Origin of the sequence: uncultured Mailhella sp. (assembly GCF_944324995.1) — a bacterium.
Lineage (GTDB): Bacteria > Desulfobacterota > Desulfovibrionia > Desulfovibrionales > Desulfovibrionaceae > Mailhella.
In genome coordinates, this window is sequence record NZ_CALUYL010000014.1 from 1 (window position 1) to 57,110 (window position 57,110).

Annotated in this window: 48 protein-coding genes and 1 tRNA gene (1 of these 49 running past the window's edge); 17 read left to right on the forward strand and 32 right to left on the reverse strand. The window is 59.4% G+C overall.

Annotated elements, in window-relative coordinates; genetic code table 11:
* From Q0K02_RS07100 to Q0K02_RS07115, 4 genes are all read right to left on the reverse strand, one after another.
* Positions 1-710 (reverse strand): DUF6538 domain-containing protein (locus Q0K02_RS07100; RefSeq protein ID WP_363315671.1); only part of this gene is annotated, 710 nt, incomplete at its 3' end.
* A gap of 96 nt (positions 711-806) precedes the next feature.
* Positions 807-897 (reverse strand) — tRNA-Ser (locus Q0K02_RS07105).
* A 73-nt stretch (positions 898-970) separates the two neighbouring features.
* Entirely contained in the window at positions 971-2,128 is a 1,158-nt protein-coding gene (gene icd / locus Q0K02_RS07110) for an NADP-dependent isocitrate dehydrogenase (RefSeq protein WP_294486666.1), read from the reverse strand.
* Between the two features lie 10 nt (positions 2,129-2,138).
* A complete protein-coding gene (locus Q0K02_RS07115) occupies positions 2,139-3,263 on the reverse strand; it encodes an A/G-specific adenine glycosylase (RefSeq protein WP_294486667.1) in 1,125 nt (374 codons plus the stop codon).
* 276 nt (positions 3,264-3,539) lie between these two features.
* On the opposite strand from Q0K02_RS07115, the gene Q0K02_RS07120 reads away from it, so the two are divergent.
* Positions 3,540-4,730: an ATP-grasp domain-containing protein gene (locus tag Q0K02_RS07120; RefSeq protein WP_294486669.1), complete on the forward strand. Its 1,191-nt coding sequence runs from the start codon at positions 3,540-3,542 to the stop codon at positions 4,728-4,730.
* A complete protein-coding gene (locus Q0K02_RS07125) occupies positions 4,730-5,467 on the forward strand; it encodes an alpha/beta hydrolase-fold protein (RefSeq protein ID WP_294486673.1) in 738 nt (245 codons plus the stop codon). Before Q0K02_RS07120 ends, Q0K02_RS07125 begins: the two co-directional genes overlap by 1 nt.
* A gap of 303 nt (positions 5,468-5,770) precedes the next feature.
* Here the strand turns inward: Q0K02_RS07125 and Q0K02_RS07130 are convergent, their stop codons facing one another.
* From Q0K02_RS07130 to nifJ, 3 genes are all read right to left on the reverse strand, one after another.
* A complete protein-coding gene (locus tag Q0K02_RS07130) occupies positions 5,771-6,661 on the reverse strand; it encodes a suppressor of fused domain protein (RefSeq protein WP_294486675.1) in 891 nt (296 codons plus the stop codon).
* Between the two features lie 270 nt (positions 6,662-6,931).
* On the reverse strand, positions 6,932-7,477 hold the full coding sequence (locus Q0K02_RS07135; RefSeq protein WP_294486678.1) for a ferritin family protein: 546 nt from the start codon (positions 7,475-7,477) through the stop codon (positions 6,932-6,934).
* Between the two features lie 137 nt (positions 7,478-7,614).
* Positions 7,615-11,142 carry a pyruvate:ferredoxin (flavodoxin) oxidoreductase gene (gene nifJ / locus Q0K02_RS07140; RefSeq protein WP_294486680.1) on the reverse strand — a complete coding sequence of 1,176 codons (3,528 nt, stop codon included), beginning with the start codon at positions 11,140-11,142 and terminating at the stop codon, positions 7,615-7,617.
* A 336-nt stretch (positions 11,143-11,478) separates the two neighbouring features.
* Here nifJ and Q0K02_RS07145 point away from each other — a divergent pair, with 336 nt between their 5' ends.
* Positions 11,479-11,916 carry a MarR family transcriptional regulator gene (locus Q0K02_RS07145; RefSeq protein ID WP_294486682.1) on the forward strand — a complete coding sequence of 146 codons (438 nt, stop codon included), beginning with the start codon at positions 11,479-11,481 and terminating at the stop codon, positions 11,914-11,916.
* A 451-nt stretch (positions 11,917-12,367) separates the two neighbouring features.
* Here Q0K02_RS07145 and speB read toward each other — a convergent pair whose 3' ends face one another.
* The 9 genes from speB to rnc all read right to left on the reverse strand — a co-directional run bounded on the left by speB (position 12,368) and on the right by rnc (position 27,262).
* On the reverse strand, positions 12,368-13,246 hold the full coding sequence (gene speB, locus Q0K02_RS07150; protein WP_294486684.1) for an agmatinase: 879 nt from the start codon (positions 13,244-13,246) through the stop codon (positions 12,368-12,370).
* Positions 13,247-13,334: 88 nt separating this feature from the next.
* Positions 13,335-16,469 carry an efflux RND transporter permease subunit gene (locus Q0K02_RS07155; RefSeq protein WP_294486686.1) on the reverse strand — a complete coding sequence of 1,045 codons (3,135 nt, stop codon included), beginning with the start codon at positions 16,467-16,469 and terminating at the stop codon, positions 13,335-13,337.
* Positions 16,466-17,584 carry an efflux RND transporter periplasmic adaptor subunit gene (locus Q0K02_RS07160; RefSeq protein ID WP_294486690.1) on the reverse strand — a complete coding sequence of 373 codons (1,119 nt, stop codon included), beginning with the start codon at positions 17,582-17,584 and terminating at the stop codon, positions 16,466-16,468. Before Q0K02_RS07160 ends, Q0K02_RS07155 begins: the two co-directional genes overlap by 4 nt.
* A 166-nt stretch (positions 17,585-17,750) precedes the next feature.
* On the reverse strand, positions 17,751-18,524 hold the full coding sequence (locus Q0K02_RS07165; protein WP_294486693.1) for an RNA methyltransferase: 774 nt from the start codon (positions 18,522-18,524) through the stop codon (positions 17,751-17,753).
* 33 nt (positions 18,525-18,557) lie between these two features.
* Positions 18,558-19,073, reverse strand: coding sequence for a DUF456 domain-containing protein (locus Q0K02_RS07170; RefSeq protein WP_294486695.1), 516 nt, complete (start codon positions 19,071-19,073; stop codon positions 18,558-18,560).
* A complete protein-coding gene (locus tag Q0K02_RS07175) occupies positions 19,070-19,885 on the reverse strand; it encodes a DUF1786 family protein (protein ID WP_294486697.1) in 816 nt (271 codons plus the stop codon). The genes Q0K02_RS07170 and Q0K02_RS07175 overlap by 4 nt, the downstream gene beginning before the upstream one ends.
* A gap of 187 nt (positions 19,886-20,072) precedes the next feature.
* Entirely contained in the window at positions 20,073-22,085 is a 2,013-nt protein-coding gene (locus Q0K02_RS07180; RefSeq protein ID WP_294486701.1) for a U32 family peptidase, read from the reverse strand.
* Between the two features lie 9 nt (positions 22,086-22,094).
* Positions 22,095-26,426: a 2-hydroxyacyl-CoA dehydratase gene (locus Q0K02_RS07185; protein ID WP_294486703.1), complete on the reverse strand. Its 4,332-nt coding sequence runs from the start codon at positions 26,424-26,426 to the stop codon at positions 22,095-22,097.
* 116 nt (positions 26,427-26,542) lie between these two features.
* Complete coding sequence (rnc, locus tag Q0K02_RS07190) at positions 26,543-27,262, reverse strand: ribonuclease III (RefSeq protein WP_294486706.1); 720 nt, start codon at positions 27,260-27,262, stop codon at positions 26,543-26,545.
* A 124-nt stretch (positions 27,263-27,386) separates the two neighbouring features.
* Here rnc and Q0K02_RS07195 point away from each other — a divergent pair, with 124 nt between their 5' ends.
* Entirely contained in the window at positions 27,387-27,716 is a 330-nt protein-coding gene (locus Q0K02_RS07195) for a hypothetical protein (RefSeq protein ID WP_294486710.1), read from the forward strand.
* 235 nt (positions 27,717-27,951) lie between these two features.
* Here Q0K02_RS07195 and Q0K02_RS07200 read toward each other — a convergent pair whose 3' ends face one another.
* A complete protein-coding gene (locus Q0K02_RS07200) occupies positions 27,952-28,542 on the reverse strand; it encodes a DVU0298 family protein (protein WP_294486712.1) in 591 nt (196 codons plus the stop codon).
* Positions 28,543-28,725: 183 nt separating this feature from the next.
* On the opposite strand from Q0K02_RS07200, the gene Q0K02_RS07205 reads away from it, so the two are divergent.
* The 3 genes from Q0K02_RS07205 (at position 28,726) to Q0K02_RS07215 (ending at position 31,579) form a co-directional block, all read left to right on the forward strand.
* Complete coding sequence (locus Q0K02_RS07205) at positions 28,726-28,992, forward strand: PxxKW family cysteine-rich protein (RefSeq protein ID WP_294486714.1); 267 nt, start codon at positions 28,726-28,728, stop codon at positions 28,990-28,992.
* A 194-nt stretch (positions 28,993-29,186) separates the two neighbouring features.
* Entirely contained in the window at positions 29,187-30,431 is a 1,245-nt protein-coding gene (locus tag Q0K02_RS07210; RefSeq protein ID WP_294486716.1) for a M20 family metallo-hydrolase, read from the forward strand.
* 11 nt (positions 30,432-30,442) lie between these two features.
* A complete protein-coding gene (locus tag Q0K02_RS07215; RefSeq protein ID WP_294486718.1) occupies positions 30,443-31,579 on the forward strand; it encodes a glycosyltransferase family 4 protein in 1,137 nt (378 codons plus the stop codon).
* A 374-nt stretch (positions 31,580-31,953) separates the two neighbouring features.
* Here Q0K02_RS07215 and Q0K02_RS07220 read toward each other — a convergent pair whose 3' ends face one another.
* The 5 genes from Q0K02_RS07220 to Q0K02_RS07240 all read right to left on the reverse strand — a co-directional run bounded on the left by Q0K02_RS07220 (position 31,954) and on the right by Q0K02_RS07240 (position 40,732).
* Positions 31,954-32,508 (reverse strand): nitroreductase family protein, encoded by a 555-nt coding sequence (locus tag Q0K02_RS07220; protein WP_294486721.1) that lies wholly within the window; start codon positions 32,506-32,508, stop codon positions 31,954-31,956.
* A gap of 399 nt (positions 32,509-32,907) precedes the next feature.
* Positions 32,908-33,741 (reverse strand): acyl-ACP thioesterase domain-containing protein, encoded by an 834-nt coding sequence (locus tag Q0K02_RS07225; RefSeq protein ID WP_294486724.1) that lies wholly within the window; start codon positions 33,739-33,741, stop codon positions 32,908-32,910.
* 67 nt (positions 33,742-33,808) lie between these two features.
* A complete protein-coding gene (locus tag Q0K02_RS07230; RefSeq protein ID WP_294486726.1) occupies positions 33,809-37,987 on the reverse strand; it encodes a translocation/assembly module TamB domain-containing protein in 4,179 nt (1,392 codons plus the stop codon).
* Entirely contained in the window at positions 37,987-39,885 is a 1,899-nt protein-coding gene (locus tag Q0K02_RS07235; RefSeq protein WP_294486727.1) for an autotransporter assembly complex family protein, read from the reverse strand. Before Q0K02_RS07235 ends, Q0K02_RS07230 begins: the two co-directional genes overlap by 1 nt.
* Positions 39,886-39,964: 79 nt before the next feature.
* Positions 39,965-40,732: an amino acid ABC transporter ATP-binding protein gene (locus Q0K02_RS07240; RefSeq protein WP_294486731.1), complete on the reverse strand. Its 768-nt coding sequence runs from the start codon at positions 40,730-40,732 to the stop codon at positions 39,965-39,967.
* A 110-nt stretch (positions 40,733-40,842) separates the two neighbouring features.
* Here Q0K02_RS07240 and folK point away from each other — a divergent pair, with 110 nt between their 5' ends.
* Positions 40,843-41,343, forward strand: coding sequence for a 2-amino-4-hydroxy-6-hydroxymethyldihydropteridine diphosphokinase (gene folK, locus Q0K02_RS07245; RefSeq protein WP_294486734.1), 501 nt, complete (start codon positions 40,843-40,845; stop codon positions 41,341-41,343).
* Between the two features lie 65 nt (positions 41,344-41,408).
* Complete coding sequence (locus tag Q0K02_RS07250; RefSeq protein ID WP_294486736.1) at positions 41,409-41,681, forward strand: transcriptional regulator; 273 nt, start codon at positions 41,409-41,411, stop codon at positions 41,679-41,681.
* 291 nt (positions 41,682-41,972) lie between these two features.
* Here the strand turns inward: Q0K02_RS07250 and Q0K02_RS07255 are convergent, their stop codons facing one another.
* The 5 genes from Q0K02_RS07255 to Q0K02_RS07275 form a co-directional block, all read right to left on the reverse strand.
* Positions 41,973-42,629 (reverse strand): 16S rRNA (guanine(527)-N(7))-methyltransferase RsmG, encoded by a 657-nt coding sequence (locus Q0K02_RS07255; protein WP_363315672.1) that lies wholly within the window; start codon positions 42,627-42,629, stop codon positions 41,973-41,975.
* The gene (locus Q0K02_RS07260) at positions 42,616-43,389 is read right to left on the reverse strand and encodes a lysophospholipid acyltransferase family protein (protein WP_294486741.1); all 774 of its coding nucleotides are present in this window, start codon (positions 43,387-43,389) and stop codon (positions 42,616-42,618) included. The genes Q0K02_RS07255 and Q0K02_RS07260 overlap by 14 nt, the downstream gene beginning before the upstream one ends.
* A gap of 14 nt (positions 43,390-43,403) precedes the next feature.
* The gene (locus tag Q0K02_RS07265; protein WP_294486744.1) at positions 43,404-44,624 is read right to left on the reverse strand and encodes a replication-associated recombination protein A; all 1,221 of its coding nucleotides are present in this window, start codon (positions 44,622-44,624) and stop codon (positions 43,404-43,406) included.
* Positions 44,621-45,355: a 16S rRNA (uracil(1498)-N(3))-methyltransferase gene (locus Q0K02_RS07270; RefSeq protein WP_294486747.1), complete on the reverse strand. Its 735-nt coding sequence runs from the start codon at positions 45,353-45,355 to the stop codon at positions 44,621-44,623. The genes Q0K02_RS07265 and Q0K02_RS07270 overlap by 4 nt, the downstream gene beginning before the upstream one ends.
* A 377-nt stretch (positions 45,356-45,732) precedes the next feature.
* A complete protein-coding gene (locus Q0K02_RS07275) occupies positions 45,733-46,443 on the reverse strand; it encodes a DUF554 domain-containing protein (protein WP_294486750.1) in 711 nt (236 codons plus the stop codon).
* A gap of 977 nt (positions 46,444-47,420) precedes the next feature.
* Here Q0K02_RS07275 and Q0K02_RS07280 point away from each other — a divergent pair.
* Together Q0K02_RS07280 and Q0K02_RS07285 are read left to right on the forward strand one after the other, a co-directional pair.
* Complete coding sequence (locus tag Q0K02_RS07280; protein ID WP_294486753.1) at positions 47,421-47,831, forward strand: type II toxin-antitoxin system HicB family antitoxin; 411 nt, start codon at positions 47,421-47,423, stop codon at positions 47,829-47,831.
* A gap of 260 nt (positions 47,832-48,091) precedes the next feature.
* Positions 48,092-48,475: a hypothetical protein gene (locus tag Q0K02_RS07285; protein ID WP_294486756.1), complete on the forward strand. Its 384-nt coding sequence runs from the start codon at positions 48,092-48,094 to the stop codon at positions 48,473-48,475.
* Between the two features lie 138 nt (positions 48,476-48,613).
* Here Q0K02_RS07285 and Q0K02_RS07290 read toward each other — a convergent pair whose 3' ends face one another.
* The gene (locus Q0K02_RS07290) at positions 48,614-49,774 is read right to left on the reverse strand and encodes an MFS transporter (protein WP_294486758.1); all 1,161 of its coding nucleotides are present in this window, start codon (positions 49,772-49,774) and stop codon (positions 48,614-48,616) included.
* A 596-nt stretch (positions 49,775-50,370) separates the two neighbouring features.
* Between Q0K02_RS07290 and Q0K02_RS07295 the strand changes: the two genes are divergently transcribed.
* Positions 50,371-51,342 carry a GAF domain-containing protein gene (locus tag Q0K02_RS07295; protein WP_294486760.1) on the forward strand — a complete coding sequence of 324 codons (972 nt, stop codon included), beginning with the start codon at positions 50,371-50,373 and terminating at the stop codon, positions 51,340-51,342.
* Between the two features lie 7 nt (positions 51,343-51,349).
* Positions 51,350-52,135, forward strand: coding sequence for an inositol monophosphatase family protein (locus Q0K02_RS07300; protein ID WP_294486763.1), 786 nt, complete (start codon positions 51,350-51,352; stop codon positions 52,133-52,135).
* A gap of 2 nt (positions 52,136-52,137) precedes the next feature.
* Here the strand turns inward: Q0K02_RS07300 and Q0K02_RS07305 are convergent, their stop codons facing one another.
* Positions 52,138-52,731: an NUDIX domain-containing protein gene (locus Q0K02_RS07305; protein ID WP_294486765.1), complete on the reverse strand. Its 594-nt coding sequence runs from the start codon at positions 52,729-52,731 to the stop codon at positions 52,138-52,140.
* Between Q0K02_RS07305 and Q0K02_RS07310 the strand changes: the two genes are divergently transcribed.
* On the forward strand, positions 52,731-53,252 hold the full coding sequence (locus Q0K02_RS07310; RefSeq protein WP_294486769.1) for a GNAT family N-acetyltransferase: 522 nt from the start codon (positions 52,731-52,733) through the stop codon (positions 53,250-53,252). The genes Q0K02_RS07305 and Q0K02_RS07310 overlap by 1 nt on opposite strands.
* Entirely contained in the window at positions 53,249-53,737 is a 489-nt protein-coding gene (locus tag Q0K02_RS07315; RefSeq protein ID WP_294486771.1) for a pyridoxamine 5'-phosphate oxidase family protein, read from the forward strand. Before Q0K02_RS07310 ends, Q0K02_RS07315 begins: the two co-directional genes overlap by 4 nt.
* A 22-nt stretch (positions 53,738-53,759) precedes the next feature.
* Here the strand turns inward: Q0K02_RS07315 and Q0K02_RS07320 are convergent, their stop codons facing one another.
* Together Q0K02_RS07320 and Q0K02_RS07325 are read right to left on the reverse strand one after the other, a co-directional pair.
* The gene (locus tag Q0K02_RS07320; RefSeq protein WP_294486772.1) at positions 53,760-54,116 is read right to left on the reverse strand and encodes an Hsp20 family protein; all 357 of its coding nucleotides are present in this window, start codon (positions 54,114-54,116) and stop codon (positions 53,760-53,762) included.
* Positions 54,117-54,120: 4 nt separating this feature from the next.
* Complete coding sequence (locus tag Q0K02_RS07325; RefSeq protein ID WP_294486775.1) at positions 54,121-54,486, reverse strand: Hsp20/alpha crystallin family protein; 366 nt, start codon at positions 54,484-54,486, stop codon at positions 54,121-54,123.
* Positions 54,487-54,731: 245 nt separating this feature from the next.
* Between Q0K02_RS07325 and Q0K02_RS07330 the strand changes: the two genes are divergently transcribed.
* The gene (locus Q0K02_RS07330) at positions 54,732-55,610 is read left to right on the forward strand and encodes a PHP domain-containing protein (protein WP_294486778.1); all 879 of its coding nucleotides are present in this window, start codon (positions 54,732-54,734) and stop codon (positions 55,608-55,610) included.
* Between the two features lie 455 nt (positions 55,611-56,065).
* On the opposite strand, the gene Q0K02_RS07335 is transcribed toward Q0K02_RS07330, so the two are convergent.
* On the reverse strand, positions 56,066-56,842 hold the full coding sequence (locus Q0K02_RS07335) for an HAD-IIA family hydrolase (protein WP_294486781.1): 777 nt from the start codon (positions 56,840-56,842) through the stop codon (positions 56,066-56,068).
* 247 nt (positions 56,843-57,089) lie between these two features.
* On the opposite strand from Q0K02_RS07335, the gene glpA reads away from it, so the two are divergent.
* Positions 57,090-57,110, forward strand: the start of a protein-coding gene (glpA, locus tag Q0K02_RS07340; RefSeq protein WP_294486782.1) for an anaerobic glycerol-3-phosphate dehydrogenase subunit GlpA. Its footprint extends 1,590 nt past the window's final position; only the first 21 of its 1,611 coding nucleotides appear in the window; the start codon lies at positions 57,090-57,092; its stop codon lies off the right edge, out of view.

The window sequence follows — 57,110 nt, forward strand, 5'->3', positions numbered from 1 at the left end:
TTGATGCTTCCTTTCGACCAGGTAAGGGATTTGGCAGAGATATAGGCTTCCGCCGCTTCTGAGACGGTGGGAAGTCTTTTGACGTGCCTGTGACTGCTAGAGGTACTTTTTCGTGATTCCGAACTCGCAGGCTCGGAGGTTGCTCTGAACGACTTCGGAGCAGCCTCTGAGCGCGTGGTGGAATTCAGCATGGAGCTGACTTCCACCCGCAATACGGGAGTACTGGAGATTGCTTCCAGAGTTTTCTTTGCAGGTGCGTTTTTCTTTTCTCCTGTCTCCAATCCCGCCCCGGCTTCCTTCATGAATTTCGGCAGAGACAGAGTAAGAGCAGCAGGGGAAAGGTCTTCTTCACAGGCCGCAGTAAACCAGAACGTATCCAGCTTTCTCACGAATCCACTTAAAAATTCAGCATGTTGCATAGAAGTACCGTGCACAAGCTGTATCCTTCCCGACTGAATCTCCTCCACCAGGGCAAAAAATGTCTGGGCAGCAACAGAGAGCCGGACTGCCTTGGAGCGGGCAGTTCGGCTTTTCATACCATCCAAAGAGCGGCGGATTTCAGTTTTTCCTAAAAGAGAACGCAAGTGATTCTGCACAGTTATTCTAAAATACCTGATACCGCGATGATGAGAAAGGTAGGTCTTGTACTTCGAAAGGTACCGGGAGTGAGAAGCTGTTCCGGGGATATTCAGCGGCTCTAAGTCGTTCATAGCTCGTACCTGAAACGTATCCAGAAGGTGTATCCAGTACGAACGAGCCGCGATTAAAAGAAAAACCCGCTGTAAAAACAGCGGGTTGTAAATATCTGGCGGAGAGGAAGAGATTTGAACTCTTGGTACCTTTCGGGTACACACGATTTCCAATCGTGCTCCTTAAGCCGGGCTCGGAAACCTCTCCGCGACAGGAGTGTTTCTAGTATAGATGCCCCCGGACGTCAAGCAAAAAATTGGAAAATTCCAAATTTTTTTTCTCAACGGATGTTTTCCAGGAGAATTTCACCGAATTTTGAGCAGGAAACAGCCTGAGCTCCGGGCATTTCCGCGGCCAGATCGGGAGTGACAGTCTTATCGGCGATGGCCTTGAGAATGGCCTGCCTCACTTTGTCCGCGGCGGCGGCAAAGCCGAGATGTTCCAGCATGAGAGCGCCGGAGAGCAGAAGGCTTCCGGGATTGGCGATGTCCTTTCCCGCGGCGGTGGGAGCCGTGCCGTGCGTGGCTTCAAACAGCGCCAGCGTGTCGGACATGTTGACGCCGGGAGCCATGCCGAGGCCGCCGACCTGAGCCGCCAGCGCGTCGGAGATGTAGTCGCCGTTCAGGTTGGGCAGTGCAAGAACGCTGTACTGTTCGGGGCGAAGCAGGGCTTCCTGGAACATGGCGTCGGCAATGCGATCTTTAATAATGATCTTGCCCTTGCTGTTTTCCGGCGTGGCTTCCTTTTCGGGAATGGTGACGTCGCCGAATTCTTCTCTGGCGACTTCATATCCCCATGCGCGGAATCCGCCTTCGGTGAATTTCATGATATTGCCCTTATGTACCAGAGTGACGCTGGGAAGATGGTGATCCAGCGCGTACCGGATGGCGCGGCGGACAAGGCGCTTGGAGCAGAACGCCGACATGGGCTTGATGCCGATGGCGGACGCTTCGCGGATTTTTGCCCCGAACTCGGAACGCAGAAATGCGGCCAGCTTTTCCGCTTCGGCGGAACCGGCCTGATATTCGATGCCGGCATAAACGTCTTCGGTATTTTCACGGAAAATGACCATGTTGACGTTCTCAGGATGCTTGACGGGCGTGCTTATGCCTTCAAACCAGCTGACGGGGCGAATGCAGGCGTACAGATCAAAAGCCTGACGCATGGCCACGTTGAGACTGCGCATGCCGCCGCCCACGGGCGTGCCGAGCGGCCCTTTGATGGCGACGGACGCCGTTTTCAGCGTGTCGAGGGTTTCCTGAGGAAGGGGAGAGCCGGTCAGACGCGTGGCTTTTTCACCGGCCAGAAGTTCCACCCATTCCAGTTCTTCTTCGCCGTCCGTGGCGGCCTGCATGGCGGCGTCCAGAACGGGCCGGGTCACCTTCCATATTTCAGGGCCTATGCCGTCGCCTTCAATCCAATAAACAGTGTGTTTCATAGTAGCCTTCCTACAGGGAGAGTTGTTCCGCCTTAGCGCGGGTTTTCCTGAGAAAATAGCGTTCCGCCATTTTCCGATGATGTGCGGGCATGGCGAGATCTTCCGTTTTGTTCCAGGGAACAAAACGGTGGGGAACATCGTCGAGTCTCGCGGAAATTTCGTTCATGGTCAGCGGGGGATCGGCGGCAATGCGAAAAAAGTGGGCGGTGAGTCTGTGATTGGTGTAGCCGTGCTGAACCTGCCCGAGAGGAGCAATGATTTCCACCGGAATGCCCATTTCTGCCAGCGTCCGTATGACCGCTTCCTGCGGTGAGCCGGAAGAGACCTCTGTTCCTGGGAATTCCCACATGTTGCCCCAGAGGCCCTCGGGACGGCGACGAAGCAGCAGAACCTGACCTTCCACAATGAGAATGCCGTGCGCTGAAGTGACGGGAATGGTGCGGGCTTTTGCCTCGGCAACAGGCCGTTCCTTTTCCACGCCCAGTTTGTGCGCCGAGCACCAGGAGACGAGGGGACACTGCAGGCATCGCGGAGACTTGCCGCAGACCAGAGCACCGAGCTCCATGAGCGCCTGATTGTAGGCGCGGGCCTGACCGTGAGGCAGAAAACGCTGAGCTTCCTGACGAATGAGCGCGGCAGCCGGATTTTTTTTGACGGGAGAGTCGATGTTCATGAGGCGGGAAAAGACTCGCTCGACGTTGGCGTCGATGGATACCATGTCCTGCTCGTAGGCAATGCCGAGAATGGCGGCCACGGTATAGTCGCCAAGTCCGGGAAGAGAGGAGAGCGCCTTCTGGGAGTCGGGAACGGTGCCGCCGTGGCGTTCAAGCATGATTTTTGCGGCCTGATGGAGAAAGCGCGCGCGGCGATAGTAACCGAGACCTTCCCAGTAGCGGAGTATTTCTTCTTCCGGGGCATCGGCCACGGAGCGGACGTCGGGAAAGCGGTTCATCCAGCGTTGAAAATAGGCAACGCCGCGTTCCATCTGGGTCTGCTGAAGCATGACTTCGGATATCCAGACTTCATAGGGAGTGTAATGCACTCTCCAAGGCAGCGGACGCTTGTGGAGGGCGAACCAGGCAAGCAGGGCGTCGGTGATTTTTGTAACGTCATTCTGGGGGAATACGGAAAACATCGAGGCAGTATATACGGCAACGATGGTGCTTACAAGACAAAGGCAGGCTGTTTTTAAAGAAAAATTGAGGGGAGAGCACGTTGATCGGAAAGGGAGATGAAGGGCGTGGCGCATGCGACGATTTTTTCAGGAAAAGAATCAGGTTATGGACTCCAAAAGTCTTGATGCCGGAGTCGGTGATTGCTTTTTGCGATGTAGTGATTCATACTGAACGCAATACAGATGATTTCCGCGCTGGATGCGGGCGGAAATAGTTGTCCTACTGAGAGGATTCTTATGAATTTTGTGTTTATTTCTCCACAGTTTCCCCAGTCGTACTGGAACTTCTGCGATCGGCTGAAGGCTCGCGGCGTCAATGTTCTCGGCATAGGGGACACGCCTTATGACGAGCTGTCCGGCGAGCTTCGCGGCTGTCTTACGGAATATTACCGGGTGGACTCTCTGGAAGATTACGACCAGGTTTACAGAGCCATGGCGTTTCTTACGTTCAAGCACGGCCGCATAGACTGGGTGGAAAGCAATAATGAGTACTGGCTCAGTCAGGACGCGCGTCTGCGTGACGATTTCAATATCAAAACCGGCATGAGCGTGGCGGAGGTCGCCAACGTGCGTCGCAAGTCGGCCATGAAGAAGTTTTATCAGGATGCCGGAGTGCCTGCGGCGCGCTGGCATCTTATCGGCGATCTGGAGAGCGGCAAGGCTTTTGCGCATGAAGTGGGCTATCCGGTGTTCGTCAAGCCCGACGGAGGTATGGGAGCTTCCGGCAGCTACAAGATTTCCAGCGATGAAGAGATGGAACGCTTTTATGCGGGCAAGGAAAATGTTCCTTATATCATGGAGGAATATCTCTGCGGAGACATCTGGTCCTACGACGGCGTTTCCGATTCCAAGGCCAATGTGATTTTTGAAACCTGCACATCGTGGCCGCCGTCCATTGCGGATATCGTGAACAACAAGGATCATCTGGCCTACTACACTGCGAGCAATCTGCCCGACGATCTCAAAGAAGTCGGCCGCAATACGATCAAGGCGTTCAATGTGCGCAGTCGATTCTTCCATCTGGAGTTCTTCAGACTCAGGGAGGACAAGCCCGGTCTTGCCCGCAAGGGCGAGCTGGTGGCTCTGGAGGTGAACATGCGCCCCGCCGGAGGATGGACGCCTGACATGTTCAACTACGCCAACAGTGTGGACGTCTATTCCATATGGGCCGACATGGTCACGCACGACAAGACTTTTGTTGATCTCGACCGGCAGAAGTTTTTTGCCGTCTATGCCGGCAGACGCAACGGCAAGCCCTATGTGCATACGCCCGAGGAAATTCGTTCGCGTTACGCCGGACGCATCGTCATGGATCTGGACATTCCCGACGCCATTTCCGGGGCCATGGGGAATCATCAGTGGACGGCCATTCTCGATACGGCCGAGCAGAAGGATGAATTCATTCACTTTGTGCAGGAGACGTACTGATGGAGTATCAGCGTCACAGCCAGTACAGCCGGGTTCTCGACCGGGAGCTGCCGTTTCTTGTCTTCGGCCACACGGGCAAGCCTGTGATGGTGTTTCCTACGCAAAACGGCCGGTGTACGGATTTTAACGACTTTCAGATGCCGGAAACTGTGGCCGAGCATATCCAGGCCGGTCGCATTCAGCTGTTCTGTGTCGATTCCATTGATGAAGAAACCTGGTCGGACAAAAACGGCGACAAGGGACGTCGCGCATGGCTTCAGGAGCAGTGGTTCCGCTACTGCACCGAGGAGTTCACGCCGCTCATGCTGCAGATGAACGGAACCAGGCAGGCCCCGCTGACGGCTGGATGCAGCATGGGAGCAACGCATGCGCTGAACACGTTTCTGCGGCGGCCCGATTTGTTTGACGGCGTCATTGCTCTGAGCGGAGCCTACGATGCCCGATATTTCTTCGGCGACTACATGGACTCCAACCTCTACAACAACTCCATAGTTGATTACATGAGAGGTTTTCCCCTGGATCATTCCTATATTCCCATGTTCAATACCCGGAGCATATACATATGCACGGGGCAGGGTGCCTGGGAAGATGAAATGATACGCACCACAGGCATGCTGAAGGCGATTTTTGAAGAAAAGGGCATCCGCGCCTTTTTTGACTTCTGGGGACACGATGTGGACCATGACTGGCCCTGGTGGAGAAAACAGTTCCCTTATTTTCTCAATAAGATTCTTTAAAAGCAGGCATCATTCTTGAAAAATATACGGGGGAGTTCCCTCGTATATTTTTTTAATAGATACGTTGCACAAAAGTCGAAGTCAGAGGGGGTGCCGGTCAGAAGGACTTTTGCCTTTTGAAGACCCGTCAGATTCAATCGGTCGGCGTCAGGCGGGCAAGGCGATTCCGCATGAAAACAGCAAGACCTGTCTCAGGGCTTGCCCTCCATCATTCGGCTGGGCGGTTCGTCGTCTGCGTGTACGAAGCTTGCCCGGAGAATCCCCCCTCCTTTGAGCGTGACGCCTGATGACGTCGGAGAAGAGCTACTTTCTGCCTTTGAAAAAAGACATGGCCTGCCGCACGAGATTTGAAGCCTGTCTGGTCAGTCCGCCGTCGGCGGCAAGCGATTCCTTGAGGGCAATGCGTTCTTCCGGGGACAGGGCGTCCATGTGCCTGGTGAGTTCATGGCGCTTGCTGTCTTCCATGGCCTGAAAGTTCTTGACGAGTTCAGCCCTGCGTTTTGCCATGACGGCGACATTGGGGCGATCCGGCGTCACCACGCGGGGGAGGTTGTAGCGGATGAATTCATCAATCAGAGCGACGGGACTTTGTTCGGCAACGAGTGTCAGCTCTTCCGCGTACAGGGGGATGACCTCATAAAACGTGACGGCTTCACCGTCGTTGAGACGGCATTGCCCTTCGCGATCGTTCATGCCCGTCAGCATGGCGGCGCAAAGTCCGGTATTGTCGGCAAAAGGGAGCCCCTGCGAAAAACTGAAGGTATGTCCCCAGGCGTTGTAACTTTGGGTCGTTTCAGGCAGGGATGCAATATTCATCAGCAGGCGAACCGGCCAGGCGTCCCGCTCTTCGCCGGACTGCACGTTCCAGTCGGCAGGCAGGCGTATCAGATATTCGGCCCTGGGCGGAAGTTCGCTGTCTTTGGGAACGCTCATGGGGCGAGCTCCGGCACCGATGGTGAGAAGGATGGTTTCTTCTCCTGCGGAAGGGGAGGTTTGAGCGGAAAAGAGCCTGCCGATATGTTTCCGACTGGGAGGAGTGAGGGCCAGAATGTCGAGCGCGCCGCCCGAGGGCAGTTGGGCCTGCCCTATGCCGGAGATGGCTCCGAAATGCTTCTGCACATGCGCCATGAGAAGGTTGCGGTCGGCATTGCCGTACATGGAAGGCGTCGAGGACGTTGTTACCTCGCAGGACATACAAAGCTCCTGACAGGTTTCTCCGACAAACGGAGAACTCGGAAAAGGTTTAGAAAAATCGGCGTTCCCTGGCCGGTTCCGCTGTTTTGCCTGCCGCAGCAAAAAACGGGATTCCCGCATTGTGCGGGAATGTTCTTCTTGGATAGCGAAAAGTTGAAAAAAAAGATACCCCGTCGATGACGGGGTATCTTTCAAGCAACACTAAAACTTTTCAGACGCTTCAGGAAAACTGTGCGGTGAGGGATCCCGCCCGGAAGCGTCTGAAGCGCATTAGAAGTAGCGCTTCAGCAGACCGGCGAAACCGGCACCGTGGCGAGCTTCGTCCTTGGCCATTTCATGCACGGTGTCGTGGATGGCGTCATAGCCCTTGGCCTTGGCCTTGCGGGCGGTTTCCATCTTACCGGCGCAGGCACCGGCTTCAGCTTCAGCGCGCATCTTCACGTTGGTCTTGGTGCAGGGCACGAGCACTTCGCCGAGCAGTTCGGCGAACTTGGCAGCGTGTTCGGCTTCTTCAAAGGCATAGCGCTTGAAGGCGTCGGCGATTTCAGGATAGCCTTCACGTTCGGCCTGACGGCTCATGGCAAGATACATGCCCACTTCGGTGCATTCGCCGGTGAAGTTGGCGCGCAGTTCTTCCATGATGTCGGCGTCTTCAACCTTGCCGTCGCCGACATGGTGTTCGGTCACGAAGCCGGCGTTGCCTTCTTCCACACGGAACTTGGAGCCGGGAGCGCCGCACTGGGGGCACACGAAATCTTCGGGAAGGCTTTCAGCTTCAACGGTATAGCCGCAGATGGGGCAAACAAACTTTTTCATTGTATTATTCTCCTGATGGATGCCGCAACGATGGAATCGTGCAACGTATGTTGCGGCAAAGAAACGCGGACGTTTTCTTTAAGCCGCAACGAGAAAGGGGGCGGAAAGAAGTTCTTTCCGCCCCAAGCGGAATCAGTTTACTTGGAGAGCTCGGTCAGTTCGTCGAAGCGTTCCTGATACTGCTGAGCCAGAGTGGCACGCATCTTCTTGGCAAGTTCGGGCTTAGCCTTTTCAAGCTGGGCATAGCGGTTTTCGCCGAGCAGGAATTCATCGAGGGTGCCGTCGGGCTCCTTCTTGTAGTCAAGAATGAAGGGATTCTTGCCTTCTTCCTTGAGGGTGGGGTTGTAGCGGTACAGAGGCCAGTAACCGGTCTGCACGGCGAGCTTGGCTTCTTCGAGGCTGCGGCCCATGCCCTTGCGGATGCCCTGGTTGATGCAGGGAGCGTAGGCAATGATGAGCGAAGGACCATGATAGGCTTCGGCTTCCTTGAAGGCCTTGAGCACCTGGTTCATGTCGGCGCCCATGCTCACGCTGGCGACGTACACGTAGCCGTAGGTCATGGCCATGCGACCGAGTTCCTTCTTGCGGACGGGCTTGCCGCCGGCAGCGAACTTGGCGATGGAGCCGAGCGGAGTAGCCTTGGAGGCCTGGCCGCCGGTGTTGGAGTACACTTCGGTATCGATGACGAGGATGTTGATGTCGGCACCGGAAGCGATGACGTGGTCAAGGCCGCCGTAACCGATGTCGTAGCCCCAGCCGTCGCCGCCGAACACCCAGAAGGACTTCTTGGTGAAGAGATCCTGCATGGTCCAGAGCTTTTCGAGGGCGGGATTGCCGTCAACGTCGGTGAGCTCGTCGAGCACGGCTTCGCCGTATTCACGGGAGAGCTTGGCGTCGTTCATGTTGTCGAGCCAGTTCTGGAGGGCGGTCTTCAGTTCTTCGCTGATGCCGGGCACTTCCAGAGCTTCACGGCAGGCAAGGGCGAGGCCGTCGCGACGCTGCTTGTAGGCGTCGTGCATGCCGAGGCCGTATTCGGCGGCGTCTTCAAACAGGGAGTTGCCCCAGGCCGGGCCGAAGCCGTCCTTGTTCTGGCAGTAAGGCGTGGTGGGAGCGGAGCCGCCCCAGATGGAGGTGCAGCCCGTGGCGTTGGCGATGACCATGCGTTCGCCGAACAGCTGGGTGAGCAGCTTGACGTAGGGAGTTTCGCCGCAGCCGGCACAGGCGCCGGAGAATTCCAGCAGAGGCTGGCAGAGCTGAGAACCCTTGAGGGTGCCGCGATCGACCAGGTCGTCCTTGATGGAGATGTTTTCTTCGGCGAACTTGAGGTTGGCCACCTGAGCGTCGAGCTGGGTTTCGAGGGGCTTCATGACCAGAGCCTTTTCCTTGGCGGGGCAGACGTTGGCGCAGGAACCGCAGCCGAGGCAGTCCTGAGCGTACACCTGAATGCGGAACTTGAGGCCCTTGAGTTCCTTGCCCATGGCGTCGATGGTGACGAAGCTTTCAGGCGCGCCTTCGAGTTCGTCTTCAGTGGCGAGCACGGGACGGATGGCGGCATGGGGGCAGGCCATGGAGCAGCGGGTGCACTGGATGCACTTGGTGGAATCCCATTCGGGCACGAACACGGCTACGCCGCGCTTTTCGCAGGCGGTGGTGCCGAGCGGAACGATGCCGGTGGGATCAAAGGCGGACACGGGCAGGGTGTCGCCCTTCTGAGCAAGGATGGGACGAACCACGTTGGCGATGTAGGGATCGGTGTCGTGGTAGATGGAAGGAGTGTCGGCGGCGTCGGCCCAGGATTCGGGGTACTTGATCTCGGTGAGAGCTTCAAGAGCCTTGTCCACGGCGGCGATGTTCATGTTGACGACCTTGTCGCCCTTCTTGCCGTAGGTCTTCTTGATGGCGGCCTTGATGTAGTTGATGGCGTCGTCGATGGGCAGCACGTTGGCGAGCTTGAAGAAGGCGGTCTGGGTAACCATGTTGATGCGGTTGCCGAGGCCCACTTCCGCAGCCACCTTGCCGGCGTCAACGTTGTAGAACTTGAGGTGCTTTCTGGCGATGGTGCGCTTCATCTGGCCGGGCAGTTCGCGCTCCATGTCTTCCAGGGAAGTCCAGCTGGAGTTCAGCAGGAAGGTGCCGCCGTCCTTGATGCCTTCGAGCACGTCATACATGTGGACGTAGGAATCCTTGTGGCAGGCGATGAAGTCGGCGCGGTTCACCAGGTAGGAGGACTTGAGATAGGACTTGCCGAAACGCAGATGCGAAACGGTGAAGCCGCCGGACTTCTTGGAGTCGTAGGCGAAGTAGCCCTGAGCGTACATGTCGGTGTTGTCGCCGATGATCTTGATGGCGTCCTTGTTGGCGCCAACAGTGCCGTCGGAGCCGAGGCCGAAGAACTTGCACTGCACGGTGCCGGCGGGCACGGTGTCGATGTCGGCGCCCACTTCGAGGGACAGGTTGGTGACGTCGTCCTCAATGCCCACGGTGAAGTGGTTCTTGGGAGAAGCAACCAGCATGTTGTCGAACACGGCCTTGGCCATGGCGGGGGTGAATTCCTTGGAGCCGAGGCCGTAGCGGCCGGAGAGGAGCTTGGGGAACACGCGGATCTGATCGCCGTGTTCCACAAAGGCGGTGCAGACGTCTTCGTACAGAGGTTCACCGAGGGAGCCGGGTTCCTTGGTGCGGTCGAGCACGGTCACGGTCTGCACGGTGGCGGGCATGACGTTCAGCATGAGCTCGGCGCTGAAGGGACGGAACAGACGAACCTTGACGATACCGACGTGTTCGCCCTGAGCGTTCAGGTAGTCGACCACTTCTTCCATGACGTCGCAGGAAGAGCCCATGGCCACGACCACGCGATCGGCTTCGGGATCTCCGTAGTAGTCGAAGGGCTTGTAGTTGCGGCCGGTGATGGAGGCGACGCGCTTCATGGCGTCAATCACGACGGCGGGCACTTCGTTGTAGAAGGGGTTGCAGGCTTCGCGGTTCTGGAAGTAGATGTCGGGGTTCTGGGCGGTGCCGCGCTGATGGGGATGTTCAGGATTCATGGCGTTGTCGCGGAATTCCTGAACCTTGTCCCAGTTCACGACCTTGCGGATGTCTTCATAGTCGATGACTTCGATCTTGCGGATTTCGTGAGAGGTACGGAAGCCGTCGAAGAAGTGGCAGAAGGGCACGCTGGAGTCGATGGCGGCGAGATGAGCCACCAGAGCGAGGTCCATGGCTTCCTGGGGGTTGTTGGAGCACAGGAAGGCGAAGCCGGTCTGACGGGCGGCCATGACGTCCTGATGGTCGCCGAAGATGGACAGAGCATGAGAGGCCAGGGCGCGGGCGGAAACATGGAAGACGGCAGGCAGAAGTTCGCCGGCGATCTTGTACATGTTGGGGATCATGAGCAGCAGGCCCTGAGAAGCCGTGAAGGTGGTGGTCAGAGCGCCGGAAACGAGGGAGCCGTGAACAGCGCCGGCGGCACCGGCTTCGGACTGCATTTCACGGATGGCGACGGTCTGTCCCATCAGGTTCTTCTGGCCCTTGGCGGACCATTCGTCGGCCAGTTCGCCCATGACGGACGAGGGCGTGATGGGGTAGATGGCGGCAACGTCGCTCAAGGCGTAGGCAATGTGCGCGGCGGCGGTATTGCCGTCCATAGTCTTCATGTGTTTGGCCATAAAGTCCTCCTCATAGGATGCCCGCCAAGCGGCGGAAAAGTGCCCGCGTAAACCGCGGAAGATTTCAGAGTCAGTCGGTCACAACAGGCTGGAAGGGGGATAGGCGCGCCCCTCCTGTGACCGAACGGGAGAAAAGTAATACTGTTTGAGTAAACAATCAACCGTTTTCCCTTTGCCAACATATCAAAAAACTCATTTTTCGTAAAGATGGGGAGCGAAGGGGGCGAAGTAAAAAAGAAGATTATCATTTACCGGCGACGGGGAATGGGGGAAGATTCCAGAGACTGCTCTCAGAGGCGGAAATTTCGGCGCGCCTTGTCGCGCAAGGGGGAAACTATGGACTACAGCGATTCCGTGGACCGGCTCAACCGAATTCTGGTTCGGGCGCATCGCATCATTCAGCACGAGCTGCTCAGGCAGGGGGTGGACGATCTGGTGCCGTCGCACGGCGCCGTGCTGGAATATTTGAGTCAGGCAGGCATACCGCAGCCGGTCACGGAACTCGTGGTGGCGTTGAAGCGCCCGAAGTCGTCCATCACCAAGGCGACGGACTGTCTGGAACACGGCGGCTACGTGTTCAAGCGTCCCAATCCCGGCGACGGACGCAGCTATCTTGTGGGGCTTACGCCTGCGGGCAGCGAGGCGCTGGAGCTTTTTCGGGGGGCCTATGCGTCGCTGGAAAAAAAGCTGTTCGCTTCCATTTCGGACGAGCGCAGAGAGGCGTGCATGCAGACGCTCGCGGAGATGGAAGCCAATCTGGAGCGCTTTCTCTGAGCGCAGTGCAGAGCTCAAATCGGGCGGAGACGCGACGTGTGAGGCCGGCGCTGTTTATTTCCCCCATCTGCTATTAATTAAGGAAAGGATTTTGCAACTCCGATGGAAGGAAATGGCCGTGCACCCGGCGTTTCTTGCCGAGGGAGAATTAGCGTCCTGCGCAGGAGTGTCTTTGCCTGCCGCTCGCTGCCGGATTTTCTGCTGAAGCGGTGCGCTTGATGCACGATGTGCGGCTTGCGTTTCTCGAAAAAGCTTGTCGGGAGCTTCGCGGCGCCTTTTTCTTTTCGACGCGTCGCGTGTGCGTCAGGGCGCGCACGGAAAGAGGAGGAGCGAGGAAGAGATCGTCCGGCGTCGCCTGTGGTAGAAAGTTCGGAAAATATTCTGGGGAAAAACAGGTTGCGGGGAAAGGTTCCTGTCTTTTGCAGGAAGGAGCCTTTCCCCGCATTTTTAATTATTGAGCATCGTTGTTTCTTGCCGCGAGTCCCATGAGGGCGTAGGTCAGGCTTGCGGCCGCAAAATCCGAGACGATGTGCCCTTCACGCGGGGCGAGCTCCACTACGTCGAAGCCCAGAACGCGCCGTCCCTGCATGGCCTTGGCCGCGAGGTCGAGCGCCATGTACCAGTCGAGCCCGCCGGGCACGGGAGTTCCGGTTTCCGGCATGATGGAAGGATCAAGACCGTCCACGTCGAAGGTGATGAAGATGTTGCGGGGAAAATCTTCGGGAATGAGATTGTCCGGAATGCCGTGACGGCACAGATACGGGGCGTCCCAGCTGACGACGCCGTGTTCCTTTCTGGCTTCCAGTTCTTCGCGGCAGTAGATGCGGTTGCCGAGCTGCACGAGCGGCAGGTCAAGATCCTTGACGGCCCGGCGCATCACGCTGGCGTGGCTCCACTTGCTGCCTTCGTAGCTGTCGCGCAGGTCGGCATGGGCGTCGAACTGAATCACGCCGAAGCGGCCGTACCGTTCCTTGAGCGCCGCCATTTCCCCGTAGGTGAGGGAATGCTCCCCTCCGAGCACCACGGGCATGGCCCCGGCGTCGAGCGCGGCCAGCACGGCCTTCCTGACGTTTTCCATCACCTGTTCCGGCGCGCCTGAGCAATCGACGGGACACTGCGTAAAGATGCCGTTTTCTCCGGGATAGCTTGTTCCGTCGCAGAGTTCGAGCTGGTCGGAGGCTTCAAGAATGGCTTCCGGGCCGTTGGCCGTGCCTCCGGCATAGCTGACCGTGGCCTCGTAGGGCACGGGGATGACGTGAAAGCGCGCCTGATCGGCGGGACGGGGCGGCACTTCCGAGGAAAGAAAACGATTCTCGTATTCGTTCAGCATGTAAGTTCTCTGATGATTGGTCTGTGTTGTGCATGCGGAAGCCGGGCTTCCGTACCTTGTCCGAGTGCTCCGCAGAATGCGGAAAACGTTATTGCGCCTGACCGGAAGAGGCGTCGGCCTGAGACGGTTCGGCGAGACTCTTGCGGAAGATGCGGCGCATGTTTCTGCTCACCCATTTGCCGAAGTTGTCGAGATAGACGTAGTACACCGGCGTGATGTAGAGCGTGACGAGCTGGGAGAAGATCAGGCCGCCGGAAACGCAGATGCCGATGGGCTGACGGGCTTCCGCGCCCGTGGCGCCGATGCCGAACGCCAGCGGCAGCGCGCCCATGACGGCGGCCAGCGTGGTCATGAGGATGGGACGGAAGCGAATGAGGCAGCCCTGAATGATGGCGTCTTCCGTGTCCAGACTTCCGCTGCGTTCGGCCGCAAGGGCGAAGTCGAGCACCATGATGGCGTTTTTCTTGACGATGCCGATGAGCATGATGATGCCCACGAAGGCGGTCATGTTCAGTTCCGAATTGAAGAGCCACAGACTGAACAGCGCGCCGAACGCCGCGGACGGCAGACCGGAAAGAATGGTGATGGGGTGAATGAAGCTTTCGTACAGAATGCCGAGCACGATGTAGATGAGCAGCAATGCCACAACGATGATGAGTATCATGTCGTGAACGGAATCCTGAAAGTCCTGGGCCGTGCCGGTGAGGCTGCCGGAAACCGAGGCGGGCAGGATGTCGCGGGCGGCGTTTTCCACGTCGGCCATGGCTTCGCCCATGGCGTAGCCGCTGGCCACGTTGAAGGAAATGCTCACGGCGGGGAACTGCCCCCGGTGGTTCACGGAAAGAGGACCGGCCTCGAACTGCCGGGTGACCAGGGTTTCCAGCGGCACGAGCTTGCCCTTGCCGGAGCGCAGATAGATGCTTTCCAGAATGCTTGCGCTGTCCTGAAGGTCGCGTGCGACTTCCATCTTCACGGTGTAGTCGCTGACGTCCGTGTAGATGGTGGAGATTTCGCGCGTGCCGAAGGCGGAGTAAAGCGAGTTTTCTATCTGCGAGAGGGTGATGCCCAGCATGGTGGCCTTGTCTCTGTCCACGATGAGTCGGATGGACGGGTTCATGAGCTGAAGATCGGAGCCTACGTCGCGCACGCTCTTCACGTGATGCAGAGCTTCTTCCACGTCGCGGGCTGCGGCGTAGAGTTCGGCGGTATTGCTGCCCACGAGCGTGTAGGTGTAGATGCCGGTGGTGCTGCCGCCTGCGCCCTGCATGTTGGCGTTGCGCAGCGAGACCATGAGCGTGGGATTGTTGTCCAGCGCCTTTCTGAGCCGGTCGATGACGACGTTGATGTTGTCGCGTTCGGAAATGGGCTTCAGGCGGATCATGATGTTGGCGGTGTTGGTGTCGGCTCTCGTGCCGCCGCCGATGGTGGTGGTGAAGCTGCGCACGGCCGGATCGGCGGAGATGATGGGATGCAGCTCTTCCACGGCCTTGGTCAGTGCCTCGAAGGAAATGGATTCCTCGGCACGGGCGTAGAGCCGTATGCGACCGCCGTCGATGGCAGGAAAGTAGCCCGTGGGCACCAGCGTGGAGAGCCACCAGGTGGCCGCAATGAGCAGCAGCGAACCCACGAACGTGATGACGCGGTGACGCATCACGAAATGAAGGCTGCGCGAGTACAGCGAGAGCAGGGCGACGAAGCCGCGCTCCATGGCGGCCTTGATGCCGGAATGCTTCAGATGCACGGACTGATCGGTGAGAAACAGCGCGCTCATCATGGGCGTGAGGCTGATGGAAATGAAGAAGGAGATGGAAATGGCGATGATGATGACGGCCGCGAATTCAAAGAACATGCGTCCGGCCGTTCCGGGCAGGAAGAGCAGCGGAATGAACACCGCGCCGAGGGAAATGGTCATGGAAAGAATGGTGAAGCCGATTTCCCCTGCGCCGTCCATGGCGGCGTTGAAGGGCGACTTGCCCATTTCCCGGTGTCGTATGATGTTTTCCAGCATGACGATGGCGTCGTCCACCACGAAGCCCACCACCAGAATGAGGGCCATGAGCGACATGTTGTCGAGGCTGAAACCTGCGGCAAACATGAGCGGGAACGTGGCCACCACGGAAAGCGGCAGGGCAAGGCTCGGAATGATGGTGGCCATGCCGTCGCGCAGGAAAATGTAGATGACGAGCACCACCAGCAGAATGGTGAGCAGAAGCGTGAGTTCCACTTCCGTCACGGACTCCTTGATGGGAATGGAGGTATCTTCCACCACGGCCATGTCGATGGAAGGCGGAAGCGTGTTTTCGATGTCGGCGAGCAGGTCGAGGATGTCGCTCACGATCTGCACGGTGTTGCCGCCCGGCTGCTTGGTCACCTGAACGATGACGCCGGGATTGCCGCTGATGAAGCTCGCCTGGTTGGTTTCTTCCACGCCTTCTTCCACGTCGGCCACGTCGCTCAGGCGCACGGGAGCGCCGTTGCGCCAGGCGACGACGATTTTGGCGAAGTCTTCGGCCTTGATCAGCGAGCCGTTGTCCTTGATGTTGCGTATGCGGTCCGAGCCTTCCAGCTTGCCGGTGGGAAGGGTGACGTTGGCGGCGTCGATGCCGTTGCGGATTTCTTCCGCGCTGACGTCGCGCGCCTGCATGAGGTCGGGCCGGAGATTGACGCGCACCGCGTAGCGCTTGGCGCCGCGCACGTCGGATTTCGACACGCCGGCCACCATGGAGAGCCGCTGGGAGACGTAGTTTTCCGCATAGTCCGTCAGCTGCTGCCTCGTGATGGTGTTGGAGGTGAGCGCAATCTGGATGACGGGCAGGGAATCGGGGTCCAGCTTCATGAAGCGGGGCATCTGCGTCATGGTGTCCGGCATGCGGGAATAGGCGATGGAAATGGCCGACTGCACGTCCAGAGCCGCGCCGTCGATGTCGCGGTCAAGCTCGAACTCCACCCGCACCATGGTTCGGCCGAGCTTGTTGGTGGAGGTCATGTTCTTGATGCTGGCAATGGTGGAGAGCTGTTTTTCCAGCGGCTTGGCCACGGAGGTGGCCATGGTTTCAGGCGACGCGCCGCTCAGCGTGGCGGAAACGATGATGACCGGATAGTCGATGTTGGGGTTCTCGCTCAGCGGAAGGCGCAGATAGCTCATCCAGCCGAAGACGAGTATGCCCATCATCAGCAGCGTGGTGGCGACGGGGCGCTTGATGAACGTGGTGGAAATGTTCATTGCTGCGCTCCCCCGGCGGCGGTGATTTTTCTGTCTTCCTGCAGGCGCACGGGCATGCCGTCCTTCAGGCGCACATGACCTTCAAGCACGACCTGCTCGCCGCTGGCGAGTCCCTTGGAAATGACGGTGATGCCGTCGTTTTCCACGTCGGTGCTCACAAGGCGCACGCGGGCGATGCGGTCGTCGCCCACCACATAGACGAAGGGGCCGTCCGGGCCGAGCATCACGGCGCGGCTCGGCACGGTGACGGCGTTCTTTCTCGTGTCGAGCTGTATCTTCACGCGGAGAAATTCTCCGGGCCACAGTTCGGTGCCTTCGTTGAGAAAGCGCGCCTTCAGCGGCACGGTGCCGGTGTCGGCATCCACGTTGCCCACGAAGATCACGTCGCCGACAAGGGGCTTGCCTTCCTTGGAATCGGCCGACACCTGCAGGCCCGATTTCTCCCGGACGTTGCGGCGTATGAGGGGAAGATGCTTTTCCGGCACGCTGAAAGTGATCTCTGCGGGCTGAAAGGCGTCCACGACCACAAGAAGCGTCTGCGCCGTAACGACGTTGCCTCTGTCCACGCGAACGTCGCTTGCGCGGCCGTCCATGGGCGCGCGGATTTCGCAGTAGGAGAGATCAAGTTCGGCCTTTTCGAGGGCGGCCGCATCTTCGCGCACGTCGGCCTGCGCGCTGACCATGGTCACGCGAGAGGCGTCGGTTTCCGCAGCGCTGGAGAATCCGCCCTTCTTCATTTTGAGCGCGCGGGAGTAGTCGTCCTGAGCCTTGGCAAGCTTGGCCTTGTCGCTTTCGAGTCTGGCCTGCGCCTGATGCAGCGCTATCTGATAGGGTTCCTTTTCAATGACGAAAAGAAGCTGTCCCTTCTTTACCATTTCGCCGTCGCGCACGAGAACCTGCTGCAGTTCTCCGCTGGTGCGCGAAACGATGTTCACTGAAGCGGAAGGCTCCACGGTACCGACGGCCTCAAGCATGTAGGGAACGTCTCTTGTTCCGGAGGCGACGAGCGTGACCAGCGCGGTGCGGACGGCGCGGGGCTGCGTTTTTTCGGATTCGCCGGAGCAGCCGATCAGCAGCGCGGCGCAGACAAAACACAGAAAAATTCGAGCGGACATGGAGACTCCCGGGGGATGTTGACTTATTTTGTCATAGTACGAAGAGAAAAAATTTGCTGTCAAGAAAAGGACGGAAAAGATTTTCTTTCAAAAGATTGCAGAGCGCTGCATAAAAGAAGAGAGCCGTTTCCATGGGTTCATGAAAGCGGCCCTCTTGAAGATGGCGTCAGGATTTGTCGTCGGAGCGTTCGCCGACAAGATGCTCCATCTGACGGCAGATGCCCATGAAGATGTCCATTTCGTGGCGACGCAGATCGGCCCTGTCGAAGAAGCGGGCAAGCGGCAGGAAAAAGTGCTCGGGATTGTCCCTCGGAATGGTGCCGATGTCCATGAGGGCGTTTTTCAGCGTGCGGAAGAGGAAATCCCGTTCCTCGGCCGTGACGCGGCGGGAGAGATTCGGATGGGCGTCGATTCTGGCGGCGTCGGGCAGGGCGAGGAAGCATTCGTAGATCATGAGCAGCACGGCCTGCGCAAGGTTCAGGGAGGATGCGTCCGGCGCGGTGGGAATGGTGACCAGACGTCCGCAGTTTTCCAGATCTTCGTTGCTGAGGCCGCGATCCTCCGGGCCGAACATGATGGCGACGTCTTCGCCGAGGGCAATGCGTTCCGCAATTTCCGCTGCGGCCTGACGGGGCGTGATGAGCTGCTGTCTGGCTCCGCCCGTGCGTGCGGTAGTGCCGACGACCAGCGTGCAGGGAGCCACGGCTTCCTGCACCGAATTCGTAACCGTGATGGAGTCGAGCAGCGGCTTGCCCTGACTTGTGGCCGTAGGCAGGGCTTTTTCGTAATTCCAGCGGCGGGGTTCGGCAAGATACAGGGGCGCGTGGCCGAAGTTGGCCGAGGCGCGCGCGGCCATGCCTATGTTTTCGGGAAAGTTGGTGCGGACCAGCACCAGACGCAGATGCCGCATCATGGCGGCGATTTCGGAAGCGTTTTTCATATCATCATCGGGCAAAGCCCGCTCCGTAGGTTGTTAGAGAGAGTCTGGCCACACGTGAGAGGCCGTGAGGGCCAGCATGGCCATGCCCAGACCGAATTTGACGACCATGCCCAGAAAGCGCCCCACGAACGCGCCCTGCGCGGCGCGGAAGGCCACTTCCGCAGGCTGACGGCGGATGAGCGTTTCCGCGAGAAAACATCCGGCCCAGGCACCGAACAGCGCGCCGAACACAGCGCCGACGCCGAACATGAAGGGCGCGCCGAAGATTGCGCCCAGAACGGCGCCGATGATGCCCGCCCAGGTGGAAACTTTGGACGAGCCGTATTTTTTGGCGCCCCATATCTGGGCTCCGAACTCAACGATTTCGCCGGCCACGGCGAGCCCTATGAACATGACGAAGAAAAGCACGTTGAGTCCGTTGCCCGGCACGAGCAGCGCCCAGGCCGTCACCAGGGCCACCATGGCCCAGTTGCCGGGCAGCGTGACCAGATTGAGCAGCACGCACACGCCGAGAGCGAGCAGAAAAAGCGTGGTGAAAAAAACGCTCATGCCGTCTCCCCGAGGCTGAGCCCGAAGATGAGACCGAAACAGCGGTCGAAGCGGTCGTCTCCGCAGGGCGAGATCAGTCGTCCGCAGCCCTTGAGCTCGTCGCGGCCCGGGCCCATGATGCAGGTGGGACGAAAACCCTCGGCCTCGGCGGGCAGGTCTCCGCAGATGCAGCCGTGTCCGCCGGAGGCGCGCACCTGCTCGTCGGGCAGCCAGTTCAGGCGCATTTCCTTGAGATCGTTCATCAGCGCGTCGCGGGGAATGTCGCTGTGCTGTTCATAAAGCCCCAGCAGACGTTCCTGATAGACCATGAAGGCCTGTACGTGACGATGCCCCGCCCACAGAATGGTGACGCCTTCGCAGAAGGAGCGGTCGCGCACGGATTCCAGACTCAGCGCCGCCAGCAGTGCGGCCAGGCCGCTGTCGACGCCCACGGAGGTTCCGAATACGCGGCGGGCGTCGCTGAGGAGCGGCGCGACTTCCCAGTCGGAAAAATCGCCCTTCATCAGAAGATCGGGGCGGCCTTCGGCGCGGCGCAGCGCGTCTTTCCAGCGCTGGATGCGCGCGGCGCGGCGCTCTTGCGCGGGCGAGTCGCTCTTTGCGGCGTTCATGCCGCAAAGCAGCGTCAGCTCAGGGAAGGGCAGATCATTTTTTTTCAGAAAATCGCGGGCCTGTTCCACGGGGCGTGCTGTAGGAAGTTCGGCCTTGGGCCAGCGGGAGGATTCCATGCCGGGAAGAGCCAGCATGACTGCGGTGAAGCGGCTGCCGTTGTCCAGAACAAGAGTGGGGCGCTGCGGCGCAGCGTTGTTTGCCATGAGGGAGTCCAGCATAGTTGTTGCCTGTTCGGGCGAGTTGCGTTGTCGATGTTCGGGGCGGGAGTTGTCCGCATTTCGGCAAAGGCGCGGCGTCCGTTCCGCCGGGGCGGTCGAACGCCTTTTCTTTGCAGGAGCCCGACATCAGGGCAAGAGAAAAAGGAACGGGGAGAAATCTCCCCGTGCAGCGTTACAGCAGAGCGCCGTTCCAGTTGAAATCGCTGGTGCGGCGAAGCGGAGGCAGGTTCGGCGGAACGTTTTCCTCCAGTCTGGCGAAGAAGGCGTAGCCTGCGGATTCCAGTTCCTGCCTGTGCGCGGACAGATCCATGGGCCAGGCCGGATAGATCCACAGGTTGTGACCGTAGTTGCGCGCCCAGAAGGCTTCGCCCTTGGGGCTGAAGAAGGCTTCGTTGGCCTTGACCTGATTCATGCCGTGCCGCGAGATGCCCACGGGCCAGTAGCCGGAGAGCACCATGCCGAGCGGCAGACAGCACTGACGCGGCAAAGACAGGTAATCTTCTCCCGAAAGCTCGGGGCTGACGAAGGCGGATTCAAAGCCGAGCCTGGCCAGCACGGCCACGGCGGCGGGGTTGGAGATGTTGCAGAACGGACCGGCCACGAGATGCGGACGGCGGCGCTCGTCGTCCATGGGGAAGAGGCTGACCTGCCACGGCGAGTTGCACACGAAGTGCGTGGAGCCGCCGCGCATGGCTTCAATGACGAGTCTCTGCCACAGGGCTTCTTCGTCCGGCCAGATGACCGGCGGCAGCCACCAGGAAATGCGGGGCATCACGGTGCGCGACACGGCGCGCACGGAGTTCGCCGACATCCACAGTCCGGTCATGATCGAGCGGGAACCGCGGGTTTCGCGCCCCTGCGGCAGGCTTGAACGCACGAGGTAGTCCTGCTGACGGCGGGCGCGGACGGGGCGGGGCAGATGGGGCGTCCACTCCACGAGGGGGCTTTCCACCGAGCGGCATTTTTCCAGCTTCTTTTCCCAGTCCTGAAGAATGTGGATCAGCTCCGGTTCCCGGCGGTCGATGAGGAACACGGGCACGCCTGCCTTGGGCATTTTGTGTCTGGCAAGGCGCAGGGTACAGGTTCCGGCCTTGGGCGTGCGTCTCGTCACCGGCACGGTGTCGTGCCAGGGTTCGTCTTCGTAGCCTACGCGCAGAAGATCCTTGGGGAGCAGCTCGATACGGGGCTTGATGAAGGGCAGCGAGGGCGCGCCGTTCTTTTTTTCAAACTGAATCTTGCCCACCAGAAGACCGGAACTCGTGGGTTCGTCGGGCGTGGAGATGTGGGCGTCCTTCTGCGGCAGAAAGCGCGCGCGGGTGACGGGGCGGCCCAGCGCCATTTCCAGCAGGGCTTCGGCGTCCTTCTTGGCGTGGGGCCAGTCGGGCGTGCCCAGGGAGTCGAGCAGCATGCGGTAGGCCGTCACCACGTGATACACGTAGTGCGGACCCTTCTTGCGGCCTTCAATCTTGAGGCTGCGGATGTGGGGAATTTCGGCCAGCGTTTTGACGAGCACGTCGATGGAGAGATCCTGACAGGAGAAGAAACGGCCTTCGCGTCCTTTCTGCTTGTAGATTCTCCGGCAGGGCTGCACGCAGCGGCCGCGCAGACCGCTCTTGCCGCCGAGATAGCTGGACCAGTAGCAGCGGCCGGAAACGCACCAGCACAGCGCGCCGTGGACGAACATTTCAAAATCCATGCCTTCGGGAGCTTCTTCGTCCATCTGACGGATTTCGTCGATGGAAAGCTCGCGCGGAAGCACCACGCGCTGCACGCCGAGCTTCTGCACGGTCAGCAGATCGCGGGAATAGGAAATGTTGGAGAGCGTGGAGAGATGGAGTTCGCCCTCGAATCCGGCCTGACGCGCCACGTCGATGAGGCCGATGTCCTGAATGATGAGGCCGTGGGGCTGAGCGTCGCGCTGGAGGCGCTTGATGAGGCGTCCGGCGGCGGGAATGTCGCTCGCCTTGATGAGGGAGTTGAAGGCCACGTATATTTTGCGGCCGTTCTGATTGGCCAGGTCCACCATGCGGGCGAGCTCGGTGGTGCTGAAGTTTTCCGCTCCGGCGCGGGCGGAGAAGTTCTTGAGGCCGAGGTAGGCGGCATCCGCGCCGGCGGCCATGCCCGCCAGAAAGCAGGACATGTCGCCGGCCGGAGCCAGAAGTTCAGGCAGAGTGTGCTGTGTCATGATTTCCTGTTATGTCGATGGCTGACCTCCCCTGCATTTCTGCCTGGCCACAGCCATCATGAGTTTTATCCGGTTTATCTGGTTCACTTCGCTCGCGCCGGGATCGTAGTCCACGGCGGCGATGTTGGCTTCGGGGAAGCGTCGCTTGAGCTCCTTGATGACGCCCTTGCCCGTGATGTGGTTGGGCAGGCATCCGAAGGGCTGCATGCAGAGAATGTTCCGAATGCGGCCGTGGAGCAGTTCCATCATTTCAGCCGTCAGCAGCCAGCCCTCGCCGGTCTGCTGACCGAGGGAAACCACGCCGTTCACCTGTTCGCGCAGCTTGCGGAACGGAAGCGGGGGAGAGAATCTCCTGCTTCGCGCGAGCACGAACCGGAGCGGCAGCCGCAGCGTCAGCAGCGCGCGCAGCAGCAGATTGCTGACCGTGGCGCGTCCCATGCTGCCGTTGTGGTGCTGCCAACGATACACTTCATCATACAATCCGTACAGAATAAAATCGGTGAAGTCGGGCATGACGGCTTCGCCGCCTTCCGCTTCCACGACCTTGACCGCATTGTTGTTGGCGTCGGGATGATACTTTAAAAGAATCTCGCCCACAAGTCCGACTCTGGGCCTCCGGGGCTCGTCCTTCAGGGGCAGGGCGTCGAAGGCCTTCACCACCTCGCCGAGATGCCGATAGGTGCGTCTGAGCGCGCCTTCGCGGATGTCCGCGTCGAGTACGGCGGCCCAGTGATCGGCCAAGGCTTCGGCGCTGCCTTTGGTGAGCTCGTAGGGACGGGTGCGGTACAAGAGCCGCATGAGGGTGTCGCCGCAGAGCAGCGCCTGCACGCCGCGCAGCAGCATGCGCCCCGTGATGCGGAAACCGGGGTTGCGTCCGAGACCGGAAAGGTTGAACGATATCACGGGAATGTCGGTGAGACCGCATTCCTTGAGCGCCTTGTAGAGAAAGCCGATGTAGTTGGTGGCGCGGCAGCCGCCGCCGGTCTGGGAGATGATGAGCGCGATGTGCTTTCTGTCGTACTTGCCGCTTTGAATGGCGTAGAGCAGCTGCCCGATAACCGTGATGGCGGGATAGCAGGCGTCGTTGTTCACGTGCCGGAGTCCTTCTTCCACGGCCTCGCGGGACACGGACTGCAGAAGTTCCGCCTTGTAGCCGCAGGCCTTGAGCATGGAGGGCAGGAACTGGAAGTGGATGGGCGACATCTGCGGAATGAGAATGGTGTGGGTTTCCCGCATCTCTTCCGTAAAGTCCGGGGGCATCCAGGTGTCTTCCTCCTCGGGAGCCATGGGAAGCAGGGTGGCGAACTCGGGCAGAGCCTTCTGCGCGCGATTGTTTCTGCGTTCCTTCATGGTGGCGAGCAAAGAGCGCACGCGTATGCGCGCCGCGCCGAGGTTGGCGCCTTCGTCGATTTTGATCTGCGTGTAGAGCCTGCCGGAAGCGGAGAGAATTTCCTCCACCTGATCGGCGGTAACGGCGTCGAGACCGCAGCCGAACGACACGAGCTGCACCAGCGACACCTGATCCGACTGCGCGGCATAGGCGGCCGCGCGGTAGAGTCTGGCGTGGAAGGTCCACTGATCGACCACTCTCAATTTGCCGGGATCGGGCATGAGATGGGCCACGGAATCCTCGGTGAGCACTGCGAGACCGGACGCCGTGATGAGATCGGGAATGCCGTGATGCACTTCAGGATCAACATGGTAGGGATGTCCGGCCAGAATGATGCCCATCTTGCCGGTCTTCTTGAGGAAGTCGAGCACTTCCGCGCCCTTTTCCTTCAAGTCGTCCTTGAACTTTTTCTTTTCGCGGAAGGCGTCTTCAAGAGCTTCCTGAATTTCTGCGCGGGGAATGTTGCGGAAGAGATCGAGCGGCAGGAGCATGTTGAGCAGACCGTTCAGTTCCACGGGCAGGAAGGGACAGATGAGTTCCACGCCCTGTTCGCGCAGCTTTTCCACGTTGTTCTTCAGCAGTTCCGGATACCCGCCCACCACGGGACAGTTGTAGCGGTTGTCCTGCGTGAGGAATTCCTTGCGTTCAAAGGCGATGCACGGATAGAAAATGCGGTTCACGCCCTTCTGGATGAGATCCATGATGTGGCCGTGGCTGAGCTTGGCCGGATAGCACACCGTCTGCGACGGAATGGTGGCCATGCCGCGGGCGTACATTTTTTTGGAGGACGGCGCCGAAAGCACCACGCGGAAGCCGAGCTTCGTGAACAGGGTGAACCAGAGGGGGTAATCCTCGTACATGTTCAGCACGCGGGGAATGCCGATGCTGCCGCGGGGGGCCTTGTCCGGGGAGAGCGGCACGTAGTGATCGAACAGCCTCTTGTACTTGTAGTCGAAGAGGTTGGGCATGCTTTCGTCGGACGCGCTCTTGCCTGCGCCGCGTTCGCAGCGGTTGCCGGAGACGAAGCGGGAACCGTCGGAAAAGCGGTTCACGGTGAGCAGACAGTGGTTGGAGCAGCCTTTGCAGCGGGTGACGCTTCTTTCGGCATGGAAGGCGGCCAGCTCTTCGCGCGAGAGCAGCGTGGAGCCTGCGGGGGACTCGTTTTCCCTGGCGATGAGCGCCGCGCCGAACGCGCCCATGAGTCCGGCGATGTCCAGACGCAGCACTTCGCGGCCGAGACTGAGTTCCAGGGCGCGGAGCAGGGCGTCGTTCTTGAAGGATCCGCCCTGCGCGATGACGTATTCGCCGAGCTCTTCCGGGCTGGAAATCTTGATGACCTTGTAGAGGGCGTTCTTGACCACGGAATAGGAGAGTCCCGCGGCGATGTCGCCGACCGATCTTCCTTCCTTCTGCGCCTGCTTGACGCGCGAATTCATGAACACGGTGCAGCGGGTGCCGAGGTCCACGGGATTTTCGGCGTGCAGCGCTTCGTCCACGAAGGAGGGAAGATCCATGCCGAGCGACTTGGCAAAGGTCTCGATGAAGGAACCGCAGCCGGCGGAACACGCTTCGTTGAGCTGAATGCGGTCCACCATGCCGTCCTTGACGTGGAGGCACTTGATGTCCTGTCCACCGATGTCGAGCACAAAGGTCACGTTCGGCAGGAAGAACTGCGCCGCCTTGCAGTGAGCCAGAGTTTCCACTTCGTCCACGTCGGCATGGAGTCCGGCCCGCAGCAGGCCGCCGCCGTAGCCGGTCACGCCTGCGGCGGCAATGCGCGCATAAGGCGGCAGAATGTCATAGACGTCCTTGAGAATCTGTACCGCGGCTTCGAGGGGTCTGCCCTGGCTCGGCGCATAGGACTGATGAAGAATGCGGCCTTCGGCGTCCACCAGCACGGACTTGATGGTGGTGGAGCCGGCGTCGATGCCGAGATAGACGGGGGCGGGCGCTTCCTTCGTGCCGGAAAGGGAGTTGATGTCCGCCCAGGTTGCGGTGTGGGAATTGTGCCGTTCGCGGAAGGCGCGCAGCTCTTCTTCGTTGCGGAAGAGGGGCGGCAGGGACACGACGTCGGGCTTGTGATCGCCGCTGGTCAGTTTTTCAGCAAGAGCCGACAGCTCTTCGGCTGTCCACACACGCTCTCCAACCTGCTGCTCGTTGCCGGGAAGCTCGTGCTGAGAAACGGAATACATGGCCGTCCCCATGGCGACGAAATATTCGGCGTATTCGGGGAAGATGGCGTTTTCCTTGGACAGGGCCAGCGTTTCCACAAAGCGCTGGCGCAGACTGCTCAGAAAGGCGAGAGGGCCGCCGAGAAAGGCGACCTTGCCTTCGATGGCGCGGCCGCAGGCCAGACCGCTGACAGCCTGTTCCACCACGGCCTGAAAGATGGAGGCGGCAATGTCTTCTCTGGCGCAGCCTTCGTTGAGCAGCGGAAGAATGTCCGTTTTGGCGAACACGCCGCAGCGGGAGGCGATGGGATAGATGGTGCGGCAGCGGGAGGCGAGCTCGTTGAGACCCGCGGCGTCGGTGTTGAGGAAGGCCGCCATCTGATCGATGAACGCGCCCGTGCCTCCGGCGCAGGTTTCGTTCATGCGCTGTTCCACGCCGCCGGTGAAGAACGTGATTTTCGCGTCTTCGCCGCCGAGTTCTATGGTGACGTCCACGTCGGGAATGCGCCTGCGGATGCTTTCCGCCGAGGCGATGACTTCCTGAACAAAGGGAATGCCGAGTTCTTCGGTGAGGGAGATGGCTCCGGAACCCGTGGCGGCCAGCGTGAAGGTGTGACCGGAGAGCCCGCCGTCGGCGAGCGCTTCGCGGAAAAGCTGGGCCACCGTTGCCCGAACGTCGGACATGTGGCGCTGGTAGCGTGCGTAGAGCACGCGGGTAGACGGGTCCAGGACAACAAGCTTCACGGTGGTGGAGCCGATATCAAGACCAATGTGAGCCAAGGTCGACCTTGTATTCATACAAGACACCCTGAGGGAATCGAACGCTGTTAGAATAAGGAAAGGATGAAAAAAACGCAAGAGGACATAGTTGTCCTCTGTGTCGGCCGGAAAAACAATTATTCGCGGATGCCCAGCGCTTCGAGAGCGAGGCGGGCGGCTTCCTGTTCGGCGCGCTTGAGGCTTCCGCCTTCGGCCACGAAGCTGCGACCGTCGGAAAGCTCAAGCTGCACGCGGAAGGTCTTGGCGTGTTCGGGGCCGCTGCTGGAAAGGGGCAGGTACACGGGCAGGGAATGGAGTATGGACTGCGTGGCTTCCTGAAGACGGGTCTTGTAGTCCTTGCTCTTGCGGTCGGTGCCGGGTTCCGGCCAGCGGTTGGCGTAGAGCCGGTGGATGAGGGCCGAGGCCTCTTCGTGTCCGCCGTCGAGATACACGGCGCCGAGCACGGCTTCCATGGCGTCGGCGATGAGCGCCGCGCGTTCTCTGCCGCCCTGCGCCTCTTCGCCGCGTCCCATGAACAGGGCTTCGCCGAGGTGGAGGCTGCGGGCCAGCTCGGCCAGTTTGCCTTCGCTCACCAGGCGGGAACGCAGCCGGGTCATGCCGCCTTCTCTTTCTTTGGGAAAGCGCTTGTAGATTTCATAGGAGACATTCACTTCCAGTACGGCGTCGCCCAGAAATTCCAGCCGTTCGTTGTGAACGGTGTTGTGCTCGTTGGCCCATGAACTGTGGGTCAGCGCCGTAGCCAGCAGCGAAATGTCGTGAAAACGATACTGGAGACGCTCCTCAAGCTCCGAAAGGCGCTTCAGCGTGTCGGGGGAAAAAGCTGTCCTGTTGTGCATGTTAAAACTCCTCATGTGGGAAAGAAATAGGCTCTCATTCCCCGATTGGCAATAGCCCCGTTTCGACTTGACAAGTGTGCCGGTACTTCCTACTTATCTACTACAACATTCAAGGAGTCTTATCATGGCCTATGATATCCGTCTTGTAAAAATCGTGACCGGTGAGCTCATCATCGGCAAGTTCGACGCCGAAGCCAATGCTCTCACCGACGTCGCCATCATGCAGACTGTTCCCACCCAGCAGGGCGTCCAGCTCATGATGCTGCCCTACGGTTATCCCTTCGACCAGGAATTCAACGGCCGCATCGACGGCAAGCATTTTCTCTTCGAATACTCGCACACTCCGCAGGAAGTGCAGGACAAGTATCTGGAGGCCTGCTCCAATCTGTCGCTCTCTTCCGGCGGACTGAATCCCAATCCCCAGCAGAACGGCGGATCCGGACTCATTCTGTAGTCCCGTCGTCATGACCGTCAAAAGGCGCGAGAGCAATCCCGCGCCTTTTTTTGTCACTTTTTTATTTTCTGCTCCGTTTCCATCAGGATATCGGAGCAGGCAGTCTGCCGACCGGCTGCGAAAAAGAGGTCGTCAGCCTCATTTCGGCGCAACCGATGTTTTCCGGACGGCGGTCGTCGGCCGGGAAAGTTCGAGAAGCGCAGAGAGCAGGGGGAAGTCTGAGGCCGTCGCGAGCCTAGAGCGATGTAAGCATGTACTTGCGCACGAGCTTTGCGGCGGCTTCGCGGCAGGCGTCGTCGGTTTCGTTCTGCGCGGAGAGACGGAGCAGCGGCATGGCTTCGTTCACGAAGTCGGGACGGGCTTCCAGCAGACGGGCTATGGCGCGATAGCAGGAAATGCGCAGCGGCGCGTGATCGCAGAAACCGGTGCTTTTTTCCTCCGGGGCGTCGTAGATGTAGTGGAGCAGCACGCGGCGGAAGGTGTCGGCCAGAGGCGGGCACTGCGCCAGTGTTTCTCCGAATGCCTCGGGAATGCCCCAGCCGATGTTTCCCGATTCCTCATTCATGTGCCACATGAAGCGGCGCACGATGTTTTTGGCGTCTTCAGGAGAATCGGCATAGACTCCAGCCATCACGCCGCCCATGGCAAAGGCCGCGCGTTCGGTCATGTCGCCGCCTTCGGGCAGACAGGCGAACAGGGCGTTGGCCAGAGAAAGCGGACTGACGTTTTCTTCTTCGCATTCTCTGGGAAGAGGCTGATCTTTCGACCATTTGTCGTCGCGCAGCCAGGCGCGCAGGCTGTTTTTCAGGGAACGGAAACGAGGCATGAGCGTACTCCTTTTGCTGTCGGGCGCAAGATACTATGGAAGAGCATGTTCTGGCAAGGATTACCCGGTTTTTGACCTTCCGGCAATTGGGGCTTGACAGAAACGCGATTACAGGACAATTATTCGAGTTCCTATTGCGCTAACCAGCCCCGCCACCGGCGGGGAATTACTTGGAGGATTCCTATGAGCAAAGTTCTTCAGAACGCCGTCAAGACCGAAGCCGGTGTTGAAGTGAACGGCATTCCTGTTCAGCCCATCGTTGAAAACTGCAGCGGCTGCGATCGCGTCTGCGAGTTCGAAGGCCAGCAGTTCTGCGCGAGCTACCCCATCCCCGCCAAGAAGTGGACTTCCGGCAAGTGCAACTTCGCTACCCACATCAAGGTGGAAGTCGCCGCCAAGGCCAAGGTGAACCCTCTGAAGGCCTCCAAGCGCGCCGCCAAGGGTCACTAGGCCGTACCCTGTTTTCCGGTCGTCCGACCGGATTGCGGCCTGTCGGCGCGGGCACCCGCACGGGATGTCCCGCAGAAGAAAAGGCTCCGCTTTCTTTTGCAGAGCGGAGGTCTGTTCTCTGCCGTCTTTCTTTCGACCTTCACCGGGTTCCGCTCTGCGGCGCCCGGTGTTAGGTGTTTAAAAGGAGTATCATCATGTCTCAGGAAGAAAAGCATACGCTGCTTGCCTCGCTTTCCGGCTGTGCCGACCGCATGTTTGAACTGCAGAGCGCCATGACGGCCCGTCGCGGGCTCGGCCCCGACAACGGCGGCGACGGCGAACAGAGCAAGGCCGAATATCTTGAGACATGGCTGCGCTCCTTCGGCATCGACGACATCGAACATGTGGACGCCGCCGACGACAGAGTGCCGTCCGGGAAGCGCCCCAATCTCATTGTTCGGGTTCCCGGGCGTTCCGAGCGGACGCTGTGGATACTCGGCCACCTGGACGTCGTGCCCGCCGGAGAGGAAAGCCTCTGGCGTTCCGATCCCTGGACCGTCGTTCACGACGACCAGGATCCCGATCTCATTTACGGCCGCGGCGTGGAAGACAATCAGCAGGCCGTGGCGTGCGGCTGCGCGCTGGCCGCGGCGCTCAAGGAAAACGGCATCGTGCCTGATCTCGGCCTCGGTCTCATTCTGGTGTCCGACGAGGAAACGGGCAACGCGTACGGCATTCAGCATGTGTTCCGCGAGAAACCGGACTTTGTGTCTGCCGACGATCTTGTGCTGGTACCCGATTCGGGCAGCCCTGACGGCGCGTTCATCGAAACGGCGGAGAAGGGCATTCTCTGGCTGCGGGTCGAGGTTGAAGGGCGTCAGTGTCACGCCTCCCGTCCCGACGACGGAAAGAACGCGCTTGCGGCGGCCGCGGCCATGATTCTCGGAGCCGCGGACGTGGAAGCGTCCTTTACCGCGCGCAACTCGTTGTTTGCGCCGGATCGCTCCACCTTCACGCCCACGAAGCACGAAGCCAACGTGCCCAACGTCAACACCATGCCCGGCAAGGAAGTGTTTTACATCGACTGCCGCGTGCTTCCCTGCTACTCGCTGGACGAAGTGCTTTCCGCCTTCCGCGCTCTGGCCGACAAGGTGGCGGAGAAGTACGAGGTTTCCGTGCGCGTGGAAAAATTCATGGAAGAGCCCGCCGCCGCGCCTACGGCTGAAGACAGTCCCGTGGTCTCCGGCTTGAAGAAGGCCGTGAAGGATGTGCTCGGCGGGGACTGCCGCTGCGGCGGCATAGGCGGTTCCACCGTGGCGGTCAATTTCCGGGAACGCGGCATTCCCGCCGCCGTGTGGGCGCTGATTTTTGAAAACTGCCACTCTCCCAATGAGGCGGCGCGTCTTTCGTTTGCCGTCAAGGAGGCGCAGGTGTTTGCCTCCATGCTCTTCAACGACTGAGCGGAGGCGTCATGCGCACGATACAGGTGGTGAACGTCCGCTGGTACAACGCCACGGCGTGGTATGGGGTAACGCTGGCGCATTGTCTTCAGAAGGCCGGTCACGAATCCCTGGTGGCCGGACTTGCCGGCACGCCGCCTCTGGAAAAGGCGCGCGAGCTCGGCCTGCCCACGATTGCCTTGCCCTTCAATTCGCAGACGCCGGGCAAAATCGTGGAACTTTGGCGCGGCATGAACAGGCTCGTGCGTGATTTCAGGCCGGACGTCGTCAACTGCCATCGCGGCGAAGCCTTTGTGCTGTGGGCGCTTCTGAAGCAGAAAGGCGGCTACGCGCTGGTGCGCACCCGGGGAGACCGGCGTCTTCCGCGGGGCGGAGCGGTCAACCGCTGGCTGCACTGCCGCGCCGCCGATGCCGTCATTGCCACCAACAGCCTCATGACCCGGCATTTTGCCGAAGTCCTGCGCGTGCCTTCCGACCGGCTGTACACCATACTCGGCGGCGTGGACACGGCGCGCTTTCATGCGGACAGGCAGGCCGGAGCCGAGATGCGGCGTCAGTACGGCTATGCCGACGACGACATCGTCATGGGGCTCCTCGGCCGCATGGATGAAGTGAAGGGCATCCGGGAAACGCTTGCCGCGCTGGCCAGAGCCCGGGAACTTTCCCCGGACGCGAAGCGGATCCGTTTTCTCGTCATCGGTTTCGACTCGGAATTCACCACGGCGGACGTGGCCCGCTGGACGGAGGAATACGACCTCGGAAAGCTCGGCGAAATCGTGACCGTTACGGGACGGGTGCAGAGGCCGGAAGCCGTCATCAACGCGCTCGACTTCGGCATTCTGGCGTCGCTGGGCTCGGAGGCCATTGCCAGAGCCGCCTTGGAAATCATGGCGTCGGGCGTGCCGCTCATTTCATCCACCACGGGCGTGATGCCCGATCTTCTGAACGAGGAATACTGCTTTGCTCCGGCGGATGTGCCTGCCATGGCCGAACGCATGATTCAGGCCACGGACAAGGCCTGGCGCGAGAAACTGGCAGGCGTGTGTCTCGACCGTATTTTCAAGGGTGGGCTGCGTCTTGAGGATTTTCTTGCCTCGTCGCTTGACGTGTACGACGCGGCACTGCAAAACGCCTGCGCGAGTCATTAATCCGTCGAGATTCTGCCCGGTCGCTTTTGTGAGGGGAGAGGCAGACGCGTCTTTCATTGAAGGGCGGCGCGCTCTCTCCGAAAGAGTTCCCCAGCGCGGTCTTTGATCGACCTGCTGCAAAAAGGAGAACCTCGGCAGCAAGAATGTTTTTTTATGGTTTTCCTGCGCGTTTGCGGCAGGGAAAGGAAAAGCCCCGTCGGGTTACGGCGGGGCTTTGTCGTATCTTACACGAAAGTTTTCTGCCGGAACGGCAAAAGAACATTGCCGTTCGGCGCGCTGCGGGACGGGATGGCGTCGTTGCTCCGTGCAGGCAGAATTTTTGTGAACGCCTTCTTTTCGCTGTGAATACGGGCGATTTTCCTCTCTCGGCTGGACTATCGGATGTCGGCGTCGTCATCGGGAACGGCAAAGGGTTCGCCCCATGTTTCCCCATAAACGAGGTTCGGATCGTAGCGGTTTTCCTCAAAGAAGTCCTGCAGCGGATAGCCGATCAGCACAAGACTGAACGGGCGCACCATTCCCGGCAGGGAAAAGGCGGACATGAACGCCTTTTCTCTCTCCTCAAGAGGATGAATGCCGCACCAGAGTGCGCCGAGACCCATGACCCGAGCGGCCAGCATGATGTTCTGCGTGGCGGCGGCGCAGTCCTGAGGCCAGAAGACCGTCTGGGGCGTGGCGGAAGTGTCGCAGCAGACGAGCACGGCAAGCGGAGCGTCCCGCGCAGGCCCTGCCGAAGGGTGCAGCGACGGCAACGTTTGAAGCTTGTCTCTGTCGGTAATGACGATGAAACGTTTTGTCTGGGCGTTTTCTGCCGCAGGCGCGGCGAAGGCGGCCTTGAGCAGCGTTTTCTGCATCCGGCCTTCCACGGAACGTGGAGAAAATCTGCGTATGCTGCGCCTGGTGAAAATGGCTTCAAGAGCGGTGTCCATGCGTTCTCCTTTTTTTCTTCACCATACGGGAAAAAGAGACCGCGGAAAGAGGATGCGCCCATGATACTCATGAGCGGCGTGAGTATCATGCCGCAGGGCTGTGAGCGCCGCACGCTGCGCGAAGTGTTGTCCGACTGATTTTTCCTGAGAGTTGAGTGAATGTTTTTCCTGCCGACAGACCGCCAGACGAGGGCCGCGCAGAGCACGGCGGCGACCATGCAGAAAAATCGGAGTCCCGAACAACGCCGGAGCAAGAGAGGACGTTGCTTTGTCGCCTGCTCTGTCAGAAGAAAATCGCCTTGTTGCCGAGCAAAGAGGCTGCAACAAGTCCAGTCCACGGCGCAAGGGTGTGAGAAGGGGAAAAAAGGCCGGAGTCGCTGATTCTCCGGCCTTTTCCTGTCAGAACTTCGTTTCCGGGTCGCGATCCCACAGCGTGAGCGCTCGGCAGACTTCGCTTCCGTCGGCTGTCCGCTGAATGGAGTGAAGTGCGGCAAAGGAAACGTCGTGTCCGAAAATGCAGGACTCCGTGCCGGTCGGAGCGGGCGAGGAAGCGCAGAGACAGTTCAGCTCTTCCTGCGGAAAGCATTCCGCACGGAACGTGATGTCCACCAGACGGGGCATCGGAGGTTCGCCGGCGGATGATGCGAGCGCGGATGTCGGCGGCAGGGGTTCCAGAATCCAGGCCAGATATCTGGTGTTGTTGACGTGGCCGTTGATGTCCAGATCGTCCCTGCGCACTCTGAGAAGCGCGTTTGTCGGCTGCTGCGCGCGCAGGCGGGGAATGACGCGGCAGGCAAAGGGTGCGCAGGGGCGCGGCGCGGAAGGATATCTCGGAATCAGTTCGTCGGGGAGCTGAGCCATGGAGCGGTCGGACAGACTCATGACCGACCATGCGCTGCCGCCGCTTATGATGAGACGGTCCTGTGCGTCGTACACCTCGTAGCCTCTGTGGCGGAAGCGGTCGAACGTGGAGGGCCAGGTGTGAACGCGCAGTTTTTCTTCCGCGCGGGGCAGGCGGTCGATGCGCAGCACCAGCCGCGTCAGCACCCAGGTGAGATGATATTGGAGAAGATCGTTTTCGCCGAAACCCAGGACGTCGGCATTTCTGCCCGCAGATTCCTGCAGCCAGTTGCCCAGCGAGGAAAGCGTGGCAACGCCGTTTTCTCCTATTTCTCCGTAGCGGACGGAAAATTCGACGTCCATGGAACAGGCGTCGTCTTCAGAACATGGCATGTTTTGGCCTCTTTCGTGTTGTCCGGACTTTTCCGGAACAGTCGTTGTTGCGGGTGTCCCGCAGATGTCAGTAATTTTTCTTCCACTCCAGGCCGAACTCCGTTCTGTTGGACGAGGCCTTGGCCTGCGCCTCAAGGCTGGGGGTGAGTTCTATTTCCACCACGGCGCCGGTGTCGCTGTCCCGCCCTATGCCCTGTTCCACGCCGACATAGACGTTGTCGAGCACGTAGGTTCCCATTTCAAGCGAGGTCTTCGACATGTCGGAGTTGCCGTCGTCGGAAGAGGCATTGTCCGAGTTCAGCTTGAACACGTCAAGTCCCAGCAGCTTGCGGCCGAAGCCCATGACGTCCGGCCCGCCCAGCCCGGCAAGCTGTGCGGCTCCGGCGGCGAGCTGCAGCGCCTGCACGTGACTCAGCGTGCCTGCCGACTGCCCGAACATGATTTGGGATATGATTTCATCCTGCGGCATGGCAGGTTGACTGGACAGCGCTATTTCCGGCTTCGTGGCCGGACCGCTTACCGTGACGTCCGCCGTGATGCTGGGGGCCGTGTATTCCATGACGATGTTCAGCATGGGGCTGACGGGCCACCCGCCGTCAAAGGAGATGCGGCCTTCGGTGAGATTGAAGTGCTTGCCGAGCACGTCGAGTCCGCCGCGCACAGCCTGAACGTTGCCGGTGACGCCGGGCCGGGCAAGCGGCCCGCGGGCGCTGATGTCGCCTTTCCATTCGCATTCCAGACCGTAGCCGCGGATGAAAAACTGATTGGGAATGCGTACGTGTACGTTCAGTCTTCCTTTCAGGGCCGGAGCCGGAGGCTGGGCCTTCTGGCCCGGCTGTTCGATGGGCAGGGTGACGATGTCGCCGCCGGGAAGGTCGGCCAGCTGTATCTGTCCCTTGTCCACGGTGATGTCCGCGCGGACGCTGGGATCGTTTGCCGTGCCGGACACCCCGAGCGAACCGGAAAGCATGATGCTTATATCCTGCCGGCGCAGGGGAGACAGCCTGTCGATGTTGCCGTTGACGGAAAGCGCAAGATCTCTGGGGTCGAACCAGCCGTTCAGCGTGACGCGGCCCTTGCGCCCGTCTTCGGCGGAAAGGTCGAGGGTGAGTCGGCCGCCGGATTTTCTGACGACGTTCATGCGGTCGGCGTCGGCGCGCAGACGGATGTTTCTGAGTTCCACGCCCTGAACGAGATCGGCGAAACGGCCGTTGTCGAGTGCGGCGTGCATGGTGAGTTCCGGCGCGGACAGCGTGCCGGACAGATCGGCCGTCAGATCAATGACGCCGGAAAGCCGCTGATCGGCCAGGGGCAGAAGCTGCCATATCCGGCCGAGCTCGCCGGAGAGCAGCACCTCTCCGCGCAAGGGACCGCGCAGGTCGGGCACGGCTGCGCCGTGCGCCGGAGACGTGAAGGGCAGATTAGCCTGCACCACGCAGCTTGTAATTCCGAGATCCTGCTGCGTTTTTTCCGGCAGCTCCAAAGAAATGGAGAGCGTGCGGCGCTTGCCCGACACGCCCAGTCTGCCGACGACATCGGCATCGACAGGCGGCATGGTCGAGCCGGGAAGCAGAATTTTTTTCAAGTTCAACTTGAAGTTTCCCGTGGGGCGGGACAGCGTTCCGGCGACGGCGGCATTCAGGTCGAGCGAACCTGAGGGCAGTTCCTGCGAAAAGCATCGGAAGGCGGAAAGGTCGGGCAGCGCAAGGTCGGCGTTGAGGGACAGCTTGTTCGGCGACCAGCTGCCGGAAACGTCGATCGAGCCGGACGGAAGAAGGTCGAACGATGCCCCGGACAGGGAAAACGTGTCTCCCTTTCTGCGCAGCGTGGCAGGTGAGACGAGGCGAAGGCCTGCCGTTTCGTCTCCCGAAAGGCCGAGCAGCGCCGGAACCATATCGACGTCCAGCTTTTCGAGCGTGTATTCGCCGATTTTCCAGCGAAGAGCGGCGTCGCAGCGGATGTCGCCCCGGCTCTGCAGCGCGGCGCGCAGGCTGCTCTGGCCACCCTGTGCCGTGAGCGCCAGGCCGCTGAGCGATAGCGACGGCGTTTTGAGCGTTTTTAATCCGGCGTCGAGATCAACGTCGGGCTTGGCCCACAGATGTTTGACGTTCATGCGGCCGTTCAGGCCGGAAAGCGCCACGCGGCTCTGCGAAGAGCGTATGCGGAGACGGTCCAGCGTTCCCTTCCAGGCGACGGACTGCGAGCCGGACGAAGAAAGGGAGAGTTCCATGGTCAGCGGCGAGCCTGTGATGTTCGTGCCGGAGATGCGGGCCAGGGGAGCCCAGTGCGGAATGCGGATGTTCAGCGAGCCGTCGAGTGCAGGCGGCGTCATGCCCAGAAATTCGGCGACCGTGCCGGAGGGGCGTGGAGAAGCGGTGAAAGGAATCAGGGCCGCAAGGCTTCCCGTGGCGACATTGTCTTCAAGGCGCAGATCCAGCTTGTCCAGAGAGACGCGCAGGGACGGCGTCCGGCGCTGTTCTTCCACCGCCCAGAGTGTGTCGAGGGAGGTTTTCTGGCCGTTGATGCGAAGATCGGCCCGGGCACGCCCCGTGAGAAGAGGAAGGGGATCACCTGAGGATGTTTCTTTTTCCGCTTCCGCATGTTCGGATGCCGGGGCGGTGGAAGCCGGGGAAGACTCATTCGTGCCGTCGCCGAAAAGACCCTGACGCCCGAGTTCCGCGAGTCGCGGCAGATCCGCCGCCATGCGCGGAATGTCGGCGTGGGGGAGCGTCAGCTCAACCTGCGCCTTTTCCAGCAGCGTTTTGTCGATGCGGAGCTTGTCGCTTGAGAGCGACAGGCTGGCGCTCAGCGCCGAGAGGCTTCCGGAGACGTCGCCCGAGAAACGGGCGTTTCCGGAAAGCTGCGGAACGAGGACTCCGGCGTTGTTGAACGCGCATTCGGCGTGAACCTTCATGTCGGAGCGGGGAGACAGCAAAGAGCCGTCCGGCAGACGGAGAGCGCCTTGCACGAGCGCCCGGAGGCGCTCCGAAGTGAGATTCAGTGAAGTTATTTCGGCGCTCAGACCATGTTCGTCGCTCCGGGCCATCGCGCCGGAGCCCCGCAGCGTGCAGGCTTTTCCGAAAAGCGCGGCAAGCTCCGGCGTTGTCCAGACCATGTCCGCAAGCTCCGCGCTGGCGTAAACTTCAAGTTTCGGTTGAATGTTCTGACGCGTCTGAACGAGAACGCCTGCCTTGAGCGAGCCGTTTTTCTGACCGGCCAGCGCCCAGAGTCTCTCGGAGGCAGGGCCGCTTTCCAGCGTGACGAGCGCGGAGCGCAGCATGGCCGCGGCGTCCGGCTCCATCAGGTTGAGCACGGCGTCGGCGGACGCGGAAAGCGCCGTGCGAAGGGAGTCTTTTTCCTGAACATCGGCCCACAGACTTGCCCGGAGCTGCGAAGGTTCGCCCTTGCCCGTGAGGTGAAACGTGCCGATGGCGTCTCCCATACCTTCCGGGAGAAGAGCCAGAAAACCGAGGTCCGAGCCCTGCGCGTCAAGATCGAGCGCGAGATCGGAAGAAAGTCCGGCCTGAACGACGACAGGCGCGCAGGCTTCGTCGTCGCGGTTCAGTTTCAGCGAGACCGAAACGCCGTCTTTGCCGAGTCGAGCCGCCGCTTCGAGCGACGCCTGCACGGCGTGCCCGAACACGGCCTCGCTGAGTTCTGCCCGGAGTATGTTCAGGCTCTGGACTTGAAAGGCGGGAAGCCAGCCCGGCCAGTCTTGAAAGAGCGCCCGGGCCTCTTCCTGCATCTGCTGCGCCGAAAGCGGAGTCTGCGGTTTTTCTTCCTCGGCGGAGGGCGTGGTTTCCGGCAGGCGCAGCATCCTGGGGGAGTTGAGCGAGATTTCCGCCACGGCAAGCGTTTTCGGCAGCTCGCTCCAGTTCATGGAGAGCTCGGCGCTTTCCGCCTCCAGCCACACGCCCTGTTCATCGCAAACGCGTATTCCCGACGCCTGAAAACGGAAAGGCAGCGGACCTTGAAAGCCGTCAATGCTGGCGCTGAGTCCGCCGGGCAGGGACTGGAGCGCGCCGTTGATCGTGCGCGTGAGCCAGGCTTCGCCTGCCGAACTGTGCAGAAAGAGCAGACCGCCGCCTCCGGCCGCCACGAGAAATCCGAACGCTCCGGCAACGCTCCACGCCGCAAGACGCAGCAGGCGGCGTTTCTTCTTGGCGGGCGCCCGGCCGTCGTTTTCCGGCGGAGAGGTCGGGGCGTCCTGGGGGGACAGGTGTTCGTCGTGCTCTTTTTCGTTCATCAGAAGCTCTGCCCGATGCTGATGTAAATCTGATAGTCCCTGTCGTCATGCTTCTTGTCCAGAGGCACGGCGACGTCGAAACGAACGGGACCGATGGGAGTGTAGTAGCGCAGCCCTATGCCCGCGCCCCACTGGAAATCCCGGAACAGTTGGGGGAATTCTTCCTCATAGACCATGCCGCCGTCGAGGAAGGGAACGATGCCCACGTTTTCCGTGACGCGGAAGCGGGCTTCGAGATTGATTTCATGGAACGAGGTTCCGCCGCGCGGTTCGCCGTACTGATCTTTCGGCCCGATGGCCTGATAGGAATAGCCGCGCACGGAGCCGCCTCCGCCGCAGTAAAAGCGCAGGGAAGGCGGTATGTTGGCAATGTCCGCGCCCATGAAGGAGCCGAGCGAGGTACGGGCGGCCAGCACCAGCCGGTCGCCTTCAAAGGGGGAATAGTATCCCGAGGCCGTCATTTTTGCGGACAGACCGGAGAAATTGCCGTTGTAGTAACCGGTCGTGGGCGCGGCTTCCCACTGGAGAAAGATGCCCCGAACAGGATTCATGATGTCGTTGCGGGTGTCTCGCCGCAGGGCGAAAATGAGGCTGGCGTAACGGTATTCATCCTTCACCACGCGGGTGACCGTGCCTTCTTCGCCGAACACGCGCACGCTTCCCCACCAGTCGGGGGAGAGTTTGCGCTCCAAACCTGCGTAGGCGTTGAGAGCCGTGGTGTCGTAGGCGTCGGTGTCTTCCCGCAGATAGGAAGCCCCGGCAAGCAGTTTCTGGTCGCGGTCCCCGAAGGCCGGCTTTTCAAAGTCGGCCTGCACGCCTCGCTTGTCCTGCGCAAAGGGCGTCTTGAGCGTCAGCTTTTCGCCCGCGCCGAAAAGATTGCGGTGCTGCCACTCGCCCTGCACGCCCATGCCGGTGTCCGTGGCGTATCGCGCGCCGGCGCTCACGGTTCGGAAACTCGATTCCCGAACGTCCACAAGCACGGGCAGCGTCAGCGCTCCGCCTTCTTCCTGCGACTTGCCGAGCGAGGCGGGCGCAGCCTTCACGTTCACAAGGCGGAACAGTCCGAGCCCCTGGAGTTCCCGGCGATAGGCCTGCACACGTCTGTCGTCCCAGGGCTCGCCTTTCTGCCAGGTCACGAGCTTTTGCAGATAGGCGTGATCCACGTTGTCGGCGCCGCGGATGGAGGCGTCGCCCATGACCGCGGCCGGACCGGGATTGACGGTCACGTCGGCGTTCAGTGTTTTTTTGCGTTTGTTCAGCGTGTACCGCGTGGAGGCGACGTCCGCTTCGGGGTAGCCCGAACGGTGCAGCGCCTGCGGAATCTCGTCAACGGCGGCAAGCACCTTGTCCGCCTCGGCGGGATCTCCGTCCTTCAGGGGAAGAGCCTTGGGAACCGGCGCGGTCTCAATGCCTGGAAAGGGCGGCAGCGGCGCGGGTTCCGGCTGGTAGGAAAGTGCGGCGCGGCCTATGCTGTAGCGCGGCCCGGGAATGAGCGTGAGCGTGACGCGAGCCTCTGCGCCGTCTTTCGGTTCCGTGACGTCCGTTTTTGCCGTGCCGTCGTAGTAGCCGAGGGAATGGAGCAGCTTGACGGCGTTTTCTCTGTCGATGCGGGCGCGCCGCATGAGTCCGATGAGACCGTCCGGCAGAGTGTCGCGCAGCTGCACGAGCTGACTGTGCCGCTCCATCGCGGCGCGGATGCCGGAATCGTCTCCTTCCACGCGGATGTCCACGCTGTAGGGCACGGGATCGCGTTCAAAAAGCGGGGCGACGTCTTCCTGCTGCTGTTCGGCGGCGTGACGAAACAGCCCGCAACCGGAGACGGGACAGAGCAGAATCGCCGTTCCCATGGCAAGCAGCAAGTGGCGGAGGCTGGAGGTCATAATGCAAGCAAGTAGCATGGGCCTGCTCGACTTGCAAGGGAAGAGAGCACTTGACGCTCAGTAAATCATGCCGCCATACGTCAGGAATTTCCGCGTATTAGCGCGACATCTGACGGAGAAAGCTCCTGAGCCGCGGATGCTGCGGGCTGGAAAAAATATCGTGAGGCGAGCCCTGTTCAAGGATTTCGCCTTGATCCATGAACAGAATTCTGTCGGCCGCCTCACGGGCAAAGCCCATCTCGTGCGTGACCACGACCATGGTCATGCCGTCGCGGGCAAGATCGGTCATGACGTCGAGCACTTCGCCCGTCATTTCCGGATCAAGGGCGGAGGTCGGTTCGTCGAACAGCATGATGCGCGGCTTCATGGCCAGCGCCCGGGTGATGGCCGCGCGCTGCTTCTGTCCGCCGGAAAGTTCGTCGGGGAAGGCGTATTTTTTGTCGGCAAGGCCCGTGCGCCTGAGCAGGGCGTCGGCCAGATCGGCGGCCTCGGCGCGCGTCATGCCGCGCAGGCGGACGGGGCAGAGAATCAGATTTTCCAGAACATTGAGGTGCGGAAAGAGGTTGAAGGACTGGAACACCATGCCCATGTCCTGACGGAGACGGCAGATGTCGCATGTGCTGTCGTAGATGTCTTTGCCTTCGACAAGAATCTGTCCGGCCTGAATGATTTCCAGGCGGTTGAGACAGCGCAGCATGGTGGATTTGCCCGATCCGGAAGGGCCGATGAGAAACACCTTTTCTCCTTCCATGACGTTGAAGGAGACGTTGTTCAGCGCGTGGAGGGAGCCGTAGCTTTTTCGTACGCCGCGCACGGAAATCAGCGGGGCGTCCGACGGGGCGGGAACAGAAGAGAAAGTCGTCATGGCCTTTTGTGCAACAGGCGCAAGTCGGGTGTCAAGCGCATCCGAAAAGCCGGACTGGACAGAAGCCCGTGCCGGAGTGTATTTGTGCAGGAAAAACAGGAAGGAAAAACATGATACAGGCGTATGTGTGCCTCGGCTCGAACATGGGGGATGCAAAAGCGCATCTGGCCCGGGCCCGGGCGGAGCTCGACGCCGTGCCCGGCGTGCGGGTGACGGCGGCTTCTTCTCTTTACAGCACGGAGCCGCAGGGAAGAAAGGATCAGCCGTGGTTTCTCAATCAGGTTGTCCGCCTCGACTGCCCGGACGACATGAGCGCCGTGAGTCTTCTGGACGCCATGCTGGAAAAGGAATCCGCCATGGGACGCGTTCGCGTGGAAGGCGACCATTTCGGACCGCGCGTCATCGACATGGATCTGCTTCTTTTCGGAAACGAGACGCAGCGGCTGGGCGATCATCTCATTCTGCCGCATCCGCGGATGACCGAAAGAGCCTTTGTGCTGATTCCTCTGCTGGAAATTGCTCCCGATCTCGTCATGCCGGACGGCAGAAGCGTGAAGTCCCTGCTGGAGAAATTGCCCTGTCGGCTTGAAGGTTCCTCCATTTTCCAATAGATTCACCTTGTGCGCGCTGCCTCTGCGCCTCTGTGAAGTCACGACAACCCTGCTCAGGAGAGAGTATGATTATTAAGGTAGTCATTTTTGTACTGGTCTGCTATGTCCTGTATCGGCTTTTCATGAACGACAGCAAGAAAAAGGCCGAAAAGGACGCCCAGCAGCAGAAAAAGCGCATGGAATCCGGAGAAATGGTGCAGGACCCCGTGTGCGGCACCTATGTGGACAAGGACAATTCCATCACGGTCCGCAACGGCGATCAGACGCTGCATTTTTGCAGCTACGAGTGCCGTCAGAAATATATCGACCGTTTCAACGAACAGCAGAAGCTCAACTGAGTTTCCGGCGACGTCGGCGTTCCGGGAAGGGCAGGGCGCAACCCTCATTCCGGCATGCCGCGGCGTTGCCGCCTGTCCGTCTGGCGGAGTCTTCGTCGGCGGATGTTCGTGAATGTTGCCGCATCGGATGACGCGGTTCGGCCCGGAGTGAGAGCTCCGGGCTTTTTGATTAAAAGGAAAGGGGCGGGAGAAGACGAACTTCTTCCGCCCGTTGTTTCTGGGACGCCTGATGAGAGATGATAATGTCGGAAACGACCGCCCGACGCCTGAAAGCCTGGCGGGACGCTCCGATCAGTCCCGACGTTCCCGGAACGCGCAGAAATATCGCGTCGCGTTGCCCGCCTGGTACGGCGCAACGGCCGTCAGCGTCCAGGGCAAGTCGTCGTCCGGCCTGAGCTCCTCACGGGTCAGAAAGACGACGCGTCCGTTTTCCGTAAGATGACCGCTCACGAAGGAAAGCATGTCCTTCCAGGGCATGAAGGCTCGACTGACGATGAGATCGGCCTTTTTTCCTTCCATGAACTGTTCGGCCCGGCCGCGAAAGACGTGCGTATCCTTCAGCGGATGGCGCGCCAGCACCGTGGAAAGAAAAATCGTGCGTTTGTCGCGCGATTCCACCATCCAGTAGCTGCCGTCGTTCCAGACCATGCGCAGCGGAATGCCGGGAAGCCCTGCGCCGGAACCGAGATCCCAGGTCACGGGCTCGGGCGGCAGGTCGGGCAGGATGTTTTTTCTGAGAAAGGCGTTGAGATGAAAGCTGTCCAGAATAAGTTCGTCCAGCGCGTCTCTCCAGTGCCTGGCCCCCACGAGGTTCATCATCCTGTTCCAGCGCATGAGAAGGTCAAGATAGCCGGCGAGCTCGGCGGCCTGTTCCGCAGTCAGCGCAAAGCCCGCTTTTTCGCACAGCGTCCTTACCAGAGAGGGAGAGCAGTCTTCACGCTTTGCCATCGGCGGCCGCCCATTCGTCGAAGCTGGTCTTGATGAAGTTCACGATGGCGGCGTGCTCCTCCTTGCCCGGGCCCTTGATGTCCACTGGCGCGCCGAAACGGACGTGGACGGGCAGCGAAGGCGTAATCCTGCCCATGTCCTTGATGAGGGAGCCTTCGCCCCAGGCGTCGGTCTTGAGGGCGATGGGGATCACCGGCACCTTGGCCTTGCGGGCGAGCTTGACGCCGAGCGTGTTGAAGTCTTCCGTCTTGACGTCGGGCCGGCGGCTGCCCTGAGAGAAGATGATGACGGAACGCCCGGCCGAAAGATGCTTCATGCCGCCTTCGAGCACGATGGTCAGGTCTTCTCTGGGATTGGTTCTGCCGAGGGCCAGCGGATCGCGGGAGGCCAGCACCGGGCCGAGGCAGGGATACTTCAGCAGTGACTTCTTCACCACGAAGGTCACGTCTTTGCGCGGCTGGATAATGCACGGCAGAAAGAAGGTTTCCAGCGTGCTCATGTGATTGGACTCGAACACGCACGGGCCTTCGATATCGAGGTTTTCAACGCCTTCAATGACAACGGGCGCGCCTATGCGTTCCATGAGGCGGCCGACGAGAAAGCTGTCGTACACCCAGCGTTCGGCATTGTAGTTTCCTGCCGCGGCGATGCGGCCGGCGCGATACATGATGCCCGCGAGGGACAGATAGAAGCGCAGAGACGGAAAAGCCCCGGCCGGATGTCCCGGCGAGCGGTAATTGCAGGAAAAATACTGTTCCATGGTCAGTCCGTTGGTTATTTCTTTTCTATGGGAGCGGCGCGGCGATGACGCCGATGCCAGGCGTTGAGACGCGGTTCGTCGCCCTGATCCTTGCTCTGATAGTAGCGGCGGGCGAGCACGGTTTCGGGCAGATATTCCTGATCCACCCATGCGCCGGGAAAGTTGTGCGGGTACAGATAGTCCTTGCCGTAGCCCCACTGTTTCTGCATCTTGGTGACGGCGTTGCGCAGATGCAGGGGAACGGGCTGCATGCCGTTGTTTTTGATTTCCCGCGTGACGTTGTGATAGGCGGCGTAGGTGGAATTGCTCTTCGGCGCGAGCGCCAGATAGACCGCCGTTTCCGCGAGCGGAATGTAGCCTTCCGGCATGCCTACGAATTCCACGGCCTGCTGACAGGCCACGGCCATGGGCAGCGCGTGGGGATCGGCAAGGCCCACGTCTTCCGAGGCCGAAAGAATGAGGCGTCGGCAGATGAAGCGCGGATCTTCTCCGCCCTCAAGCAGACAGGCCAGATAGTAGAGTGCGGCGTCGGGATCGCTGCCGCGGATGGATTTTATCATGGCCGAGGCAAGCTCGTAGTGGCTGTCGCCGTCCTTGTCGTGACGGGCCACCATTTCGGGCATGACCTTCTGCACGTCGGCGAGCGTGCGCTGCTGTTCCGGAAGATTGGAGACGTATTCCACCAGATTGAGCAGCGTTCTGGCGTCGCCGTTGGAGAGCGCGGCCAGAAATTCCAGCACGTCTTCGGGGAAGACGGCGCCGGTCTTTTCCATGCCCCGGCGGGCGAGCGAGAGCAGATCGTCCCGGCCGAGGGGCTTCAGGCGCAGCACGTGAAGCCGGGAAAGAAGCTGCCTTGTCACGCTGAAGGAAGGATTTTCCGTGGTGGTGGCGATCATGGTCATTTCGCCGCTTTCCAGAATGGGCAGGAAGAAGTCCTGCTGCGCCTTGGAAAAGCGATGAAGCTCGTCGAGCACCAGAATTTCCACACCGGCAAGCTGACGGCGCAGCTGCTGAATGCCCGCCTCGGGCGCGGAGAGACGGAGCATCTTTTTGCCCGTGGCCTTCGCCAGAAGCAGGGCCAGCGTGGACTTGCCGCAGCCGGGAGGGCCGAAGAGCAGAAGACTCGGCAGATGAGGAGCGTCGAGCAGCGCCTGAATCTGAGCGCGCAGATGCGGCTGTCCGACAAAATGTTCCAGGTCGGCGGGGCGCAGACTTTCCGGCAACGGTCGGTTCATGCCTTTCCTCCGGGGTGCTGACGTTTCCACCAGTGCAGTCCGAGGGCCATCATGGCGGCGGTTTCCCAGCGGAGCACTCGTTCACCCATGCTCAGCGCCTGAAAACCGGCCTGAATGAGTTTTTCGGCCTCGTCCGGCGTGAATCCGCCCTCCGGGCCGATGACGCAGAGCGTACGTCCAGGAAGACCGAGACAGGCTTCCGACATGAAGCTCTGTCCGGGCAGACCGCTTTCCAGCAGCACCTGCCTGTGCTCGAAGGCTTCCGAGGCTCGAATGAGCTCGTCCACGCCGCCGGGCAGGGTGCGCAATTCCGGCAGCCAGGGATTCCGGCACTGCTTGGCGCCCGCCACAAGAGAAGCGTGCCAGTTTTCCCGGGCGTCCTGTGGAACGGGAAACTGACTGCGCTTTGCCTGCCAGAACCACAGTCCCGCCGCTTCGAGCTCCACGGATTTTTCCAGTATCCAGCCGCGTCTGGCTTCCTTGCCCCAGCCCACGGCCAGAACGACGCCGGATGAAGGACGCGGATGCGCGGTGGTCTTGAGAACGCGCAGCCGGGCCGACTGTCTGCCAATCTGGAGAATGCGGCAGAGCGCCTCTTTTCCGACGCCGTCGAGCACAAGGACTTCATCGCCGGGATGCAGCCGGAGAACCCGGCCCATGTGATGCGCTTCCGCGCCGGAAAGTTCCAGTTCTTCCTGCCATTGTTCCGGCGGAAGATAAAACGTGTGCATGGTATTCTCCTGAAATATTGCCGATCTTCCCATTTATTATACCTGGTCGGCATGGTTTTGAAAAGTCCGGCGACAGGGCTTTCCCCGGCGGAAGCGTGAAAATTTTGCCGTCGCCCGGCATGGCGGATGTGAACATGGCCCGTCTGGCTTACGCCGCGTCGGAGGATTTGCGCGTTGTCGCGCCTGCGCTTCCTCCGACTTGCGGGTGTCCTGTTCATGGGTAATTCCCCGGCGGCTGCGCAGTTTTTTCCGTTTTTGCAGAGGAAATTGTTACAGCCGGAGGCGGAGTCGTCATTCCGGCATCGGCAGGGAAGAAAGTCTCCCGGCGTCAGGGGGCGCAGGGAGACGGCGTGTTTCAGGGTCGGCAACGGCGAGGCTCAGGCAAAGAAATGGAGCCAGAGCATGGAAAGAGGCATGGAGCACAGAAAGGCGGGCAGCATGCTCAGGATGGGAAACTGCATGATGCCGCAGGTGCGCAGGCCTGTTGCCAGCATGATGAAGCCGCCGCAACCGGAAAAGTTGTCCAGCAGGAAGGGCGTGGTGTACTGTCCGACAAAGCCTGCGGAAAGAAGAATGATAACCTGCACGAGAAACTGCGGAACGCAGAGAATGCCGATGATAGCGCCGGTGTTGGCGGCAATGAAGAGCGCCGTGGGAAAGTCCAGCAGCGCCTTGATGATGAGCAGGGAGGGATCGCCGGTGAGGCCTTCCTGCATGGCGCCGAAGAAGCCCAGACCGCTGCCGGCGAACACAACAAGAAAGATGGAAAACTGTTCGCGCATGTACTCGAGCGAGGTGTTCTGCTTTTTTCCTATGCGGCTGAAGGCCGTGGACACTTTATGGGCGACGCACATGATGAGGTATTCCAGACGGAACATTTCACCGATGAGCGTTCCGAGCAGCAGGGAGCATACGACGGGGGGAAGGGCCTGCGTCTTGCTTATCATGAAGACGCCCATGCCGATGTTGATGCAGCCGAAGACGAGCATGAGATTCTTGCGAAAGGTTTCTCCAAGCAGTCTTCCGATGTAGCTTCCGATGATGGCGCCAAAAAGAATGCATGACGAGTTGATTTCCGGACCGAGCATGTTTTTTCTCCTTGCTTTACGAGAGATGCATTAGGCAAACGCACAGGTATTTGTCGACGTTATTTAGCATGGCGACAGGTATGCGCCATGTGGAAACATGGTCCTGAGAGGCGGAATACGGAGCAGAAAAGAGAGCTCATCCACAAGGCATGGATGAGCGCAAAGCCGTTTTCGCCGAATCGGCGGCAGGGCGCCCCTGCGGAACGGGGGTGAGTCCGCACATGAGAGAGGAGGGGAAAGACATCGCAAGACAAAAGACATGCAGGCCGTATCCGCGACAGGATGCGGCAGCCATGAAGGGCAGCGGGCCCGAAGGAACGATGAAAATTCCCGACGTAACCTCGAAAAAGGACGGCGTTTATATTAAAACTTTGACGGGCACGCCGTCAAGGACTTTTATTTTCCAAAATGCATATATGTAATTACATGAAATTACATAATAAAGGTGAATTTGCTCGTTTGTGGGGCCAACATGTTCTCTGTTGCTCCAATCATGGTGATCATGAACATATCCGTCGGCTGGAGTTACGAAACGGGAGGTCGGCAACTGAAAGAAACGGGAAAGAAACGGTGGCGGAGGCCAGCTGGGTCGGGACGAGCCTCCTGTGCGGACACTCTGCACGGCTGACTTTCGTTTAGGCAGAGAAGGGCGGAGCGCATCATGCCGAGTTTGAGGCTGAAAGAAGAGGAGGTCCGCCGTTTTTTCCGTCGGAGAGAAGAGGTCGAAGACCGCCGGAGTCGCGGAAAGATGTTGGGGGAGCCGTGTTTTGAGACGGTCAGCCAAGGAGCTGTTCAAAAATTTAAAAAGGAAAACTCAAAATTTTTAGTGACTTAATTCTGAAGAACGATTATTTTCCCTTCCATTGAAAAGGACGTTGATTCTCCCTGCGCCGCCGAGGTGCCGCGCAACAGCCAGCTGACACATCTGAAAACGGGGATGGTTCGCCATTTTCCCCTCAAGTCAAGAGGAAACACTGATGCAGCACTATTTTGCAGCGTTTTGTCCTGAACATGATGGCCGGTTTAGTGTCCTTTTTCCTGATCTTCCCGATGTCATGACCAGCGGAAACGATATCGACGACGCCATGACCATGGCCAGAAACGTTTTGCGGATCCGCCTCGAACACATCATCAGAGAGGGAGAACCTCTTCCTGTTCCGTCCACGTTTGAGGAAGCGCGGTCGAAAACTCTGGAGCTTTACGAAAAACTGTCCAGACTGCCGGTAGGGGAAGTTTTTTTCCCGCTGATCGCCGCGCCCGATATGGACAGAACTCCGGTCAACATATCGCTGTCGCTGCCGCGCAATGCCGTGCAGGCGCTGGACCGCAAGGCCGCTCTCGCCGGCATGACGCTTGAAGGTTATCTCACTTCTCTGGCATTGTCGTAATGCTGCGGGCCCCTTTTCAGGGGCCTTTTTTGTATGCCCGGCGTCCTGATATCCGCAGGATGAGGTCTTTTCTCGCGCCAATCGCCCCAGCCGATCTTCGAGCGTTTCCTAAAGGCACGAGGGAGCGATGATTGTGTGCCGGAGGATCAAAGCGGCAGGAAAACATTTTGAAATATTTCAGCAAGACTTTTCAACTTGATCTTTTTCTCTGTCAGCGGGAATCTTGAAACCAAGGGATCACCACATTCAAGGAGTCCGTTATGGAACTTTACGACGAAGTAAGGAACGCCCTGAAAAGAAGAGGATGTCCGTGGATTGAAGAGCATATCTTCGAGTTCATGGGGCAGCGCCTTCACTTTGATATTCATGATCTCGGTCAGAACTATCTTTTGAAGATCGTGCATCGCGCCGCGGACCGCTCGGCGTCGGACAAGACCGAACCGTACATCAAAAAGGAGTTTTCTTTGGAAAAGACCGTGGCCAAGAGCGCACTGCGCCGGGGAAGCCTGAAGAAAAGCTGCGAAGCTTTGGCGGACGGTTTTCTTTTCTGGCTGGAGGGCATGTGCTTTACCCCCGTCCCCGTCAAAGAGCCCGTGCCGGTTCGCAGCGTTTCCGGCATTCGCAGGGCGCGGCGGCAACGTTGATTCCGTGAAACGGAGGATGATATAAAGAAAATCCCCGGAGTGTTTGCTCCGGGGATTTCTTTTAACCAAAATCAAACCCTCTCTTGAAGGGATTGTCCTGACTTATCCTGCAAGCCGCCTTGGTCGGCAAAGGCAGTTTCAGGCATGATGACGCCCGTAAAAGGCGAGCAGCAGACAGCCGACGAGCGTGCATGCCGCTCCTATCAGGGCCGTGCTGGCGTAGCCGTTGCCTGCGTCGATGGACAGTCCTCCAAAAAATGCGCCCATGGCGTTGCCGATGTTGAATCCGACCTGTGCAAGCGCTGCGCCGAGCATTTCTCCTCCGCGGGCGTTCTGAAGCAGAAGCATCTGCTGAGGCGCGGAAACGCCGAACAGACAGGCCGTGCAGAGGAAAAGAAGCACCAGTGAAATTATCAGGTACTCTCCGGCGAAGAAGAGACCGAGAAGACTGACGGCCATGATTCCCTGCATGCCGGAAGCTATGGCCGACGAGCTGAAGCGCATGGAGAGCTTGCCGCTGAGGGAGTTGCCGAGCACCATGCCGGCGCCTGCGAAGGTCATGACCAGAGTCATTTTGCTCGGATCCAGACCGGAAACGTCCGTGAGGAAAGGGGAAACATAGCTGTACCAGCAGAATATGCCTCCGTTGCCCAGAACGATGGCCATAAAGATGATCCAGGGCTGAGGCTGGCGAAGAAACCGGAACTGTTCAAGGAAGCCGGAATTTTTGAGGCCAGGCAACTTCGGCACCCAAATGAGCACGCAGATGATGACGGCCAGGCCTACGCAGGCCACGAGGCCGTAGGCCAGACGCCAGGACAGAAGATGCGTAAGCAGCGTGGAGCAGGGCACGCCTCCGAGATTGGCGATGGTGGCTCCGGCAATGACGATGGATACGGCCAGCACGGAATAGGCTTTTTCCACAAGTTTGTCGGCAATGATGGCGGCTACGCCGAAGTAGGCTCCGTGAGGAAGTCCGGCGATGAACCGGGCGGCCAGCATCATGAAGGAATTGGCGGCCAGGGCAGTCATGGCGTTTCCCACGATGAAAAGAAGCATGAGGCCGAGCAGAATGCTTCGCAAGGGACGGGAGCGCGCCACCAGTACGGTGAGCGGCGCGCCTGCACATACACCCAGCGCATAGGCGGAAATGAAGTGACCGGCTTCAGGGATGCTGACCGACAGGCTTTTGGCAACATCCGGGAGGATGGCCATAATGGAAAATTCCGACATGCACACGCCCAGAGTTCCCAGGGACAGCGCCAGCAGACTTTTAAAAACGGGATAGCTGATTTTCATGACAGACTCCCCGCCTAGGGCGGGAAAAGATGTGAAAAAGAAACGCGACGGAAAGCCTTTTCCATCGCCGGAGCCGGCATGTTCGACGATGTCGGCGTTCATCGGCATCTGTAGAGAAGCTTATACTTTTCGTCAAGATATGAAGGACGGGGGGCGGGCCCACGTCCAAGGGAGATTGTGCGATGACGCCAAAAGGCGGTTGGAGTGCCTTGCGGGCCTGGAAAAGCTCATCGGAGGGACACGGAGAAAGGGAAGCGACTTCGCTTGAGACTAAAACGTAAGGGGGATGGAAGGTGACGGTCGGAATGCGTGGCCGCGAAAGATAAAGTTCACTCTCCGGGGAAAGATAGCTCGGTTCAGCACCTTACATGCCGGAGCCTTGTTGTGTCTCCCCACCGTCTCCCTAGCGGCGCAAACAGCTGTAAAAAGACGCAGAGGCTTTTGCGTAAAATAGCAGGAAAAATAATACATTGCAATGAAAGACAGCAAAATGGAACTTTCCACCCTTCAAGTTTCACTGGAAGGAAAAGCTTGCCCCTCCTGCGGCCAGCTGTTACTATGCTTTCATCCCTCTTTTCCTTAACTCACTCTCTGCCATGATTGTCAAAAATCCCGTCGAATCCATACTTGCTCTGGCCGCCAGCGTCTTTGACGCCTATTCCGTCGTTCTGTTTGAAGCGCCCCGCAATGGTCAGGGAGCGCAGATCATGGCGGCCTACAGTCAGGGCGACCACATCAATCAAAATGCAGTCATTCAGCCGGGGAAAGGACTGGCCGGCTGGATATTGCGGAACCGTTCTCCCATTGTGGTGGGCTCCATTGATGAAAATCAGGCCTATCTGGGGTACTACAAGGAAGACTGGGAGCCGGAAATCTGTTCCTTCCTCGGCTGTCCGTTGCCGGACGGCGGCATACTCTGCATAGACAGCTGCCAGAGGCATGCCTTTTCTCCGGAAAAGCAGAAGCTGATTGCCGTGTTTGCCGACATGCTTTCGCAGGTGCAGAGCATGGAGAGCCGTTCCGACGGCGGCGTTTCCGCCGGATATCTCCATGCGCTGGATCACCTTGTCGAGCTGCGTCATAACTATCCCGGCTGGAAGAGCTATCTGAACAAGATTTTTCCTGTGCTCCTGGATGCTACGAGATTTACCTATGTTGCCTTTGCTTCTCGGGTGGAAGGCAGCTCTACCTATATCATGGAAGGCGAATATCCGCCGCTGCTGCTCTCTGGACAGGAAAACAAGGAATTCTCCATTCACAACGACATCATTGGATGGGTGTTCCGCAACGAGGAAGCCGTGTACAGCGACGGTTTTTCCGGTTCCACGCCCGTATTCGGCAAGCGCGAAGGCGTGCCCGCGTTCGGCTGCACGGTATGTATTCCCGTAACCGTGAGCAAGAGCACCTGCGGCGTGCTGTGTCTTGCCATGGAAGAGGCGCGTTCCATCTCAGAAGAACTTAAAATTTTCCTCAGGCTCGCCGCCGATGATCTGGCGCGTCTTCTGGAAGTGCTGTCGCTGCGTTACCGTCTCCGCATGGCGGAAAAGAACGCAAACGGCGGCAAATAGGATAGTTATGGATATCATGCAGCTTTCTGAACGCGCAGGGCGGCTTCTTTCGATTCTGGATGAAAGCGACGCCCTTTTTCTGCGCAATTGGGATCGACCTCGAACCATCCGGCACAAGGGAACGCGCGATCTCGTGACGGATACGGACGTAGCCATTGAGGCTTTTCTCAAGGAACATCTTCGCGACGTCGTGCCCGGGGCATCGTTCATGGCGGAGGAGAGCGCCCTGTCGCTTTCTCCCGAGGGAACGTGCTGGATTATTGATCCTGTCGATGGAACAACGAATTTTGCGCACCATTTCGGCGATACGGCCACGTCTGTGGCGCTTTGGGAAAACGGTCGCGTCGTGCTCGGGGCGGTTTCCGCGCCTGTGAGGGGCGAGCGCTATGTCGCCGAACGCGGAAAGGGCGCGTGGCTGAACGGAAAGCGTCTGCACGTCAGCGACACGACGTCGTGCGCCGACGCGCTTGTTGCTACGGGTTTTCCCTACAGTGTTCATGAAGATATGGATCAGGTAATCAGGGACATGCGCATTCTGCTTGATTCCACGGTAGGGGTCAGGCGCTGCGGCTCTGCGGCCCTCGACATGTGCTTTGTCGCCTGCGGCAGTTTCGACGCCTATTTCGAGGGCTGGATAAAGCCCTGGGACATCGCTGCGGGCTGGCTGCTGGTGGAGGAAGCCGGAGGCATGGTGACGGGCCGTGACGGCAAGCCCTATGTCTTCAACACGCCCATACTGGCCAGCAACGGACTGGTGCATGGGGAGATGCTGCGGAATCTTTCTTTGGACTGACATCATCCGGCAAGAAACTGCCCGCCGTGTCGGGGGAATATCCAGCCGGAGCGTACGGCCCAGATGAGTTCCGGGGTCAGCATTTCCTGCTGATGCAGGGCCAGCCCTTCCAGTTCATACTGATCGACGAACATGACGTCGGCCATGCGGGATCCGTCCGGCACAGGAATGGCGGGACTCGGACCGGCCAGAAAAAAGGATGCGGACAGACTGGTTCCGCGATTGTCGGTATAAGGCAGGGAGCCAATGAGGCGCAGCCTTGTTCCAGAGACGCCGAGCTGTTCGTAAAGTTCTCTGGAGGCGGCGTCGATGGGAGATTCTCCGGCAAAAACGCTGCCGATGGCGGAGACGTCCCACAATCCGGCGTAAAGAGGAGCCGAGGCAGGGTGCTTTTGCAGATAAACCTGCCCCCGGGTATTTTTCAGGCAGACAAGCACAATGCGCCGCAGAAGTCCCAGCCGGGAAGCCGTCTTCGGCGAGGTGAGCATCAAAGGTCTGCCGTAACCTTCCAGAAGTTCGACTAGTTTCTGCAGGCGGGCGGCGGGAAGATCATAAGGGGCGTCGGGCAGGTGCTTCAAAAGAGGACGGAAAGACATTGACGGATTCTCGCAGGGAAAAGGTTCGCTGGCTTGAACTTGAGGATATGCCGGAAACGGCGGCGCTGGAAGCGTGTTGTTTTCCTTCCAGCTGGACGGCGGAACAGTTTGCCGAGGCATGGAAGCAGCGCTGGTTCGCCGGATACGGCATTTTCCGGGAATCTCGACTGCTGGGCTACATTGCGCTGTCGGTGCTGGCCGGAGAACTTGAGGTGTTGAACATTGCCGTTCGTCAGGAAGAGCGGGGCAAGGGGCTCTCTCGACCTTTGATGTCCTTTGCTCTTCTGGATACGCTGAACGGGGAGCATCTGGCAAGAAGAGGGGAAGATCCGGAGGGCTGGGAAAACGGCGTGCTTGAAGTGCGCGTCGGCAACGTTCCGGCAAGAGCGCTGTACGCCGGACTGGGATTTGCTCCGGCAGGCATGCGCAGGTGTTACTATGCCGATGGCGAGGACGCGCTGGTCATGTCGCTGACTGCGGAGGATTTTTGCAACAGTCTTCGGGAAGGAGGCGGCCGATGAGAAGAAAGGACAGGGAAATTACGGAACCAGCACGGATCATCGAGGTCATGCGTCGGTGCAGAGTGTGTCATGTGGCTTTTTTTGATGAAGAATATCCGTATGTGGTACCCCTGAACTTCGGGCTGAGGGAAGAGGATGGCCGAGTCGTGCTGTACTTTCACGGAGCCGCGACCGGTCACAAGCATGACCTTTTGCAGAAGAACAGGCATGTGGCCTTTTCCATGGAAGCGGCGGGCGATATCGTCACGGGGCCGCAGGTGGGGGCGTGCGAGAGCACCATGGAATTTGAGAGCGTGTGCGGCACGGGCGTGATGGAATACGTGTCGGATGAGGAAAAAATTCCTGCTCTGCGCGCCATCCTTGAACAGTACCATGTTAAGGAAGGCGATTCGTATCATTTTCACGAAGAACTCGTGCCTTCTCTGGCTGTGCTGAAACTTTCCGTGCTTTCCATGACGGGAAAAAGACGTGTCGTAGCCCGATGACGGCGCGACGGACAAGACTTCCCTAGACGCGCTGTCGAAAATCAACGGGCATATCCGTAACCGGACCGTCCCCACGGGGAAGAAAAACGGTGAGTACACCGTTGTGCAGCGATGTTCTTACCGGCGCGGAACAGGCATCGTCCATCACAATGTCGAGAGCAAAATCCACGTTGCCGAACTCCAGGGCTCGGACGTCCTTCTTTTCGGCAGGCACGGGACAGCGTGAGCTTGCGGTGATGTGAAGCAGTTTTCCTTCAAGTACTACCTGAAGATTTTGTTCGTTCACGCCCGGCATGTTGGCCGTGATCTGAATGCCGTCCTCGAGGGCCACGACGTCCGTGGCGGGACGCACCTGCGGATAGCGATATTTTTGCGTCATTGTGTCATGTCCTTCTTTTGAGTTCAATCTGGAGAATGCCGTTGCGGAGTGAAATTTCGGCATGCGGCTGCACGGGCGCTCCCAAGACGACGGATCGCCGGAAGCGGCCGCTGTAGCGCTCCTCGTGGAGATAATGCCCCTTGCTGCGCAGTATGCAGCCTTCCAAAATAAGGCGGTTATTGTCCATGGTTATGTGAACGGCGTCCAGATTCATGCCCGGAAGCAGCGCCTGTACCAGCACCTTGTCCCGGCAGCAGTAGATGTTCACGGGCGGAAAGGGAGCCTGTTCCCGTCGGTCATACAGCATGGCCGTGGTGTAGAACAGATGGCCGAAAACGGTAGGACCGTCGGCAAGAGGAAATTTTTTCATGCGAGGCACCTTGCTGTCGTCATGGACGTTGTCGAAAATCCGGCCCGGATCTGACGGAGAAGAGCGTCTGTGCCGGGATCATAAGAGATCCTTTGCAGGCGTTGCCGACAACGTTTTGACGACGGAACGTCTATGGTCGGGCATGTGTTCTCTCCGTCAATGCGAGTCAGGCCTTAGCGTATCGCATCGTCGCGTTCCGTCAATGGCATGATTGACACAAGATTGAAGAGTGATAGTTTCGGAATATGAATATCATCCGCATAGACCTCCATACGCACAGCACGGCTTCCGACGGCACGGACAGTCCGACAGAGCTGATTCGGAAAGCTGCACAGGCAAAACTCGCCGTGCTGGCCCTCACGGATCATGATACGCTTGACGGCCTTGCCGAGGCCGAGCAGGAAGCGGCAAAGCATGAGATCATCTTTGTGCGCGGCTGCGAACTCAGCACGGCGACGGAATGGGGAGAGGCGCATTTTCTGGGGCTGTGGATTCCTCAGAGCGGGGCGAAAACGGCTCCTTTGGAAACGGCGCTGACAAAAGTGCGCGAAAAACGTCGGGAGAGGAATCTGCGCATTGCAGAACGCCTGAGAGCGCTCGGCATTGACGTGACGTATGAAGACGCGGCGGCTCTGGCCGGAGGCCGTGTGGTCGGACGACCTCATTTTGCCGAACTTCTTTGCCGACTGGGCGTGGTGGAAGATCGAAAGGAGGCGTTTCGTCGCTATCTGGGCAGAAACGGCGAGGCCTTCGTGCCCCGCGAACTGATGCCTCCGGAAACAGCCGTTGCTCTGCTGAAATCGGCCGGAGCGCTGGTGTCCATGGCTCATCCGCGACTGCTTCGCGCCCCGGCGGAAGAGCTGGAACGCCTTGTCGTCCGACTCAAAGATGTCGGCCTGGACGCGCTTGAAGCGTATCACAGCGAACACGACGCCGGAGACGTGCGCCTTTGCGTGGACATTGCCGCCCGGCATGAGCTTCAGCTCACCGGAGGTTCCGATTATCACGGGGAGGCCAAGCCGAAAATTGATCTCGGCTGCGGAAGAGGCAATCTTCGCGTCGGCATGAGCGTGTACGAAGAGCTTATGGCCTATCGTCTGAAAACGGGCATGGCTCAGGCCTGACGCGACGGCGTTGATATCGGCTTAATCATGCACAGGCTGAGTGACTTGCCCTTGTCGAATGGCAAGTTCGACAACGCTTCGTCGGAAGCTGCCTCTTTTAGGTCTGGATGCGCGGTCTTGCTGACGCCAGAAAACGTCGGACACAGCGCCGTGATGACTTGTCTTTGCCTGAGGCAGCGCAAATCGTGTGTCTGAAAAAATGAAAGAGAAAATGTTCGGACGGCCGAGGCATGCGCGTCCCCCTCAATTATATTAATTAAGGATGGTGGCGCGTTCGGCACAACCTTTCGGCGATCATCCCATGCAGCGGGGGGGAAAAAGAGCGATGTCTTGCCCTCAGGATGTATTCCGCTCTGCCTGTTGCGAACGCCTTTGCTGCGGCCGGACTGAATTTTTTGCGCGGCGATTTTGGTCAGCACACAAAAAAGGGGAGGATGCCCCCTCCCCTTCAAGAGTTATTCTTCCCAGGCCTTGCCCAGATCTTCGGCAATGACCGTGGGCTGAATGGCTTCTGCTCTGGCTTCTTCCAGCGTGGCTTCTCCGCTCAAAACAAGAATGAAGTCGATGCCTGCATTTTCTGCCAGCTTCTTGTCCGTGCTGAGGCGGTCGCCGGCCATGACCATGTCTTCCCGCCGGTATTTTTTCAGAAGCGGCTGCAGCACCGTGGGATCGGGCTTGCCGAAAATATGCTGAGGCTCACGGCCCGTCGCCACCTTGTAAAGCGCAAGCATGCTGCCCACGTCGGGCAGGGGGCCCTCCGGAGAGGGGCAGACCTTGTCGGGGTGGGTGGCCAGAAAGAGCACTTCCGGATGATTTTCCAGAAGCAGGGCGGAGCGGGACAGCTTTTCGTAGGTCAGCTCCGTATCATAGGCCAGTATGACGGCCTGCGCGCCTTCTTCCTGCTGCTTCAGTTCCGGCATGCGGGAAGCAAGATCGCGGCAGAAGTCCCGGTTGCCCACAATATACGCCGTATCTATGTTGTTTTCCTTCAGAAAATCCACCAGCGGCGTGGTCGGGGAAAGTATGAGATCGAGCGTAGCGGGAATGCCCATGCCGTTCAGCTTCTTTACATACGTGTCCGGAGCCTTGGACGTGTTGTTGCTCAGAAAATGAAAATCCAGCTTTTCCCAGTTGTTCTTGATGAAATCCACTGCTCCGGGAATGGGAATATTCCCGAGATAGACGGTGCCGTCCATGTCCAGAACGACGCAGCGCTTTTCCGATATCTTCATAATGTCTTGTACTCCTGCGAAAATATTGTCGCTGCCTCACGATATACTTTTTCCAGACCTCACGGCAAGGGAAAACACGTTGCGGAATTCATTTTTCAACCCTTTGGGCTCATTGACTTTTTTATACGTCTTGACGCCGTTGATTTAAGAGGTTAAATCAGAAATAATTTTCGTATTATGGTAATTTGTCTCGGATCTTTTTTCGGAAATGAAAATTTTTCTCAGGCAAAAGGGCAAGGGAGGCTGTGTGAAACACACGACTGTAGTC

Coding starts and splice junctions, on each gene's coding strand:
- icd (WP_294486666.1), bottom strand. CDS start 2,128: ATGAAACACACTGTTTATTGGATTGAAGGCGACGGCATAGGCCCTGAA.
- Q0K02_RS07115 (WP_294486667.1), bottom strand. CDS start 3,263: ATGTTTTCCGTATTCCCCCAGAATGACGTTACAAAAATCACCGACGCC.
- Q0K02_RS07120 (WP_294486669.1), top strand. CDS start 3,540: ATGAATTTTGTGTTTATTTCTCCACAGTTTCCCCAGTCGTACTGGAAC.
- Q0K02_RS07125 (WP_294486673.1), top strand. CDS start 4,730: ATGGAGTATCAGCGTCACAGCCAGTACAGCCGGGTTCTCGACCGGGAG.
- Q0K02_RS07130 (WP_294486675.1), bottom strand. CDS start 6,661: ATGTCCTGCGAGGTAACAACGTCCTCGACGCCTTCCATGTACGGCAAT.
- Q0K02_RS07135 (WP_294486678.1), bottom strand. CDS start 7,477: ATGAAAAAGTTTGTTTGCCCCATCTGCGGCTATACCGTTGAAGCTGAA.
- nifJ (WP_294486680.1), bottom strand. CDS start 11,142: ATGGCCAAACACATGAAGACTATGGACGGCAATACCGCCGCCGCGCAC.
- Q0K02_RS07145 (WP_294486682.1), top strand. CDS start 11,479: ATGGACTACAGCGATTCCGTGGACCGGCTCAACCGAATTCTGGTTCGG.
- speB (WP_294486684.1), bottom strand. CDS start 13,246: ATGCTGAACGAATACGAGAATCGTTTTCTTTCCTCGGAAGTGCCGCCC.
- Q0K02_RS07155 (WP_294486686.1), bottom strand. CDS start 16,469: ATGAACATTTCCACCACGTTCATCAAGCGCCCCGTCGCCACCACGCTG.
- Q0K02_RS07160 (WP_294486690.1), bottom strand. CDS start 17,584: ATGTCCGCTCGAATTTTTCTGTGTTTTGTCTGCGCCGCGCTGCTGATC.
- Q0K02_RS07165 (WP_294486693.1), bottom strand. CDS start 18,524: ATGAAAAACGCTTCCGAAATCGCCGCCATGATGCGGCATCTGCGTCTG.
- Q0K02_RS07170 (WP_294486695.1), bottom strand. CDS start 19,073: ATGAGCGTTTTTTTCACCACGCTTTTTCTGCTCGCTCTCGGCGTGTGC.
- Q0K02_RS07175 (WP_294486697.1), bottom strand. CDS start 19,885: ATGGCAAACAACGCTGCGCCGCAGCGCCCCACTCTTGTTCTGGACAAC.
- Q0K02_RS07180 (WP_294486701.1), bottom strand. CDS start 22,085: ATGACACAGCACACTCTGCCTGAACTTCTGGCTCCGGCCGGCGACATG.
- rnc (WP_294486706.1), bottom strand. CDS start 27,262: ATGCACAACAGGACAGCTTTTTCCCCCGACACGCTGAAGCGCCTTTCG.
- Q0K02_RS07195 (WP_294486710.1), top strand. CDS start 27,387: ATGGCCTATGATATCCGTCTTGTAAAAATCGTGACCGGTGAGCTCATC.
- Q0K02_RS07200 (WP_294486712.1), bottom strand. CDS start 28,542: ATGCCTCGTTTCCGTTCCCTGAAAAACAGCCTGCGCGCCTGGCTGCGC.
- Q0K02_RS07205 (WP_294486714.1), top strand. CDS start 28,726: ATGAGCAAAGTTCTTCAGAACGCCGTCAAGACCGAAGCCGGTGTTGAA.
- Q0K02_RS07210 (WP_294486716.1), top strand. CDS start 29,187: ATGTCTCAGGAAGAAAAGCATACGCTGCTTGCCTCGCTTTCCGGCTGT.
- Q0K02_RS07215 (WP_294486718.1), top strand. CDS start 30,443: ATGCGCACGATACAGGTGGTGAACGTCCGCTGGTACAACGCCACGGCG.
- Q0K02_RS07220 (WP_294486721.1), bottom strand. CDS start 32,508: ATGGACACCGCTCTTGAAGCCATTTTCACCAGGCGCAGCATACGCAGA.
- Q0K02_RS07225 (WP_294486724.1), bottom strand. CDS start 33,741: ATGCCATGTTCTGAAGACGACGCCTGTTCCATGGACGTCGAATTTTCC.
- Q0K02_RS07230 (WP_294486726.1), bottom strand. CDS start 37,987: ATGAACGAAAAAGAGCACGACGAACACCTGTCCCCCCAGGACGCCCCG.
- Q0K02_RS07235 (WP_294486727.1), bottom strand. CDS start 39,885: ATGCTACTTGCTTGCATTATGACCTCCAGCCTCCGCCACTTGCTGCTT.
- Q0K02_RS07240 (WP_294486731.1), bottom strand. CDS start 40,732: ATGACGACTTTCTCTTCTGTTCCCGCCCCGTCGGACGCCCCGCTGATT.
- folK (WP_294486734.1), top strand. CDS start 40,843: ATGATACAGGCGTATGTGTGCCTCGGCTCGAACATGGGGGATGCAAAA.
- Q0K02_RS07250 (WP_294486736.1), top strand. CDS start 41,409: ATGATTATTAAGGTAGTCATTTTTGTACTGGTCTGCTATGTCCTGTAT.
- Q0K02_RS07255 (WP_363315672.1), bottom strand. CDS start 42,629: ATGGCAAAGCGTGAAGACTGCTCTCCCTCTCTGGTAAGGACGCTGTGC.
- Q0K02_RS07260 (WP_294486741.1), bottom strand. CDS start 43,389: ATGGAACAGTATTTTTCCTGCAATTACCGCTCGCCGGGACATCCGGCC.
- Q0K02_RS07265 (WP_294486744.1), bottom strand. CDS start 44,624: ATGAACCGACCGTTGCCGGAAAGTCTGCGCCCCGCCGACCTGGAACAT.
- Q0K02_RS07270 (WP_294486747.1), bottom strand. CDS start 45,355: ATGCACACGTTTTATCTTCCGCCGGAACAATGGCAGGAAGAACTGGAA.
- Q0K02_RS07275 (WP_294486750.1), bottom strand. CDS start 46,443: ATGCTCGGTCCGGAAATCAACTCGTCATGCATTCTTTTTGGCGCCATC.
- Q0K02_RS07280 (WP_294486753.1), top strand. CDS start 47,421: ATGCAGCACTATTTTGCAGCGTTTTGTCCTGAACATGATGGCCGGTTT.
- Q0K02_RS07285 (WP_294486756.1), top strand. CDS start 48,092: ATGGAACTTTACGACGAAGTAAGGAACGCCCTGAAAAGAAGAGGATGT.
- Q0K02_RS07290 (WP_294486758.1), bottom strand. CDS start 49,774: ATGAAAATCAGCTATCCCGTTTTTAAAAGTCTGCTGGCGCTGTCCCTG.
- Q0K02_RS07295 (WP_294486760.1), top strand. CDS start 50,371: ATGATTGTCAAAAATCCCGTCGAATCCATACTTGCTCTGGCCGCCAGC.
- Q0K02_RS07300 (WP_294486763.1), top strand. CDS start 51,350: ATGGATATCATGCAGCTTTCTGAACGCGCAGGGCGGCTTCTTTCGATT.
- Q0K02_RS07305 (WP_294486765.1), bottom strand. CDS start 52,731: ATGTCTTTCCGTCCTCTTTTGAAGCACCTGCCCGACGCCCCTTATGAT.
- Q0K02_RS07315 (WP_294486771.1), top strand. CDS start 53,249: ATGAGAAGAAAGGACAGGGAAATTACGGAACCAGCACGGATCATCGAG.
- Q0K02_RS07320 (WP_294486772.1), bottom strand. CDS start 54,116: ATGACGCAAAAATATCGCTATCCGCAGGTGCGTCCCGCCACGGACGTC.
- Q0K02_RS07325 (WP_294486775.1), bottom strand. CDS start 54,486: ATGAAAAAATTTCCTCTTGCCGACGGTCCTACCGTTTTCGGCCATCTG.
- Q0K02_RS07330 (WP_294486778.1), top strand. CDS start 54,732: ATGAATATCATCCGCATAGACCTCCATACGCACAGCACGGCTTCCGAC.
- Q0K02_RS07335 (WP_294486781.1), bottom strand. CDS start 56,842: ATGAAGATATCGGAAAAGCGCTGCGTCGTTCTGGACATGGACGGCACC.